Annotated in this window: 54 protein-coding genes (1 of these 54 running past the window's edge); 45 read left to right on the top strand and 9 right to left on the bottom strand. The window is 38.4% G+C overall.

Annotated features, from left to right (window positions below):
- A protein-coding gene (locus ACSU6B_RS16240; RefSeq protein WP_410886744.1) for a hypothetical protein crosses the window boundary here: on the top strand, positions 1-1,378 show its 3' portion. 65 nt of this gene lie to the left of the window's left edge; 1,378 of the gene's 1,443 nt are visible here — the last part of the coding sequence; the start codon falls outside the window, past its left edge; its stop codon occupies positions 1,376-1,378.
- 191 nt (positions 1,379-1,569) lie between these two features.
- A complete protein-coding gene (locus ACSU6B_RS16235; RefSeq protein WP_410886742.1) occupies positions 1,570-2,277 on the top strand; it encodes a hypothetical protein in 708 nt (235 codons plus the stop codon).
- Positions 2,278-2,330: 53 nt separating this feature from the next.
- On the opposite strand, the gene ACSU6B_RS16230 is transcribed toward ACSU6B_RS16235, so the two are convergent.
- Both ACSU6B_RS16230 and ACSU6B_RS16225 read right to left on the bottom strand, forming a co-directional pair.
- Positions 2,331-3,716, bottom strand: a complete 1,386-nt coding sequence (locus ACSU6B_RS16230) for a hypothetical protein (RefSeq protein WP_410886740.1) — start codon at positions 3,714-3,716, stop codon at positions 2,331-2,333.
- 404 nt (positions 3,717-4,120) lie between these two features.
- Positions 4,121-4,456: a hypothetical protein gene (locus tag ACSU6B_RS16225; RefSeq protein ID WP_215017368.1), complete on the bottom strand. Its 336-nt coding sequence runs from the start codon at positions 4,454-4,456 to the stop codon at positions 4,121-4,123.
- A 343-nt stretch (positions 4,457-4,799) separates the two neighbouring features.
- Here ACSU6B_RS16225 and ACSU6B_RS16220 point away from each other — a divergent pair, with 343 nt between their 5' ends.
- From ACSU6B_RS16220 to ACSU6B_RS16175, 10 genes are all read left to right on the top strand, one after another.
- Positions 4,800-5,129, top strand: a complete 330-nt coding sequence (locus tag ACSU6B_RS16220) for a 2Fe-2S iron-sulfur cluster-binding protein (protein ID WP_166258927.1) — start codon at positions 4,800-4,802, stop codon at positions 5,127-5,129.
- A gap of 66 nt (positions 5,130-5,195) precedes the next feature.
- A complete protein-coding gene (locus tag ACSU6B_RS16215) occupies positions 5,196-5,966 on the top strand; it encodes a creatininase family protein (RefSeq protein ID WP_410886737.1) in 771 nt (256 codons plus the stop codon).
- A gap of 242 nt (positions 5,967-6,208) precedes the next feature.
- Positions 6,209-6,940 carry a TenA family transcriptional regulator gene (locus ACSU6B_RS16210; RefSeq protein WP_088087939.1) on the top strand — a complete coding sequence of 244 codons (732 nt, stop codon included), beginning with the start codon at positions 6,209-6,211 and terminating at the stop codon, positions 6,938-6,940.
- Positions 6,941-7,049: 109 nt separating this feature from the next.
- Positions 7,050-8,513, top strand: a complete 1,464-nt coding sequence (locus ACSU6B_RS16205) for an aldehyde dehydrogenase family protein (RefSeq protein ID WP_410886735.1) — start codon at positions 7,050-7,052, stop codon at positions 8,511-8,513.
- A 29-nt stretch (positions 8,514-8,542) separates the two neighbouring features.
- Entirely contained in the window at positions 8,543-9,022 is a 480-nt protein-coding gene (locus tag ACSU6B_RS16200) for a GlcG/HbpS family heme-binding protein (RefSeq protein ID WP_410886733.1), read from the top strand.
- Between the two features lie 117 nt (positions 9,023-9,139).
- On the top strand, positions 9,140-9,736 hold the full coding sequence (locus ACSU6B_RS16195; RefSeq protein WP_215003133.1) for a chromate transporter: 597 nt from the start codon (positions 9,140-9,142) through the stop codon (positions 9,734-9,736).
- Positions 9,733-10,263, top strand: a complete 531-nt coding sequence (locus ACSU6B_RS16190; RefSeq protein WP_410886731.1) for a chromate transporter — start codon at positions 9,733-9,735, stop codon at positions 10,261-10,263. Before ACSU6B_RS16195 ends, ACSU6B_RS16190 begins: the two co-directional genes overlap by 4 nt.
- Before the next feature lie 42 nt (positions 10,264-10,305).
- Complete coding sequence (locus ACSU6B_RS16185; RefSeq protein WP_410886729.1) at positions 10,306-11,007, top strand: GntR family transcriptional regulator; 702 nt, start codon at positions 10,306-10,308, stop codon at positions 11,005-11,007.
- 183 nt (positions 11,008-11,190) lie between these two features.
- Positions 11,191-11,538 carry a 2Fe-2S iron-sulfur cluster-binding protein gene (locus ACSU6B_RS16180; protein ID WP_215017378.1) on the top strand — a complete coding sequence of 116 codons (348 nt, stop codon included), beginning with the start codon at positions 11,191-11,193 and terminating at the stop codon, positions 11,536-11,538.
- A gap of 443 nt (positions 11,539-11,981) precedes the next feature.
- On the top strand, positions 11,982-12,755 hold the full coding sequence (locus ACSU6B_RS16175; RefSeq protein ID WP_410886727.1) for an NAD-dependent protein deacylase: 774 nt from the start codon (positions 11,982-11,984) through the stop codon (positions 12,753-12,755).
- A 116-nt stretch (positions 12,756-12,871) separates the two neighbouring features.
- Here the strand turns inward: ACSU6B_RS16175 and ACSU6B_RS16170 are convergent, their stop codons facing one another.
- Positions 12,872-14,008: a CAP domain-containing protein gene (locus ACSU6B_RS16170; protein ID WP_410886725.1), complete on the bottom strand. Its 1,137-nt coding sequence runs from the start codon at positions 14,006-14,008 to the stop codon at positions 12,872-12,874.
- Between the two features lie 215 nt (positions 14,009-14,223).
- Positions 14,224-15,543, bottom strand: coding sequence for a hypothetical protein (locus ACSU6B_RS16165; protein WP_410886723.1), 1,320 nt, complete (start codon positions 15,541-15,543; stop codon positions 14,224-14,226).
- Positions 15,544-15,775: 232 nt separating this feature from the next.
- On the opposite strand from ACSU6B_RS16165, the gene ACSU6B_RS16160 reads away from it, so the two are divergent.
- The 12 genes from ACSU6B_RS16160 (at position 15,776) to ACSU6B_RS16105 (ending at position 26,529) form a co-directional block, all read left to right on the top strand.
- Positions 15,776-16,285, top strand: a complete 510-nt coding sequence (locus ACSU6B_RS16160) for a flavin reductase family protein (RefSeq protein WP_410886721.1) — start codon at positions 15,776-15,778, stop codon at positions 16,283-16,285.
- Between the two features lie 63 nt (positions 16,286-16,348).
- Positions 16,349-17,812, top strand: a complete 1,464-nt coding sequence (locus ACSU6B_RS16155) for a 4-hydroxyphenylacetate 3-hydroxylase family protein (RefSeq protein ID WP_410886719.1) — start codon at positions 16,349-16,351, stop codon at positions 17,810-17,812.
- 21 nt (positions 17,813-17,833) lie between these two features.
- Entirely contained in the window at positions 17,834-18,400 is a 567-nt protein-coding gene (locus ACSU6B_RS16150) for an FAD synthetase (protein ID WP_410886717.1), read from the top strand.
- Between the two features lie 152 nt (positions 18,401-18,552).
- Entirely contained in the window at positions 18,553-19,827 is a 1,275-nt protein-coding gene (locus ACSU6B_RS16145; protein WP_410886715.1) for a Zn-dependent hydrolase, read from the top strand.
- Between the two features lie 418 nt (positions 19,828-20,245).
- Positions 20,246-20,566, top strand: a complete 321-nt coding sequence (locus ACSU6B_RS16140) for a 4-hydroxyphenylacetate 3-hydroxylase C-terminal domain-containing protein (RefSeq protein WP_410886713.1) — start codon at positions 20,246-20,248, stop codon at positions 20,564-20,566.
- 62 nt (positions 20,567-20,628) lie between these two features.
- Positions 20,629-21,798 (top strand): ABC transporter substrate-binding protein, encoded by a 1,170-nt coding sequence (locus tag ACSU6B_RS16135; protein ID WP_410886711.1) that lies wholly within the window; start codon positions 20,629-20,631, stop codon positions 21,796-21,798.
- Positions 21,799-21,809: 11 nt separating this feature from the next.
- Positions 21,810-22,676 (top strand): branched-chain amino acid ABC transporter permease, encoded by an 867-nt coding sequence (locus ACSU6B_RS16130; RefSeq protein ID WP_066255119.1) that lies wholly within the window; start codon positions 21,810-21,812, stop codon positions 22,674-22,676.
- 14 nt (positions 22,677-22,690) lie between these two features.
- On the top strand, positions 22,691-23,716 hold the full coding sequence (locus ACSU6B_RS16125; RefSeq protein ID WP_410886709.1) for a branched-chain amino acid ABC transporter permease: 1,026 nt from the start codon (positions 22,691-22,693) through the stop codon (positions 23,714-23,716).
- On the top strand, positions 23,706-24,500 hold the full coding sequence (locus tag ACSU6B_RS16120; RefSeq protein ID WP_410886707.1) for an ABC transporter ATP-binding protein: 795 nt from the start codon (positions 23,706-23,708) through the stop codon (positions 24,498-24,500). Before ACSU6B_RS16125 ends, ACSU6B_RS16120 begins: the two co-directional genes overlap by 11 nt.
- Positions 24,493-25,191: an ABC transporter ATP-binding protein gene (locus tag ACSU6B_RS16115; RefSeq protein WP_410886705.1), complete on the top strand. Its 699-nt coding sequence runs from the start codon at positions 24,493-24,495 to the stop codon at positions 25,189-25,191. The genes ACSU6B_RS16120 and ACSU6B_RS16115 overlap by 8 nt, the downstream gene beginning before the upstream one ends.
- A 126-nt stretch (positions 25,192-25,317) precedes the next feature.
- On the top strand, positions 25,318-25,770 hold the full coding sequence (locus tag ACSU6B_RS16110; RefSeq protein WP_335712375.1) for a RidA family protein: 453 nt from the start codon (positions 25,318-25,320) through the stop codon (positions 25,768-25,770).
- Between the two features lie 84 nt (positions 25,771-25,854).
- A complete protein-coding gene (locus ACSU6B_RS16105; RefSeq protein WP_410886703.1) occupies positions 25,855-26,529 on the top strand; it encodes a DUF1028 domain-containing protein in 675 nt (224 codons plus the stop codon).
- 203 nt (positions 26,530-26,732) lie between these two features.
- On the opposite strand, the gene ACSU6B_RS16100 is transcribed toward ACSU6B_RS16105, so the two are convergent.
- The gene (locus tag ACSU6B_RS16100) at positions 26,733-27,410 is read right to left on the bottom strand and encodes a YdeI/OmpD-associated family protein (protein WP_410886701.1); all 678 of its coding nucleotides are present in this window, start codon (positions 27,408-27,410) and stop codon (positions 26,733-26,735) included.
- A 21-nt stretch (positions 27,411-27,431) separates the two neighbouring features.
- Positions 27,432-28,406, bottom strand: a complete 975-nt coding sequence (locus ACSU6B_RS16095) for a 2-hydroxyacid dehydrogenase (RefSeq protein WP_410886699.1) — start codon at positions 28,404-28,406, stop codon at positions 27,432-27,434.
- Positions 28,407-28,881: 475 nt separating this feature from the next.
- Between ACSU6B_RS16095 and ACSU6B_RS16090 the strand changes: the two genes are divergently transcribed.
- The 13 genes from ACSU6B_RS16090 to cysI all read left to right on the top strand — a co-directional run bounded on the left by ACSU6B_RS16090 (position 28,882) and on the right by cysI (position 44,416).
- On the top strand, positions 28,882-29,193 hold the full coding sequence (locus tag ACSU6B_RS16090; protein WP_088087928.1) for a MerR family transcriptional regulator: 312 nt from the start codon (positions 28,882-28,884) through the stop codon (positions 29,191-29,193).
- Positions 29,194-29,395: 202 nt separating this feature from the next.
- Positions 29,396-30,586 (top strand): MalY/PatB family protein, encoded by a 1,191-nt coding sequence (locus ACSU6B_RS16085; protein ID WP_410886697.1) that lies wholly within the window; start codon positions 29,396-29,398, stop codon positions 30,584-30,586.
- Between the two features lie 385 nt (positions 30,587-30,971).
- A complete protein-coding gene (locus ACSU6B_RS16080; protein ID WP_410886695.1) occupies positions 30,972-31,742 on the top strand; it encodes a transporter substrate-binding domain-containing protein in 771 nt (256 codons plus the stop codon).
- 61 nt (positions 31,743-31,803) lie between these two features.
- Positions 31,804-32,448: an amino acid ABC transporter permease gene (locus tag ACSU6B_RS16075; protein ID WP_410886693.1), complete on the top strand. Its 645-nt coding sequence runs from the start codon at positions 31,804-31,806 to the stop codon at positions 32,446-32,448.
- Complete coding sequence (locus ACSU6B_RS16070; RefSeq protein WP_410886691.1) at positions 32,445-33,173, top strand: amino acid ABC transporter ATP-binding protein; 729 nt, start codon at positions 32,445-32,447, stop codon at positions 33,171-33,173. Before ACSU6B_RS16075 ends, ACSU6B_RS16070 begins: the two co-directional genes overlap by 4 nt.
- A 414-nt stretch (positions 33,174-33,587) precedes the next feature.
- Positions 33,588-34,244: a DUF2238 domain-containing protein gene (locus ACSU6B_RS16065; RefSeq protein WP_410886689.1), complete on the top strand. Its 657-nt coding sequence runs from the start codon at positions 33,588-33,590 to the stop codon at positions 34,242-34,244.
- Positions 34,245-34,545: 301 nt separating this feature from the next.
- The gene (locus tag ACSU6B_RS16060) at positions 34,546-34,773 is read left to right on the top strand and encodes a hypothetical protein (RefSeq protein ID WP_410886687.1); all 228 of its coding nucleotides are present in this window, start codon (positions 34,546-34,548) and stop codon (positions 34,771-34,773) included.
- Positions 34,774-34,932: 159 nt separating this feature from the next.
- A complete protein-coding gene (adhE, locus tag ACSU6B_RS16055) occupies positions 34,933-37,536 on the top strand; it encodes a bifunctional acetaldehyde-CoA/alcohol dehydrogenase (protein ID WP_410886685.1) in 2,604 nt (867 codons plus the stop codon).
- A 270-nt stretch (positions 37,537-37,806) separates the two neighbouring features.
- Positions 37,807-38,334: a hypoxanthine phosphoribosyltransferase gene (hpt, locus tag ACSU6B_RS16050; RefSeq protein WP_410886683.1), complete on the top strand. Its 528-nt coding sequence runs from the start codon at positions 37,807-37,809 to the stop codon at positions 38,332-38,334.
- 102 nt (positions 38,335-38,436) lie between these two features.
- A complete protein-coding gene (locus tag ACSU6B_RS16045; protein ID WP_410886681.1) occupies positions 38,437-38,940 on the top strand; it encodes a DinB family protein in 504 nt (167 codons plus the stop codon).
- A gap of 454 nt (positions 38,941-39,394) precedes the next feature.
- Positions 39,395-40,540, top strand: coding sequence for a cell division protein FtsZ (gene ftsZ / locus ACSU6B_RS16040; RefSeq protein ID WP_410886679.1), 1,146 nt, complete (start codon positions 39,395-39,397; stop codon positions 40,538-40,540).
- 312 nt (positions 40,541-40,852) lie between these two features.
- Entirely contained in the window at positions 40,853-42,670 is a 1,818-nt protein-coding gene (locus ACSU6B_RS16035; protein ID WP_410886677.1) for an assimilatory sulfite reductase (NADPH) flavoprotein subunit, read from the top strand.
- Positions 42,671-42,697: 27 nt separating this feature from the next.
- Positions 42,698-44,416, top strand: a complete 1,719-nt coding sequence (gene cysI / locus ACSU6B_RS16030; protein ID WP_410886675.1) for an assimilatory sulfite reductase (NADPH) hemoprotein subunit — start codon at positions 42,698-42,700, stop codon at positions 44,414-44,416.
- 149 nt (positions 44,417-44,565) lie between these two features.
- On the opposite strand, the gene ACSU6B_RS16025 is transcribed toward cysI, so the two are convergent.
- Positions 44,566-45,021: a S1 domain-containing RNA-binding protein gene (locus tag ACSU6B_RS16025; protein WP_215003109.1), complete on the bottom strand. Its 456-nt coding sequence runs from the start codon at positions 45,019-45,021 to the stop codon at positions 44,566-44,568.
- Between the two features lie 271 nt (positions 45,022-45,292).
- The gene (locus tag ACSU6B_RS16020; RefSeq protein WP_410886673.1) at positions 45,293-46,342 is read right to left on the bottom strand and encodes a CdaR family transcriptional regulator; all 1,050 of its coding nucleotides are present in this window, start codon (positions 46,340-46,342) and stop codon (positions 45,293-45,295) included.
- 212 nt (positions 46,343-46,554) lie between these two features.
- On the opposite strand from ACSU6B_RS16020, the gene dapA reads away from it, so the two are divergent.
- From dapA to ACSU6B_RS15985, 7 genes are all read left to right on the top strand, one after another.
- Entirely contained in the window at positions 46,555-47,451 is an 897-nt protein-coding gene (gene dapA / locus ACSU6B_RS16015) for a 4-hydroxy-tetrahydrodipicolinate synthase (protein WP_410886671.1), read from the top strand.
- Between the two features lie 25 nt (positions 47,452-47,476).
- On the top strand, positions 47,477-48,802 hold the full coding sequence (locus ACSU6B_RS16010; RefSeq protein ID WP_410886669.1) for a gluconate:H+ symporter: 1,326 nt from the start codon (positions 47,477-47,479) through the stop codon (positions 48,800-48,802).
- Between the two features lie 74 nt (positions 48,803-48,876).
- Positions 48,877-49,761, top strand: a complete 885-nt coding sequence (garR, locus tag ACSU6B_RS16005) for a 2-hydroxy-3-oxopropionate reductase (RefSeq protein ID WP_410886667.1) — start codon at positions 48,877-48,879, stop codon at positions 49,759-49,761.
- 88 nt (positions 49,762-49,849) lie between these two features.
- Complete coding sequence (gudD, locus tag ACSU6B_RS16000) at positions 49,850-51,202, top strand: glucarate dehydratase (protein WP_410886665.1); 1,353 nt, start codon at positions 49,850-49,852, stop codon at positions 51,200-51,202.
- A 154-nt stretch (positions 51,203-51,356) separates the two neighbouring features.
- A complete protein-coding gene (locus tag ACSU6B_RS15995) occupies positions 51,357-52,484 on the top strand; it encodes a glycerate kinase (protein WP_410886663.1) in 1,128 nt (375 codons plus the stop codon).
- Between the two features lie 123 nt (positions 52,485-52,607).
- Entirely contained in the window at positions 52,608-53,294 is a 687-nt protein-coding gene (locus ACSU6B_RS15990) for a FadR/GntR family transcriptional regulator (protein ID WP_410886873.1), read from the top strand.
- Between the two features lie 112 nt (positions 53,295-53,406).
- On the top strand, positions 53,407-54,390 hold the full coding sequence (locus ACSU6B_RS15985) for a proline dehydrogenase family protein (RefSeq protein ID WP_410886661.1): 984 nt from the start codon (positions 53,407-53,409) through the stop codon (positions 54,388-54,390).
- 227 nt (positions 54,391-54,617) lie between these two features.
- Here the strand turns inward: ACSU6B_RS15985 and ACSU6B_RS15980 are convergent, their stop codons facing one another.
- On the bottom strand, positions 54,618-55,043 hold the full coding sequence (locus ACSU6B_RS15980) for a hypothetical protein (protein WP_410886659.1): 426 nt from the start codon (positions 55,041-55,043) through the stop codon (positions 54,618-54,620).
- A 368-nt stretch (positions 55,044-55,411) separates the two neighbouring features.
- On the opposite strand from ACSU6B_RS15980, the gene ACSU6B_RS15975 reads away from it, so the two are divergent.
- Entirely contained in the window at positions 55,412-57,646 is a 2,235-nt protein-coding gene (locus tag ACSU6B_RS15975; RefSeq protein ID WP_410886657.1) for a SpoIID/LytB domain-containing protein, read from the top strand.
- Positions 57,647-57,671: the final 25 nt, after the last annotated feature.

Raw genomic sequence — 57,671 nt, 5'->3', positions numbered from 1 at the left:
TTTTAGAAAAGGTGTTGTTTTACCTCTTATTGTTGGTACCTTTATAGTAGCAGCCGTGTATAAAGGTAGTGTTATCTCAGGGTTTCAAGCCGTCTTTAATGCTAACCTTGTTGCCGCTAAGGAATTATTTAGTATTTTCCTAATCATTTCCATTATGATTGGTCTCCTTAATTCCTTGAAGGATCTAGGTGCAGATAAGAGGATGGTTGTACCGATAAAAAGAATAATGGTAAACGGTCACGTTTCTTATCTAGTATTAATGGTTACAACCTATGTGATTTCACTCTTTTTCTGGCCAACCCCAGCTGTTCCATTAATTTGTGCTTTGTTAGTGCCTGCTGCAGTAAGTGCAGGATTGCCAGTCATGACATCAGCAATGGTTATTGTTATTGCAGGACAGGGTATGGCACTTTCATCAGACTATATTATGCAAGTAGCCCCAATGCTTAGTGCGAAAGCCGCAGGAATTGATAAAACCTTAGTATCTGATAAGGCCTTCATTCTTTCTCTCATTACTGGAATAAGTTCTCTTGCGATTGTGTATGTGACACATCGAAAATCCATTACAAAAAGATCTGTTAATGAGATCAATAAAGCAGAAAATGCATTCTTTCAAGTTTCAGAGGAACTTGCTGCCACGGTAGAAGAGACTGCCGAAGTTATCAAGGTAAAGGAAAAGTGGGGAAAAATATTTGCGATTATTGTGCCTTTAGCGATGCTTGCTGTTATGATTTTTATGTTCCAAACCAAAATTGGCGGAGGAGCTGGGTTTGAGGGAGGCGATGGCGCTGCCTTTATTGGAGGTGTTGCAACGATTCTCTTAGTTTTGGCGACGATTGCTTTTAACCGAATTCATGCACTCGATAAAATCAGCGAACATATTACCGAAGGTTTTGTATTCGCCTTTAGAGCGATGGCACCCGTCATTCCGATTGCTGGCTACTTCTTTATGGGAAGTGGAGACTTTTCAGGGGCTATCCTATCTTTAGGTGAAGATGCAGCAAAGCCAGGCTTTCTATTTGATTTGATCCAAGCAGGTCAAAATTATATTCCACATAGCCCATTTATAGCAGCATTTAGTATCTTAATCGTTGGAATCATTACAGGGTTAGATGGTTCTGGGTTTGCAGGGCTACCGTTAACAGGTGCTTTGTCTGGAGCGATTGGACCTGGAAGTAATATCGATCCTTCCGTTCTGGCAGCTCTTGGGCAGATGGGTGCAGTTTGGAGCGGCGGAGGTACGCTGATTGCATGGTCATCTCTTGTTGCAGTTGCCGGGTTCCTACAAATATCACCGTTAGAACTGGCCAGAAAGAACTTCTTCCCAGTTATAACCGGACTTACCATTGCTACAATACTGGCCGTTATCATTTGGTAAATTAACAGTTTTAATGTATTTAAGTATGCTAGATACAGAAATTAGGGGTCGCTAATAAATAAAGAAGCTATTCCAAAAGTCAGCACAAAACTGATTTTTGGGATAGCTTTATTATTTTAATTTGAATGATGACAATTTGTTATCTTGTGAAGACAAAATACATAGGATGAAAAGATGAGAGGGGATAAAGGATGAAACAACAAAGGATTGGTTTAGTAGGGATAGGAAAATTAGGAACAGCATTGATGACTCAATGGGATAAAAAATCAATCCCAATAGGTGTTTACCACCCAGTTGAAACAAAAGCCAGAAATTATCTCCACTTATTTCAAAATGGCTATCACTTAACAGAAAGTGAAATAGGTAATGTAGATATCTTAGTTCTCGCACTTCCTGCTACGGAGATTATTCCGTTTATCTCAAGCTTAAAGCTTCAGAGCAATGCTCAGCATACACCATCTTTCATTAATATGGCCACGAACCTTGCTACCAATGAGCTAACGACCAAGTTTCCAAGCTTAGAGGTCCATGGTATAAAGTATATGGGGCATTCGAGAGATTTATTGGAACACGCAAATGGTTTATTTATTACTGAATCGGTATTAACCCCAAAGATTAAAGAGCTTTTTGAGGAGATTGGAAGGGTAAAGATTGATCGTGAAAGTTGTTTAACAGAGGTAAATAAATTATCCACGTATTTTGCCTTAAAAATGGCCATCAATATCGAGACTGAGTTTGAGGATAGAGGATTATCCCCAGAATATCTTAAAAGAGCGCTAACATCGCTAGCACCCGAAGTGATACGTTCCTATAGTGAGGGGAGTCTTGGTCACTTTGCTAAGGAAATAGTCAAAGAAATTAAAGCAGAGAAATCTAGTGATGGTCCTACAAGCCATTAAATTGCTAAAGGTGTCAATCAAATGATTGACACCTTTAGTTATGAGCGGCTGCGTTAGGCAAAAAACACTTGTAAAATAAATAGATACAACATGACACAGCCAATATAAATGCTTGCGAATGGCAGGTTCCAGTTAGACACTTTATAGGAGCTTTCCTTAACGATGTTTGACATAAGACCTAATGTCGCATTATAAGGGCCCACTAGAAAAGCAGAAACAGCTCCTGCTAACATCGCCACAGTCAAGATATGCGGTGATATCCCAATCACCTCTGGGTTCAAACCCTCTGTCATTAGAGCTAATGAAACTGCGGGATGCAGCCCTAGAAAAGCAAAAGCTAGCGGTATTAAAGGCAGTAATATCAAAAAGATATCCACACCTGAAAAATTAATAAATTTATTTACCCATGCATCCAGCCATACATTAGTATGGGAAACATTAATGGTTGAGATAAAAAAACCTGCTGATAAATAAATGAAGAATTGATCCTTCATACTTACAGAGAAGGTTTGAAAATGCTGGACCAACTGGGCTCCGAACTCTTTCCCCTGTTTTAAGAATAGAGACCAAGAAAAGGAAAATGGAATGACAAGTAGGGATACTAAAATTAAAAACGGATAAGGAAACTTTGTTTCTACTAAAGAAATGACCACGTTAAAAATGATGATTGCCAGGAGAATTTGAAAGACTCTACCCGAACGATTCATCTGACCCGATGATTCTATCGTAGCAGCGGTTTCGTGGACGGATAGGTCCTTTTTGTTTTGGATCATGAAATTTGCCTTACGTGAGCCGATATACCAATCCACCCCCATACCAACGATGCTTAAGGGAATGACATACGGGAGTATCGAGACCCAGCTAACTCCTGTCATTGTGATAACTATCCCGACAATTGGTGTAACAGGTGCCCAAAGTAAAGGCATGGCAAACCCGCGCGTAATCGCTCGGCTCATGAACCGTTCCTTATTCTCTACGGGAATGACATCTAATGCAGGCCTAATCGAGTAGTATGTCATTGGTAATGTGGCCAGATTCATAAAAATACTAAAAAAATAAGATATGCCAGACGTAATCATGTACAGTTGACCTGAGGTTTTTACTCTTTTTTGAATAATATTTTGTATGCCCCCGCTATAACCGCCTAGTTTTATCGGTATCCCTAAAACCGGAATCAGTGTAAACATGGTTAGCAAGTCCAGCATAGGGCCAAAAGAAAGAATATATTGATGCCAGGAAGCCCCGCTTGTCCATAATAAGACCACTCCAAGCAGCAAAAATGTACCTCCTAAAACTTGAACAAATCGCTTGGCTTGAAATAAGGTAATAATCACAATCGCAAGACATAGACAGGAGATTAGTACACCAAGATTTAGCACAGGCACCAGCACAGAGAATAGATACAATAAAATTACGATAAAAAACATATACCTCAGCATATCAACCACCCTATCTTTTATAGATTGTATACCAAATCTTATTATTTAGGCTAAATTTGTCACGTATTTGCCATTAATTATGAATAAACATGGTATTTGGTATACAAAAATCTTGTTTTATTGTTAATTCCATTATACAATTACATTATCAAATAACTCAATTAATAGGGGGATTTTAAATGTTCAACTTTCTATTTGGATCCAAAAGGGCTGCAGAAAAAGCTGAGAAAAAACTAGCTTCACTAAGAAAAACTCTTAAGTTCTAACGTTACTATTCCACCGCCGCTTAAAAGCCGGCGGTTTTTGTTCTTTAAAAACAATATCAAGACAAAAAAACGGAGAGCCAAGCTACCTCTCCGGATTTTATATATAGAAAAGCTATTTTTTTTTGCACAATATATATTCTAAACGGCTACCTCAGCAGATTTTACCAGTTTGGAGTTGACAGAATCCTCGCTGTTCCCGGACGCCTTGACAATCTCATTTAATTCCTCGCGAGCAGCTTCAATGGTATCAAACTTTTCAAAAAACTTTACAGCTATCTGATTAACATATTCTTTTCCTTCAAAATTTTCAAATAATCGAATTTTAATCGTTTCATCAAGGACTTCAGCAATCGTATATTTTGCTTTTAAATTGTCAAAGAAATAGAAATGGTAGGTTTCAATCGGTTTTAACCCATCGTTTTCGAGAATTGTTTGGAAGGTATCTTTATTAGTTAAGACAATATATTTCCCCATGTAGAACACTCCTTTGAGTTTTTTATAACCTTAAATTTTAAGTCAGATAAGTATTTAATTTCTGTTACTCTAAGTATAGTAACTTCCTACGTTAATTTTTTCTTTACTCACCTCCAAGGAATATTGTATACCAAACTACTTATGTGTATTTTATATCAGGATGTTAAAATGTTCAAGGTTATATTCTAAATATTTAAATAATTACCAAAATTGTATATAGACTACTGATTTACATGAAAAAAATTCGTACTAACTAAAAATTCTAGTTTGCTTATATAACAAAAAGATTGTATACTTCAGAAAAGTATCAAAATTTTTAGAATAAACAGAAAGGGGTAACAATATGCCAAAAGTGATTCTTCATGTTGATGGAACAACAATTGAACAAGAAGTGAAAGACAATGCCAATTTAGTAGTATTAGCAGGGACCCGTCAATTACCAAAATTAAAGTATGGCTGCGGAATGGGGCGATGTACAAAATGCACTTGTATCGTCGTAAACGGAGCTGAGTCTTTATCTCCACCGAATTGGAAAGAAGAAAAAATGCTTGGGGATAAGGTCAATGAGGGCTACCGCTTAACATGTCAATTAACCATTAAAGAAGATATTGAAATTTCTCAAGAAAATATCTCGATCCAAGCCCCGAAGAAACAATCTGCTATCCAATCTTGATAGGGAATATATTTTATATTTATTAATGGTATACAAAATACAACCAACTTAAGTAGGTGAGTTAAAATGGATTGTTATGATTTAACCAGCATGACATGGAAAGAAGTAGAAGAATCGCTTAAGACTGTTGAATTTGCGATCATTCCAATTGGTGCTCACGAACAACATGGTCCCCATATGGTAGAAAGTTGCGATGCTGTCTTAGCTGAAAAGATGGCCAAGAAGTTAGGCCAACGAATGTTTCCTTTTGCATTGGTCACACCAACCATTAATATGGGTGTTTCCCAACACCATTTAAATTTTCCGGGAACGATCTCCTTGCAGCCCACGACATTAATTGCGGTTTTAAAGGATGTTATCTCATCATTGAAGCATCACGGCATTAAAAAGTTTTTGTTTTTAAATTCTCACGGAGGTAACCAGTCGACGCTTAATGTTGCCTCAATGATGTTAACCAAAGAAATGGATGTTGAAATTTACTATGCTAAGACGACTGCATCTGCTAAAAAGGCGATAAAGGAAAATATCACTTCACCATTATTTGGACATAGCTGTGAACGAGAAGTTTCCGAAGCACTATATTTAGCGCCCGAGCTTGTCCGTCTTGAAGACCTTGAAAAAGGTGATATCCAAGAAGAGGGAAGATGGGAGCAGCTTCGACCTGGAAAAGCGATTCAAGGATTTTATTATTATGAAGAAATGACGAATAACGGCTGTATCGGGGATGCCACAAAAGCAAGCTGGGAATTGGGCCAGCAGATCGTGGAGGAATCCTTAGCTAATCTTGCAAAAGAACTCTTGAAAATACTAGATCTGAAAGTGGATGTCCGTCCATAAATTTAGTAGAAGAGAGGGAAGATTATTAATCTTTAAAAAATTCTAAAAATTATATTTACAAATAATCAATATATTGGTAGTATAAACGTAAGGTATACCAAAATGATATTTTCACCGAATTAAAGAGTGCTGGAATAGGGAAGAATCCACAATCTTTTTATTTTTAATCTAATTTGGTATACAAAATATCAAATGCCAAGTTAAACTTGGGTACCTACATAAAATTAGAGGAGGAGTTTCAGTTGACAGAATTATTATCTAAAGATGAATTTCGCAAACAATTAGAAGAAGCAATTAAAGGTAACCATAGTCAGAAGGCTCCATTTACAGTTGCTTGGGCTGAGGGCAAACTTGGAAGAAAGCACTTTTCTAGATGGGCTGAAAATCACTACCATTATGTAGGACCATTCGCAGATTACTTAGCGTATATTTATCACAACACTCCATCAGACCCAAAATTTGCCGCTGCAAAAGATTTCACTTTACAGAACATGTATGAAGAAGAAATTGCTGCTGACCGTCACACTGATTTATTGATTCGTTTTGCGGAAGCATGTGGTACGACTGCAGAAAGAATTATCGATCCAAACAATATGGCTCCAACCACTTTAGGGCTTCAAAGCTGGTGTTTCGCAGTTGCAGCACGCGAGAATTTCGTCGTAGCAACAGCAGCTCTAGTTGTAGGCTTGGAATCACAAGTACCAGATATTTACCGTAAGCAAACACCTGCTTTACGTGAACAATATGGGTTTACAGATGAAGAAATTGAATTTTTTGATTTACACATCGTATCTGATGAAATTCATGGTGAGCGCGGTTATAAAATTGTTCTTGACCACGCCGATACTCCTGAGTTGCAACAACGTTGCTTAGAAGTCGTTCGTACAGGTGCAAAAATGCGCCGTATGTACATGGATGGGCTTTGGAGAGAATATTGTGAGCAGGATTTAGGAGCACTAGTAGAAACAAAGTAATAAGAAAACTTTACCGGCCGTCCTATTAATCTTGTAATTTAAAGGTTTAAGTGACGGCCATTTTTTTATAAAAGACATGGAAACAAATAAATGAAAAAAGGTGATAGTTGTGATAACTACAAAAGTAGAGACATTCAATAACTATATAAATGGAGAATGGCAGGAATCCGTGAGCCGGAAAACATTTTTTAGTGTGAACCCTGCAAATACCGAAGATCTTGTTGGGGAATTCCAGGCATCAAACGAACAGGATGTTAAAATTGCGATTGAAGCGGCTAAGAATGCTTTTCCTAGTTGGTCCCAAACGGCACCTTCCAAGCGTGCTGCCATCCTAAATCAAGCCGCCAGCATACTAGAACAAAATGTAACTGCTTTAGCTGAAGAGTTAACTAGAGAAGAAGGAAAGCATGTTGATGATGCCAAGAATGAGGTGTTACGTTCTGCGCAAACGCTCCGCTATTATGCAGTAGAAGGACAAAGCTTTACGGGGGAAACCTTTCCAAATGATGATCCGAATATGAAAGTTTCAACGGAAAGAGAACCGCTCGGAGTAGTAAGTGTCATCACTCCATGGAACTTTCCGCTTTCTATACCAGCCCGAAAAATCGCTCCAGCTCTAATCACGGGGAATACGGTTGTTTTTAAACCGTCCTCAGATACTCCACTGATCGCTTTCCGTCTAGTCGAAGCACTAGATAAAGCAGGAATTCCTAAAGGCGTGATTAACTTTGTTACGGGAAAAGCATCAGACGTCGGTGATTTATTGGTAACCCATCCTGCTGTTAGAGCCGTCACTTTCACAGGTTCAACCGCAGCTGGGGAAGACATTCATAAAAAAGCAGGCTTTACAACCCGGACGCAAATGGAACTGGGCGGGAAGAATCCTTTAATTGTTATGGATGACGCCGATCTCAATCAAGCCGCAACTTTGACCGTAAACGGGGCCTTTTCTTTAACAGGGCAAGCTTGTACGGGAACGAGTCGTGTCATCGTCATGAAAAACGTAAAAGAAGAATTTGTTCAGAAACTTGTTGAAAAAACGAGGGCGCTAAAAATAGGTAATGGGTTTGAAGCAGGCGTGAAAATTGGTCCGCTTGCCAATGAAAAACAATTGAAGAATGTCTTGAAATACATCCAATTCGGAAAAGAAGATGGTGCTGAATTAGTATATGGCGGTGAGCCATTAGTGACTGGGGAATTCGAAAAGGGATACTATGTCCAGCCTGCTATTTTTACCAATGTAAACGCTAATTCTCGGATTGCAAAAGAAGAAATCTTTGGCCCAGTTGTGGCTGTGATTGAAGTAGATACATATGAAGAAGCCATTGCCGTTGCGAATGACGTCGAGTATGGTTTATCCGCTTCGATTGTTACCAATAATCTCAAAATCGCCAACCAATTTACAAAGGATATCCAAGCTGGAACTGTCAAGGTTAACCGCACAACGACAGGAAACTTAATGAATGCACCATTTGGAGGCCTAAAAAAATCAAGTACATCTACATTCCGTGAATCCGGAAGAATGGGCTTAGAGTTCTTTACGCAATTAAAAACTGTCTATATGGGCTATTAAAATAATACATTAGGTAAAGGAGAACAGCCATGAAATCTGTGTTGAAATTAGAACTAGAAGAAGCAAAGTTAATGATCGAGGCAGCTAAGAAAAAATCAGTAGAGATCAATGTTCTAGAAACCATCGCTATTGTCGATGATGGCGGTAACCTGCTAGCGCTTGAACGTATGAATGGAGCGCGCATCACGGGACCTGAAATCTCGATTGCTAAAGCGTATACGGCTGCTGGCCATAAACGCTCTACCCATTTATTTAACAAGGAGCCGAATGGACCTGCACTTCCTGGAAATGAAGCCTTTGGAATTCAACAGATGCTTCCAGGGAAATTCGCTATTTTTGTTGGTGGATTCCCAATTGTTGTCAATGGTGAAGTGGTAGGTGGAATTGGTGTAAGTGGCGGGAACGGCGAGCAAGACACGGCTGTGGGTACTGCCGCCCTGCAAGCATTGCAAAGTTATCTTGAAAGTGATGGGCTGGAAGTAATTACGGAAGCAGACATAAAAAAATAATAATAACAGGACCTCATTCAAAGCATTTGTTTTAGCAGAATGGGGTCTATCTTAATCTTCGGTTCTATTAAAATATGCGACAGAATGTTATATTGGTATAAAAAGGGGGAGAGTCAACTGAAAGCATATGTTGAGTTAGCAATTGGATTTGCCCGCACCGGTGTGACCGGTTATGGGGGCGGACCCTCGACGATACCGCTGATTGAATTTGAAGCTGTTAAAAAATACAAATGGATGAACGAACAGGAATTTGTCGAAATCCTGGCATTAGCTAATACCTTGCCAGGACCGATTGCCACCAAAATGGCGGCGTATATTGGTTATAAAGTGAAGGGGTATTTAGGTGCGACCGTGGCTATTCTTACTCACATTTTACCATCAATTATTGCCATGATCGCTTTATTGGGTGTGCTTTATAGGTTTAAAGAATCACCAATTGTCAGTGGGATGGTTCAAGGGGTTACACCTGTGATCGGATTTATGCTCTTGGAGATGGCTTATCGTTTTTTCCAAAATGGCCGGAAAGGGTTAGGTTTTCCGATTATGCTCTCACTATCGGTCGTTTCTTTAATATTTGTCCAGTTTCTTGATTGGCATCCCGGCATCTTGATTGCGGTATTTCTCATCACTGCCTATTTCATTGCGGATCGAAAAGAAAAAGCGGCAAAAGCTTCCGCTAAGTTGCTTCTTCAGAGAAAGGAAAAAAGTTCATGATCTATTTGCATATCTTTTGGGCGTTTTTTATTGCTAATTTATTGGGATACGGCGGCGGCCCTGCAACCATTCCATTAATACAAAATGAAGTGGTCAACAATTACCATTGGATGAGTTTATCCGAGTTTGGGGATGTATTGGCTATTGGGAATGCCTTGCCAGGACCGATTGCCACCAAAATGGGCGGTTATATTGGTTATGAAGTGGGGGGGATTCTTGGTGCAGTAATTGCTCTAATCGCAACGATCCTTCCTTCTGCTCTCGCCGTTATTTTACTATTTAAGTTTGTAAATCTATTTAAAGGTTCTCCAAAAGTAGCACTTATGACAAAGTCAGTACAACCGATTATTGCGATTTTACTTGCTGTGATGGCCTATCAATTCTTTTTAACAGCTTATGAGAATAGTGGTGTTTTTCATTTAGTCTTTTTGGCTGTGGTTAGTTATTTTGCTTTGGTTAGAGTAAAAATGCATCCATCCCTGCTAATTGTTTGCTGCTTGATCTATGGTGGAGTGTTTCTTTCGTAAAAATGAATGTTAGAAAATAATAAAAATAAGCGGGTGGAATTTATGGACATAAGATGGGAGGAAAACAATCTTTTATCGATTCGGGAGCATGCATATATTTATTTAAAGGAAATGATTCTGGAGGGTGAATTAAAAGCGGGCGATCGTTTAATTGAAAGAGAACTTGCCGGGAAATTAGGCATCAGCCGGACACCGATTCGGGAGGCTATGTTCCGATTGGAATCCCAAGGCTTTGTAAAAACGGTTCCCCGAAAAGGTGTCGTCGTCTCCAATATTTCCGAGAGTGAAGTCATCGAGGTATTTACAATTCTTGCCTCTTTAGAAGTTTTGGCCGTTAAATTAGCTGCGGGGCGGATGGATAGAGAAACGCAACTAGAATTGGATCAAAAGATCGAAGAACTGATGTTGTTAAGAGATCAAGCCGAAGAAAACTTTAATCTTGAACATATACAAATGAATCGTCTGATTAATAAGGCATCGAAAAGCCCTAAATTGTTTGAGATTCTCTCTGGTCTGATTGACTATATACATATGGCTGCAAATATGGGATATGAGACACCAGGCAGAAGAAAAGAATCCTTAAGGGAACATATTGATATCATGAAAGCCTTGCGCGATAAAGAAGCGGAAATGGCAGAATATTTAATGAGAATTCATATTGAAAACTCGAAAAAAGCATATATCACTTATATTGAAAATATTAAAGAAAAGCTGTATAAAAAAGAAAAATTGATGTTCACTTGAAAAATACCAATGAAAGTTCTCGTAGCGAGATATCATCTTTGTTAATGACCACACCGACTTACGATGTGGTCTTATATTTATCTTTTTTTTAAATGAAAAAATTTAAAATATTTGTATTGTCTGAAAATTATAAATATGGTATATTGTATACCAAGAAGATTAATTTTAGGGAGGATACGAGGCATGCCAAAAATAAATTTCATTAACAGCAATAAACAATTAGAGGTACCCGAGGATTCGAATATCTTGAGGATGTCCCTTCGTTACGATGGAGAACTCCCAAACCGATGTGGCGGGGGAATTTGCGGCAGCTGCGTTTTTAAGGCGGAAGAAGGCGCTGAATTCCTCGATAAAGTCAAGGTACAGGAAAGAAGAAAATTAGGTGAAGAGTGGTTAAGAGAAGGATATCGCCTCGGTTGTCAAACATTTGTGACAAATGGAGATATTTCGATTTCTTGGGAAGATGCATTTACAGAAGTCGTGAAGAAAAGGAAGCCTGATAAACTCCAGAAAGAAGTCTCTACCATTTAGTAAGCTTAGTTAAAGAAAAATATGAATTCGGGGTGAGATCATGTGGGCCTGTGATAAACATATGAAAGAAATATTAACCCTCTTAGAAACTCCCCATATTAGCAAAGCTTCTTATCAAATTAAATGTTCACTTTGTGATAATCATGCACTAGCAAAAATCTATTACACTCATAAACCTTTGCATTTGAAAAAAAATAAAAAATTACGTGCATTTGCATAGCATCTATTATGGCCTACCTCGAGTGCTTTAAGTTGTAAAGTAGTGAGGGACAGGCACTATTTATAAAGGCTGTCCCATTAGTTTAACTTGGGGCAGTTTTTTTATGAAATAAATCCTGATTTGTAAATAGCTATACTTGACATATGACTAGGAATTGGTTTTTTCCTATAAACTAAGTAGTATTATTGTTGCCCTAACAGCGTATTTAAAGGAGAAGGAATCGATGGAAAACAAACTGATTGAAACATGTACAAGCCTCATTAAAAATAAAAAAAACATCGTTGTGCTAACTGGAGCGGGGATTAGTACAGAATCTGGCATAAAAGACTTTCGTTCAAGGTCTGGGGTTTATCAACTTACGCCGGAATATATCCTTTCCTTGGATTATTTTTATCGAAATCCAAGGGAGTTTTATCAATTTGCATTCGAAAATCTTTACCATCCGGATGCTGTGCCGAATGTAGGGCACAGGATTTTGGATAAGTGGGAAAAAGATGGGAAGGTTTCTCATATCATTACCCAAAATATTGATGGACTTCATCAAAAGGCGGGCAGTAAGAAAGTCATAGAATTCCATGGAACCATAAAAACAGCAACTTGCTTGCATTGCGGTAAAAGCTATTCGACAGAAGAGATGGAAAATCGTCTCAATACCATCGATGAATTCTATATCTGTGACCATTGTGATACCAGCGATAAAAGAGAACGTTTTATAAAACCGGATGTCGTTTTGTTCGGTGATACAGGCAAGTGGTTTACTGTGGAGGGATTTGATGCGATTTTAAATATGATTCATGAGGCGGATTGTGTTTTGGTATTAGGGACGAGTCTAAAAGTAACGCCATTCTCCACTTTCCCCCAATACAGAAGGCAAGGCGTTCCACTAATTATTATTAATATAGGAGAAACTCCTTATGATACTGACAGTAATACATATGTTATTCAAGAGTCTATCGGGAAAACCTTGTCCTTATTGGATCAAAAACTAGGAAACTGAGACCGGACAACAGTCTTACAGGATGTTCCTCATTTTTCCATAGTTAAAAGTAAAATCCACAAAACACACGGTTCTGTGGATTTTTTTGAGTTTTGAAAAAATCATCCAAGTCGTTACTACTTCGCAAAAAAGTTTTCTGTATAATAGGGCTGCGATTCGTCATTAAAAGCTACGCCAACTCCTAAAAACTCGTAACCTTCCCGCAAAATATTTTCACGATGTCCGAGGGAGTTCATTAAACCTTCATGGGCGAAGATGCTGCTAAATTGCCCATAGGCAAGGTTTTCCCCAGCCATATGAAAACTGATATCATCCTCTTTCATCCGGTCAAACGGTGATTGTCCTTTCAGATTGGTGTGATCGAAATACTGATGGACCGCCATATCGGTGCTATGTTTACGGGCTGTTCCTCTAACATGCTCATCCCATGTTAGAACTGTAAGCTGATGATTGACTCGTGCTGCATTGGTCAAATCGAATAATTGATATTCAAAGCCTTCTTTTAACGCTGAATTGGCTTTGGTGTAAAAGCCTGTTTTCTTCTGCTCAAAGTCTTTACTGATTAATTGTATCGCTGTTACCGTATTGTTTTCATGTTTATCATAAAAGATGGTTACGTAAGTTCCCTCAAGCAAGAACACATCATAGTCACTATTTTCCTGTAATTGATAAACTGTCATTCCTTTTTGGATGTTGGTGATCGGTTCACCTAGTTTTGCGCGAACATCTATCTTGGAACTTCCAAGTTTGATTCCTTTAGTGGATGCAATTAAATCTTGGTTCGTGTATAATCCTGCTGCTTTGTTGTTTTCATCATACATGACCATAAAAAAATCATGGTAATTTTCGTGATAGGCGTACCAATTCGTCCCATATTCATTAAGAGATGACCGATTTGCCTTGCCTAAATTATGATCTATATCTTCTTTTAGATTACCAAGTTCTATATTATTAACTGAAAATACTTGGTTAGTAGGGATATTTAATTCTACTTTTTCTTTTTGTGGTTGCGGCTGTTGTTTAGTGAGTGGAAGTTCACCCGCCTTAAAGCCAAGCTGCCCAACTAATTGTTGAACCTTTTCATAAAAACTATTAAGTGTTTCTAATACTGTAGTGCTATCTTTTATATTCATTTCAGATTGAACAGAATCAATCTTTTTTTCTATATCGTTTTTCCCCATCTGTTTATCAATAACTGGCAATGAAAAATAAAATAAAAGTATAAATGAGATAATCGCAAGTAAACGAACCATGATATTTCCTCCATTTCTATTAGAATTGTACCCAATCTAGATAAAATGTATAAGTAATATGCTTGGGGGGAATAAAGGGAACGGTATGGCTGTAATACAAATTCTAAAATCAGTACTCCAAAGGTCATAAAGGCACTATCTCAAATTGGATAGTGCCTTTAACTTTTCGAATATTGGTAATTGTATAAGGGTAAAAGTCTCATGCTGGGTCCAGCCTACTTATTAATCATTTCAGAAGTATCGCTAACTCGATATATTTTCCGCGGCCGTCCCTTGGAGGAAGGTGCCTCATCACCAATAATTTCAGCTATTCCTTCTTCCACTAAACCTGTTAGAATACGCCGAGCATTTCTTGGTGTCATTTTCAGCCATTCTGCTATATGGGTTGCAGTAATTGAACCATTTCCCATTCTTTTTTGAACGGATAAAATTTTATTAAAGGTAGTAATGGTTATGCCGCTATTTTTAAGCTTTTCACTTAAATCCTTATTTTCTGTTCGGTATTGATAGGAGATCGCCTCTTGCTCTTTTAATGGACCTTCAATCGTTCCATTATTATCCACCAAGAAAGCGCAAAAAGAATCATAATTTTGGGCATGGTTTAATGCAAGCCGAGCATTTTCTTCTGCGGTCAATGCAGTATCTCCGTAACCAATTCCAATATTGGATGGTAAATCGGCAAGTAAAGATAATTTTTCCAAAAGAGAGGTAATGGAATTCTCTGTTTCTTCCAACGAACCCCTTGTCGAAAAAATAACAAATATTCCTGTTCCTATCGTAACAAAGGAACCAGATATCGACTCTGCAAAGTTTAATATAGCTGCCTGGATCTCTAAATTTAATCGATGAAGATCGTATGATACCATATTATGATCTTCTTTTTTCTCCATCCCTTGAACTTTCACGAGTATGGCAGCAATTTGTGAATGTTTAAAATGCATCGTTTCCCATTGTTGGAGGGCTGTCGACAAGGTTTCGCGTATGTTGCTTCGTGTTGGTGAAACCCAATAGGCTGTTACGTTATGTAAACAAAGCTGATCATAAATGGAACGGAGGCTTGTTATACAAATATCTACCTTCCCATCTTGAATATGTTTTTGATGAAATGCTAGAAGATTATCAAGAGGGGTCTCATTTGTATACTCATGAACATAAACCTGGTTGCTTGGTATGCTAAGGTCGCGGTATGTTTCATAAACATCTCGTTCAGTCAGCGTGTCAATGCTAATCCGTTCTAAACTTCTTTTATCATTGTAACTGATGTCAACTAAGGTTTTGGTCAAGCTGGCACCATCTAATTGAAGTAAAAAAAATGGCTGTTTAACAGCGCTCTTTTGAAATGGGTTAAAAAGGGCAGGTCCGGCTAAAATCCAAAGGTCAACTGCATGTTGATTTTTTTGCACGATGCTAGTGGCTTCTTCAGGGTTCTGGTAGATAAATGGTACTGATTGTAGCCGGTCACTATATTCAGTTGCTATTTCAGAAATAAGATGGACAGAGTCATTTGGTCCAATGATTCCGGCTCTTGGTTTCAAAAAACTTCCCTCCCAAAAAGATTAAGTTATTTAATTATAACAATAATGGAAATCCTTTTGTCATTAATTTTCTCTAGTTGAAATATTTCATATTTTTATACTAACATTTTTAAGTTAATTATAGTGAATTTTTAGAAAATTCTGTTGACATCATTAATTTTCAACTGTATAGTTTTATTTAAGGAACATATTAAGAATAATTCCGTAAATTAAATGATTAGGAGTGTTAGTTATGAATAAATCGAAGGAGTACCAAGATTTAGTCCCGTTGGTTGACCAACAACAATTTAAACAGGTTATAGGTCATTTTGCCAGCGGTGTATCGATCATCACCGTCAGTAATAATGGAGTTGATTTTGGGATCACTGCAAGTGCCGTTTGTTCCGTTTCAGTCGATCCGCCCATGCTGCTAGTTTGCGTCAATAAAAGCACCGGGACTTGTCATGCCATATCGGCTGCAGAATCCTTCACGGTAAACATAGTCAATGAAACTCAAAAAGAATTAGCATTAAGATTTGCCAGAGCAAATACGGATAAATTTGATGGAGTTGACTTTTCATATGGAGAGTTAGGCAATCCTGTTTTAGGTCAAACACTTGCTACGCTCGAATGCCGGGTTGTCCAAGAAATAACAGGAGGCACACATTCCGTCTTTTTGGGCGAGGTCCAGAAGGCCGATGCAGCTGATGGAGATCCTTTAGTTTACTATCGCGGGAAATTTGGCAAATTTGAGGAAGCTTAACTATCTTCAATTTAAGTGTTAAATAGAATTGTGCGAATAATTAAATTAATAGGAGGTTGTAAAATGGCATTAATGACAGGTAAACAATATCAGGAGTCACTGAATGATGGACGCGAGGTTTATATCGATGGGGAAAAGGTTAGAAATGTGGCCGAGCACCCGTCCTTTAAACCCATTGTGGATGTAAAAGCCAGGATGTATGATATGGCACATGAAACGAAGTTTGCTGATACATTAACAACCAGACTGCCAGACGGCGAAGTTGTTTCTCGGGCGTATAAAATGCCTGAAACAAAAGATGATTTGACTGCGATTCGCAAACATGTTGAAACCGTTCTTGATGATCTTGGCGGGGTTGTTTATCGCGTCGGCGATGAAACGATCGGTGAAATGTGGTCCCTTTATGACGCTCAAGATAAATTAAATGAAATCGATCCGACCTATGCAAAAAATATTAGGTACCATATTGACCGAGTCGCACGAGAAGACTTGTTCCATGTTTCGGCAAACACGGATCCAAAAGGTGATCGAAGCAGATTGTTCAGCGGAAAAGATGGAGGAACCTTGCTTCACGTGGTCGAGGAAAATGACCAGGGAATCGTGGTAAAAGGGGCCAAGTTTGAGACAGCCGCTGCTTATGCGCACCAAGCATTTGTAAAACCAACAATCCTAGATTGGAATGCTGGATCCGAAAAAATGGCACCTTTCGCCTGTGGATTCATTTGCGATATGGGTGTTCCAGGATTAAAGCATATTTGCCGTACATCCTTAGGTACGGATCGGAATCCTCAAGATTATCCTATCGCCACGAAATTCGAGGAAATTGATACCTTACTTATTTTTGATAACGTCTTAATTCCGTGGGAAAATGTCCTATTTCACCGTTCCTTAGAATCAGCCGCCTATATCCGTTCCACACTTCATCGTTATTCTGCCTTTAATTACACCCTTAGAATGTTACGCAGAGCTGATTATTTAATTGGTGCAGCGCTACTGAATGTTGAACAGACTGGTTTAACCCATCTCCAAGCTGTCAAAGAAAAAATCTCTGAACTTATCAATTATCGCGAAGGAATCAATGCCCATTTAACTGCTGCCGTAGCGGATGCGAAAAGAAGTCCCGGCGGGTTAATGATGCCAAATCCATCGCTTTTGTATACAGGTCGTGTCTTTGCATTAGCCAATTTCCCGGCTATGGCACATTTAACGAGAGAGCTCGTTGGTGGTCAATTAGCGGTCACTCCAGATTCTGCCACGATGGCAGATCCAGAAATCAAGCAATATTTTGATCAATATTATTCCGTTGGCGAGTGGTCGCCTGAAGATCGAGGAAGATTACTTTATTTTGCAAGGGATTTGTTAAATTCCTCATATGCGGGACATAGAACCACGTTTGAATTATTTGCGCAAAGTCCGCCATTTGCTCAACAGATGGCCGTGTTTAATAACTTTAATATGGAGCCGCAGCGTGAGTTAGTCCGAAAGGCAGCAGGGCTGAATCTGACTGCGCCTGTTTCTAGTAACTAATGTAAGAAAGGAGTTTTGTCATTGAAAGTTCATACATCTGGTACATTAAAGCTCCCTGAATCCGTACTAACAATCGGGGCCCTTGATGGTGTTCATCGAGGTCATCAGGCCTTACTTTTAAAAACAAAAGAACGTGCGCAGGTGCGTGGTGTCCCTTTTGTCGTCTATACCTTTGACCCGCCTCCGAAGGTTTTCTTTAAAAAATGCCAAATGATAACTTCGCTGGATGAAAAGCTAAGCAGGCTTAACATGCTAGGTGCTGACCATGTCATTGTTGGTCAATTTAATGAGGCGTATACAAAACAAAGCGTCGCTTCATTTATAGATGAGGTGATGATGATTAGACCTCTTGAAATTTGGGAAGGTCCAAACTTTCAATTTGGTAAAGATCGGAGGGGAACCATCGAGGATTTACGGACCAATTTCAATGTCGGGGTTTTAAAACCGCTTCAATGTGAAGACGGTGAATTAATCTCTTCTACAAGGATTCGTCTCCTTTTACAGCAAGGAAACTATTCTTTAGCAAAAAAATTACTTGGAGATATCCGATATATTTCCTTTTTAGCAGAAAAAAACTATGCGGTTTAATAGAATAAATGGGTTAGCAGCTTGATAGATAAGACGATAATTAATATTACCTGGAGCAGCAATGCTGGATTTATTCCATATTGTTGCTTCAATTTATTTTTGCGACAAAAGCTGGAATCGAAATTGGCAGGATAGGAAAGCGAGGTACAGTTTTGAGGATAAATCTAGACCGATTACTGATGGATATTGAGAAATATGCGGCGTATGGGAAAAATGAACAGGGGGGTGTAACCAGGCCTAGTTTTTCTCCAGCTGATCATGAGGTTCGTCAATTATTTATTGAAGAAATAAAGGAATTGGGATTAGAAGTGACCATTGATGGAGCTGCGAATATTTGGGGTAAATATAAAGGAACGGGGAAAAACCCCGGTAGTATCGTCATAGGCTCTCATTTGGATTCTGTTCCTAATGGTGGTAAATATGATGGGCCGTTAGGTGTGTTAATGGCTAAAGAAATTGTGAAAAGATTAATAGAATTAAATATTCGCCTTGATCATGATATCGAAATTGTCTCCTTCACAGCTGAGGAATCCAATGATTTTAATTTATCCACATTCGGGAGCCGGTCATTTGTTGGCCGAATAACGGCGGAAATGCTACAGGACGTATGTGATTCAAAAGGAGCACGTCTTAGCGATGAATTGAAGAAGGTTAACGGCGGACTCGACAAATTTTCCTTGATGATGGATATGCACAGTGATAAAAAGGCTTTTATTGAACTCCATATTGAGCAGGGACAGCGGTTAGAAAGCGCTAATATTCCTATGGCGGTGATTAACAGTGTTGTCGGGACATACCGTAGTACTGTTAAAGTGATAGGACAGTCTAACCACTCGGGTACAACGATGATGGAACATCGAAAAGATGCACTTACGGCTTCCTCCGAAATGATTCTTGCTGTGGAGAGATATTGTCAAGGTCAGGGGAATGTTGTTGGTACTGTCGGAAAGTTAACGATTAGTCCGAATGCCGCCAATATTATTCCAGGTCAGGTTGATTTCATCTTAGAGGTTAGAGCCGAAAAGTCGGTGACTATTCAACGAGCGGTAGAGGCGATCCAAGAGGTTTTGCAGGAAATTGCCGAAAGAAGAGAAGTGGAAATACAACAGGAAGTGTTTCTTGATCAAAAACCAGTGGTCTTAGATCAGGATATAGTGAGTAGCCTTGTCGAGACAGCTAGGGAAATGAATGAACCTTGTTTGATTCTTCCAAGTATGGCTGTTCACGATGCAGCCCATATGGCAAGTGTCACCAAGTCGGCCATGGTATTTGTCAAAAGCATAGAAGGGAAAAGTCATTGCCCTGAGGAGTATAGTTTGCCCGAGGATATTGAAAAAGCGGGTAATTTTATTTTGCAGGGAATTATTAATTTAGATCGTACTCTTTATAGAACAGGGTATAGTCTGCCTATTAATAAGACGAAATGAGTTGTGAATGAAGTGGTTTACATTGCATTCTTTTAGTAAAAAACAATTAAGGCTGTTGTTGAATAAACGAGACAGCCTATTTTTTGTCATGGAAAATAGATTAGCAGGACATTATTATACTACTAAAACTTAAACTAATTATTATCTATTAAGGTCTATTTTTGGATGATTTGGTAGTACAAGCTTTAGAACAAAATATGTTATAGAATGTAAAAAATTAAAAGTTATAAAAGTGAGAATTTTTAGAAAATTAAATTGACATTAACACTATGAATTTGTTATTTTTAATTAAAGAATAATTAAAGAAAAAATCCGTAAATAGAAATAAGAATGATAGTCAATAAATATTGGAGGGAGGAAAACGTGTGGCATTAATAAATGGGGGCACCGGGACTAATGCATATTTGCCGGACCTACCTTGGAACAGGTCGAAATCCTCAAGATTATCCAATCGCCACGAAATTCGAAGAAATTGATACCTTACTTATTTTTTGATAACGTCTTAATTCCGTGGGAAAATGTCCTTTTCCACCGCTCCTTAGAATCTACAGCCTATATCCTTTCCACACTTCATTGTTATTCTGCCTTTCATTACACCCTTAGAATCTTACGCAGAGCTGATTATTTAATTGGTGTTGCGCTATTAAATGTTGAACAGACAGGTTTAACTCATCTCCAAGCTGTCAAAGAAAAAATCTCTGAGCTTATCAATTATCGCAAAGGAATCAATGCTCATTAAACCACCGTCGTAGTTGAGTTTATAAAAATTAAAAAACGCAAGAAGAAAGAGGAGGAATGAAGTTGGTATTCTCTAAAAGCTTAATTGCCAAAAAAATGTTTATGTTTTTGGTGCTAGCCGTAATGTTGGTAGGGTGTTCGGCAACGAATTCTTCATCGGGAAATAGTAATTCTTCTTCCAAGAGCAGCGACACGATCAAGGTAGGATTACAAGCACCAATGACAGGTGATAATGCCCAGTATGGACAGGATATGAAAAATGGTGTGGAACTTGCGTTTAAAAAGATTAATAGTGATGGTGGAATCAATGGGAAGAAGCTTGAATTGATCGTCGGTGACGATAAAGCGACTCCGTCTGAAGCCGTTGCCGTCGTGAATAAAATGATTATGAATGATGGAGTTAAGGCCATTATTGGAGGATATAATTCATCTCCAACATTGGCTGCACAGGATGTTTCAGGACCTGCAAAAGTCCTTCATTTAAACATGGGGGCTAGCCCAGACCTTTCAAAAACGGGCAACAAATACCTGTTCCGCGTAATCTTAACAGGTTCCGTCTACGTTCCGGCAGTTATGAAATATATGGCGGAAGAGAAAAAGGTAAAGAAAATCGCAGCACTCTATGAAAATACGGATTACGGAATCACCATGTATGATGCAGCCAAAGCGTCTACGAAAGAACAAGGCGTAGAATTTATCGCTGCTGAAAAATATAACCCTGGTGATAAAAACTTCTCATCACAATTATCAAAGATTAAAACATTAAATGCAGATGCAGTAATGGTTGTTGGTCTTTACAATGAAGTTGCCTTAATTGAGCAACAAGCAAAGCAGGCAGGATTAAACATTCAATTCTTCTCACCAGATGATTCCATGTATTCTAAGCAACTCATCACTTTAGGCGGCGATGCGGTTGAGAATCATATTTTTGCTTCGATGATTGATTTAAATGCTGAAACTGAAGAAATGAAAGAGTTTAAAAAATTAGCCGAGGAAAATAATACACCTGCTCAAGCGAATACGGCGATTGCTTATGATGCGGCCATGGCGCTTGCGAAAGCATTAACCGAAGGCGATGGCGACGCTGATAAGTCCCGTGACGCACTAGCAAATATTGAACATCAAGGCATAACAGGGCCGATAAAGTTCGATGAAAACGGTGACCGTTCCAATACCCCAATGATTATGCAAGTGCAAAAAGGCAACTTCAAGGTTATCAAAGAATCGGAATAGGGTGATTACTAATGTTTATTGATCAACTCATAAATGGAATTGTCCTCGGAAGTATTTATGCATTAATGGCCATCGGTTACACCATGGTGTGGAATGTATTACGTTTTATTAACTTTGCACATGGCGAGGTTTATATGGGAGGGGCATTCGTGTCCCTTTATCTTCTTTTATTAGATACACCAATCTGGCTGGCATATCTTGGCGGGGTGTGTGCAGGAGCGTTACTCGGTTATTTAATGGAAAAAATGGTTTATATGAGGATGAGAAATGCGCCCAAATTAAATCTGCTGATTGCAGCAATAGGGATATCGATTGTTCTGCAAAATTTAGCTCAATATATTTGGGGGGCAACACCAGAGCGTCTAACCTCTCCATTTCTATCCAAAAATATAGCGGTGGGAGATATGCTGATTAATCAGCATTATATATTTATCATTATCCTGACCATTCTTGTCATGATCGTTTTGGAGTTATTTATTAATCGAACACTTATGGGGAAAGCGGTTCAAGCAGCCTCCCAGAATATAAAAGCAACGCAGTTAATGGGGATTAATGCCAATAAGATCATTTCAATCACGTTTGCTATTGGGTCTGCAGTTGGAGCACTCGCTGGTATTTTAGTGGGACCCGTATTCTTAGTCTATCCAACCATGGGGGTATTTGCAGGATTAAAAGGATTTACAGCTTCCGTTATGGGCGGAATGGGAAATATACCTGGCGCCATGATTGCGGGGTTATTACTTGGCGTCATTGAAAGCTTTGCCGCCGGATTCATCTCCTCTGGTTATCGTGATGCGGTCGCAATGGTGATCTTGTTATTTATTTTATTAGTTCGTCCTCAAGGAATATTTGGAAAAATTGTCCAACAAAAAGTATAAAGGGGGGAGAGGAAATGGATCTGATCAAAAAGCCGGCTTTCCGAAAAATCGTGCTTCTATTTGGAGGGATTGCATTATTTCTCCTACCGTTTGGAATCGTAAATCCGTACTTTATGTATATTATTAATCTGATCTTAATTTATGCCATTCTAGCTTTAGGTCTTGATCTCATTGTTGGTTATACGGGCCAGGTTTCTGTTGGCCATGGTGCATTCTTTGGAATAGGGGCCTATGTAGCTGCGATCCTGGCTAAAAACTTAGGTTTCTCATTATGGTTAACACTGCCATTCTCGATTATCATCACTGCGATTATCGGCTTTATCATTGGATTTATTGGGTTGAAATTAATCGAAGAATACCTGGTAATGGCCACCCTCGCGTTTGGAACCATTATCTGGCTAGTTTTTCTAAATTGGACCGATTTAACGGGAGGCCCAATGGGAATTGCAGGAATATCAGCTCCTCCAACTATTAAATTGGGAACCTTGGAATTTCCGTTTATACAATACCATGACTATTACCCATTATTATTAATCTTCGTATATCTAGGCATCTTAATTACTAGATTAATTATCAAGTCCGGATTTGGCCGTGCCTGTACGGCAATCCGTGATGATGAACTGGCCGCCCAAGCGATGGGAATCCCGGTATTTAAAACAAAAGTAACTATGTTTACCATTTCGGCGGCATTCTGTGGTGCTGCGGGTGCTTTATATGCCCATTTCCTTCATGTCGTCAGTCCGGAAACTTTTGCTTTTGGCATGTCTGTAACTATTTTAACGATGGTCATGATCGGAGGACAAGGATCAATTGCAGGAGCGATTATTGGAGCGGCGATACTCACAGTTTCCTCCGAGGCATTAAGGGAAACACCAGAATTGAGGATGTTAATTTATGGCTTCTTGATCGTCATTATGATCATGTTTTTTCCAAAGGGAATCATGGGTTTGTTCCAAATTTCCAAGCAGCGTCTTTTAAAGAAAGGTATTCAAGTTGAAAAAACCGTTATCGAGAAAGAAGGGTTGAGTTATGAGCAGTAATCTTGTTGATGATTCAGCCATTTTAACAGTCAAGCATCTCTCAAAATCTTTTGGAGGCGTTAAGGCGGTCAACAATCTATCATTTTCTGTGAAAGAAAATAACATCCATGCGATCATTGGTCCCAATGGAGCTGGGAAGAGTACGCTATTCAACTTGATTACGGGTGTAATTACCCCTGATGAAGGGAAGATTCAGTTATTTAATCAAGATATTACATCGTTGAGACCTGATAAAATTGCGGAGGGTGGGGTATCACGAACCTTCCAAAATATTAGACTATTTCCGGATATGACTGTGTTTGAAACCGTATTAATTGGAACCTATCTTCTGACAGGAGGAAAGCTGCTGCCTGCGGTATTCCGTACTAAAAGCTTCAGAAAAAAGGAACGGGAAGCAAAACAACGAATTGAAGAAATTATAAAATTCGTTGGACTGTGGGATATGCGCCATGAGTATGCAGCCCGGTTATCTTATGGAAATCAAAGGCGAGTGGAAATTGCTCGTGCTTTGGCAACAAACCCTGATTTATTATTACTGGATGAGCCGACAGCAGGTATGAATCAGAAAGAGACAAAAGAGCTTATGCAGCTATTTTCCCAGGTAAATAATCAGGGCATCACCATTTTAATTATTGCCCACGACATGCATCTCGTAAATACATTGTCCAATCAAATCACCGTGATTAATTTTGGAGAAAAGTTGGTTGAAGGTCCTCCTGAAATGATTCAAAGTCATCCAGCAGTATTGGAAGCCTATATGGGGAGGGCTGAAGCAAATGCTTAATGTTGAAAATGTAAGTACCTATTATGGGCAGATTTGTGCCTTAGACAATGTGAGTTTGATCGTAGAAGAAAAGGAAGCCGTTTCGGTAATCGGTGCCAATGGTGCAGGAAAAAGCACTCTCTTGAAAACAATTATCGGCGAGTTCCGTCCGAAAAGCGGCAATATTAAGCTTTCAGGTAAATCTATTATTAAAGAAAAAACGTTTAAGCTTGTCAACCGCGGCATGACACTTGTGCCAGAAGGCCGCCATGTATTTCCTTTACTTTCTGTGTGGGACAATTTGCTGTTAGGAGGTTATACACTTCCCACGAAGGAACGTCAGCAAAGAGTGGAAGAGGTTACAGAGCCGTTTCCTATCCTCCGCGACAGAAGAGATCAACTAGCAGGGTTGCTTTCGGGTGGAGAGCAGCAAATGCTGGCGATAGCCCGTGCAATGATGACAAAGCCGAAGCTATTACTACTTGATGAGCCATCCATGGGTTTGTCCCCAAAACTAGTTTTTGAAGTATATGACAAAATTACTGAATTACATCGACAGGGTACGACTATTTTATTAGTTGATCAAAATGCGGAAATGGCCATTGACTTTTGCAGCCGTGGGTATGTGCTGATGGCGGGGCGTTTAGCAGGTCAAGGGACAAAAAAAGATCTAAAGGAAAGCGAAATTGTCCAGCGTTCTTATCTGGGATAAAAAATACCTTTAACTATTACTGGTAATATTGACAATTTTCAGAAAAAACTATATATTTTGTTTAGGGAACAATTAAGGATTAATTCCTTAAATAATATAATCTAACTTTAGGGAGGAAAATTAAATATGTCAGTCCATGGTGAGACCAAAAAAGTAGAGATTCAGAGATTCAGAAAGTTTAAAACAGATCAGTTTTATCCAAAAAATTTAGGAAAACCGGAACACCACATTGTTAACGAATTTAGTATGGCTGTTAGAGCCGGGAATCGCATTTTTTTAAGAGGGCAAACAGGCTTTGATTTAGATGGAAATTTTCATGGCATTGGTGATGTAGAAGCACAGGCAGAAATGGCATGTACTTGTGTAAAGCAGCTAATCGAAGAGGCTGGAGGCACGATTCAAGATATTTGTAAAATTACTGTTTATTTAATGAATCGTGAAGATCGCAGTAAAGTGTATCCAGTCATCGGAAAACATTTTAAAGATGTTTATCCATGCAGTACCGGATTACTAGTCAGCGGCTTTGCAATGCCTGAAATGCTCATGGAGATCGATGTTGAGGCCGTTATTAGCGAGTAAAGTTTTTTTATTGTGATTTACTACTTTTCATAATAAAAATAGTAATAAATAATATGAAAATTATTTCAGCAAGGGGGGATTATTTTGACATTTTCGGTAGCAGGCCGCTGTTCATCCACCGGTGCGTTCGGAGTCATTGTTACGTCCAGCAGTCCATCGGTTGGGGCAAGGTGCCCATGGGCAAAGACGGGAGTAGGTGCTATTTTAACACAAAATGTTACCGACCCTAGATTAGCAACGATTGGATTTTCTGTGTTGGAGAACGGGTTTGATGCCCAATCAGCTATACGGTCGATGAAGGAGGCTTCACCCTATCCAGAGTATCGACAAATAGCAGTGGTGGATGCGAAAGGTAATTCAGCTGCCTTCACAGGAAGCAGGGCGCTGGGTGTACATGGAGAATTTTGTGATAAAAATGTTGCTAGTATCGGTAATCTGCTCAGCGATCCCACAATCCCGGAAGCAATGGGGCGCGAATTTTTACGCACGGAAGGACACCCTTTGGCTGAAAGATTAATTTTGGCGATTGAAAAAGGCTTCCAGATGGGTGGAGAGCTTGATCAGGAGCATTCGATTGGACTTCTGGTATTCACTGATGAACCGTTTGCATATGTAGATTTACGAATCGATTATAGTGAAAATCCGCTGGAAGATTTAAAGAAACTATGGGAATTATACGAACCACAGGCAAACGACTATAAGGTAAGAGCCGTAGTCCCTGAGTTGGCTCCTTCCTATGGGGTAAAAGGTGACGAGTAACTTAATTTAACAATAACACATGGGGAACATTATTCTTGATCCCTATGTGTTATTTTTTTTTGAAATACAAGATTCTCCTGATATCGATATGATCGGGATTTTTTTAAGAAAAGGCTATGTTAAAGCTCATTGTTGATTTTGGCACAAGTTGATTGGAGCGGCAGGCGCGAAGACTCCTGCGGGAGATAGTGGGCCCCCTCTGATTATTTCTGCTTCCTTCGATATAATTCCATTGATTTATAGCCTTCTCCAAGAACCGACTCCATTTCTAACAAACGCTTATCTTGAGTTTCTTTTCTTTTCGCACTATAGACATAACGGGCCCAATCCTTTTGATATCCAAAAGTTAATTGACTATAAGCTCCCAATAGATCCTCATTTTTGTTTAAGTACTGTTTAATATCATCCACATGAACAATATAGTCATCCACACATTGGCTAGATTTACTGCTGTAAGCCTTTTTTGTCTTTTTTGGGGCAGACTTTAAGCCCACCACCGTAAAAACATCGTTTAGGCTGACCATTCTAGAAAACTTTATATCACTGTCAAGCGTATATCCCTCATCATCCATAGCAACTACGTTTAATAAGCTGTCGCGTTCAATGTATTCTTTATATTTTGGATTATTCTTCTTTGGATAGGCAAAGTACACATAACCATTTTTCTCGAGTAATTGGTTTGCAATTACCGATTGAAGTTGCCGCGAAAATTCCTCTAAACTAAAAACGAACATAAAGATAAGATCATATTTATCGCTATTAATAGATGAGTCATAGTCTAATTCATTAAAGTCATCCAAATCTTCCGGTTTCTGCAGAACAAGCTTCCGTCGATATTTATTCAAATTTAGCTTTTCAACAACATTTTTCGGTGAATTCATGTGTTTAACTCCTTCGTAATATTAATTCAGAACCTCGGGATTAATCAGGTTCCTTGGGCGTTTTCCCGTTAGTCCTGCTAGTAAATTCTCGACTGCAAGCTTGGCCATTTTAAATTCCGTTTCGAAAGTGGATGACCCGATATGCGGGGTTGTCACCACATTTGGAAATTGGAGAAGTGGATGGTCCGCTTTGACTGGCTCACTTTGGAAAACGTCTAATGCCGCTCCGTGAATCTCGTTCGTTCTTAATGCTTCAATAAGTGCCTTTTCATCAACTGTTTTTCCGCGGGAACCATTCACGAAAATAGCTGACTTTTTCATCAGTTTAAATTCCCGTTCTCCCATTAAATTTTCTGTTTCAGGTGTGAGCGGTGTCATTAAACAAACAAAATCACTTTCCAGTAGTAAGCGATCAAGATCTGTGTAGATAGCACGATATTTTTCCTCAGCCTCCAGGTTGCGCTTGCGATTGTGGTACAGGATATTCATATCAAAGCCTAAATGCCCGCGTTTCGCAATTAATGACCCAATTTTTCCCATCCCAATAATTCCTAAGGTTTTATGATGAACATCAATGGCATATTCATTTCTAGTTAAATGCTGCTTCCAATTTCCGACCTTCACGAACTGGTCCAATTCAGGGATACGTCTAGCCGCCGCAAGAAGTAGCCCGAAAATCGCATCAGCGGTAGTATCTTCAAGTACACCGGGTGTATTTGTTCCCATAACACCGTGTTTTGTCATCTCATCAATGGAAAGGTTATTAAATCCAGTTGAGTTATTAGAAACAATTTTTAAATTTGGGGCATGATCCAGTAATTCTTTGTCTACTGGAAGGGCAAGACCGACAATACCCACACCTTGCTTAAGAGCCTGTAAAAAAGCCGGGTCTGTTTTGGGATTTATTCTTTCAAAAATTTCAACGTCAAAACTGTCTCTTAAACGATCTAGGGTCTCAGAGAATTCAAAATTATAAGCAAGTATTTTTCTTTTCATCGTTATTGAGTTCTCCTTTTGTAGCTGTAAGTATGAATATATTTTTAAAGTGACATAGAATTTTTAAAGAGTCAACAATTCAGAAAATATTGGAATCGAAAATTGATAAAAAAACCATGGGAATCACGACAGTTGAAAGTTAGCAATTTTTTTGATGAATCAAGATTATAGTAGTATATCAAAAAGAATCTATTGGTGTAAGCGCTCAACAAAATCTTTAATAATCTACACATAATTATCAAATCTAAATTTATACGATTTTACCGTGTTAAATAAGTGTAATACTGAATTCGCTTACATTTTTAGACTAAATCTTTTTTAAGATAATAGTAGCGTTAGCTTGGAATAAATATTTTTGTAAGAAAGGAATTTTTTGTTTCAGTGTATGACATCTTATGTTAGAATACATAACATAGTAATTGTTTTAAAATTCACATTTTTTCAAATAAACTAAAACAAAATAGGAGGTGGTATCTTGGGAAACGAAAATCCATCCTATCGTGATCAAAAGGTTATCACCATAGGAATTGTGACAGAATTAACAGGTCTTTCAAGCAGACAAATTCATTATTATGAAACGCGGAAGCTAATTTTTCCAGATAGGACCCCAAATGGGACCCGTAAGTATTCATTTGCGGATATTGAAAGACTGATTGAAATAGCGGAAAAAATAGAAGAAGGGGTACAAACACTCGAAATTCGCAGGGATTTAGCGAAACGGGAAAAACATAAGATGATTATAGGTCAAATCAATTCCCATTTTAATCGGAACGGACCAATAAAATAACGAGGTTTTAGAAGATTAACGCGCATTTAAGAGCGAGGTTCATATACTGGGCCTGCTCTTTTTTTAGTGTCATCGCCGACATTTTTGAAAAATTTAGCTATCCAAATTTTTAATCATTTCTATTAATCGTTATAATTGGAGTAATCAATAAATCTTTACATGTGAATCATTCGCAGGAATGAAAAATGAAAGGTGGATGTAAATGAAATATAACTTTGATGAAATTGTCAACCGAAGAGGAACCTATTCAATCAAATGGGATGGCGGGGATTTAATTAAACAGATTGGTCTGACGGAACGATATGACGATGAGACGATTCCATTGTTTACAGCTGATATGGATTTACCAGTGCCTCAGCCGTTAGTAGATGCCTTACATAAGACTGTCGATCACCGGATTTTCGGATATACCATCTTTCCAAAAGAGTATTTTGAAGCCATCCAGCATTGGTTTAAAAAGAGACATGATTGGGATATTCCGCAGGAAGAAATCAGCTTTAGTCCAGGAACTGTCCATGCCTTGAATGTTGCTGTTAAAGCATTATCCAATCCAGGAGATGGCATCATTATCCAACGACCGGTTTATCCTCCGTTTACTTCGGCAATTGAAGCCAACGGACGTAAAGTTCGGAATAATGCACTTAAAGCGAATAGCGAAGGCTATTATCAAATCGATTTCGAGGATTTTGAAGCGAAGGCAAAAGAAGAAACGACGAAAATGTTCATCCTATGTAACCCCCATAATCCAACCGGCAGAGTGTTTACTCAGGAAGAACTAAGGAAATTAGCCGATATTTGTGCGAAAAATGATGTCCTTATCGTTGCTGACGAAATTCATGGAGATTTAGTACGACGTAATCAAACATTTATTCCGATTGCAAAAGCTAGCGACCATAGTGATCGAATTATTACTTTTACTGCCATCAATAAAACATTCAATGTCGCTGGGCTTCATTGTACAAATGTAATCATCTCAAATCCTGAACTTAGAAAAACCTTTAATACTGTTATGGGGATGCATTTACCCTCACCTTTTACCGTTTCTGCACTGATCGCCGTATACAATGAGGGCGAAGATTGGTTAGAACAATTAAAGGAATATATCGATGGGACAATGGAATGGACAGTCCAATTCTTAGCGGCGAAAATGCCGAAAGTTAAGGTAAGAATCCCAGAGGGAACCTATATCATGTGGCTGGATTTTAGTGAGTATGGACTAACCCCAGAAGAAGTCCACAATCGGATTTATAATAAAGCAAATGTTCTACTGGAAGATGGGAAGATGTTTGGTAAAGAAGGGTTACAATGGCAAAGAATTTGTATCCCGTCTCCTCGTCCATTAATCCAGGAAGCATTTGAAAGGATTGCAAGAGAATTCGAGGATGTCAATTAATAGGTGAAATTATAACCAAAACCACTTGGTATCTATATTCCAAGTGGTTTTGTCTTGTGGATAAAGGTGAGGAAAAGTTATAGGATATTTAATATTGAAATATAAATTAGTTAAAAAATGAAAAGTAAATTTTTCCTTTAATGAATGCATTTCTAAAGTATGGATAAAATAAAAGCATTAATAGTATTGATTTTTTTAATCCAAATCTCTATTATTTCAATAAATCATAAACATCAAAATTATTATATAATGCGTATTATTAAACTTTTTTGTATTTTCATATAGTTTAATCCCTTTTTTCTGTTAACTATCTGTGATATATTAAATAAGTAAATTTGCTATATTCAGCAAGTGAGAACAATCTGAAAATTAAGGGGAGAATGAAATGAAAAAGTTAGGTCTATTAAGTTTGTTATTAATCCTTTCAATCTTTATCGCTGCTTGTGGAAGCAAAGACACAGCAGACGAGAAAGAAAAAGGTGGAAAAGTATATAAAGTTGGTGTTGATACAACTTATCCGCCGTTTGAATTTAAAGAAGGTAACGATTATAAGGGGATTGATATTGAGTTAATCGATGCAATTGCTAAAAACCAAGACTTTAAAATCGAACTTTCCCCAATGGATTTCGGTGGTATCATCCCAGCGATGCAAGCAAATCAGCTAGATGTGGCTATTGCCGGAATGAGTATTACGGATGAAAGAAAAAAGGTAGTAGATTTCTCAACACCATATTTTGATGCAGGGTTAACAGTGGTTGTTAAAAAGGATAATACAAGTATTAAATCAGTCGAAAACCTGAAAGGCAAAAAAATTGCTGTTAAAAAAGGTACAACTGGTGCAAAATATGCACAAGATAATGCTGCGAAATTAGGAATTACTGTTGTTCAATTTAATGATAGCCCTGCCATGTTCCAAGAGGTATCTAACGGAAATGCAGATGCACTTATTGAAGATTATCCTGTAATTTCGTATGCAATTGCCCAAAAAGACCTTGGATTAAAAATCGTCGGTGATCGCTTAAATGGAGATCAATATGGAATTGCTGTTCTAAAAGGACAAAACGCGGATCTTTTGAAAAAAATTAACAATGGTCTTGCTGAGTTAAAGAAAGATGGTACGTATGATAAAATTATTAAAACGTATCTAGGTGAGTAGAGGATACGAAATGATTAAGCGCGCTTAATGCGCGCTTTCTTTTTGAAAGGGGATGAACAGGATGGATATTATTTCTGCAGCACTGCCAATGTTATTAAAAGGTCTTCAAGTGACCCTATATATATTTGTAATTGCCATTATTCTAGGTTTTTTAATTGGTTTAGTCATAGCGTTATTTCGTTTAGCTCCGATCAAGATCTTGAATTGGATTTCTAAGGTTTATGTTGATGCCATTCGTGGAACACCATTTATTGTGCAATTGTTTTTTATTTATTTCGGTGTAAATTCTCTACAAGTGGTGTCCCTAAATAGCACTACTGCTGGGATCATCACTGTTGCCATTAATGCGGGTGCATATTTTGCTGAGATTATCAGAGCGGGAATTCAATCAATTGATAAAGGACAAACAGAAGCAGCAAGATCGATCGGTTTTACAGGCGCACAAACCATGCGATATGTGGTGCTTCCACAGGCCTTTAGAAGAATGCTTCCTACGATTACAAACCAATCCATTATCAGTTTAAAGGATACGTCACTTTTATCTGTAATTGGGATTGCAGATTTAACACAGCAAGGACAAATTCAAGCTTCTGCCACCTTCGAAGCATTTAAGATTTGGCTGGCTGTAGGTATCATTTACTTTATTATTATTTATTTATTAACCATGCTTGCTAATTTCATCGAAAGGAGGATTCAGCTTAGATGAGCATGATCACAGTTAAAAACTTACGAAAATCGTTCGGTAATGTTGAGGTATTAAAAGATATCAATGCAGAAGTTAAAGAAAAAGAGGTAGTTTGTGTTATTGGTCCATCTGGCTCAGGTAAAAGTACGTTCCTTCGATGTTTAAATCGGCTTGAAGACATTTCAGGCGGAGAGGTAGTCATAAACGGACAGGATATAACAGACCCAAAAATCAATATTAACAAAGTAAGACAAGAAGTAGGAATGGTGTTTCAGCAATTTAATCTGTTTCCTCATAAAAGTGTATTAGAGAACATCACCATGGGACCTATTAAAATTCACAATATTGATAAAGCAGCTGCTGAAAAATTGGCATTTGATCTATTAGATAAAGTGGGGCTAAGAGAAAAAGCAAATAGCTTTCCAGGGGAACTATCTGGGGGGCAAAAACAGCGCGTTGCGATTGCAAGGGCACTAGCCATGAATCCAAAAATAATGCTCTTTGACGAACCGACATCTGCACTTGACCCTGAAATGGTTGGTGATGTTTTGGAAGTAATGAAACAGCTTGCTATAGAAGGTATGACAATGGTTGTGGTTACCCATGAAATGGGTTTTGCCAGGGAAGTTGGCGATCGGGTCATCTTCATGGACGGTGGCTACATTGTTGAAGAAAATGAACCAAATGAGTTATTCAGTAACCCTCAGCATGAACGAACCCAAGCGTTTTTAAGCAAGGTACTTTAAACTACAATATGGTTTTCCAACTGAATTAGGAAAACATGTTTGCAAATTATCTGTAATACATTTTTTTAATTGAGGCGTAGCATATATAAACCATTAAATACTAGAGGATGAATGATCTAGTATTTGATGGCTTATTTTTATTTTCTATATTAGTGGTCCTTGTTGGAGAGGATACCTGTGATGTTTGAAAAATATCTGCGGTTATTATTCCTATTTCGTTCTACTCCTAGATAACTCCATTGATTTAAAACCCACCGCTTTTGATATTCTATTTTGAACAGAAATTTAAAAAGCAATGTTGTTTAATAAAAGAAAGGATGGACAACCTATAAAAGTTATTTTTAACTTTTTTACAGGAGAGCAAGTTAGTTAGTTTTTAACTTTACAACTGTAATATCATTAGGAGTGAGTTGAGTGAAAAGAGATAAAAATGCTTACTTTCATTTACTACTTATCTTGATTGTAATTACCGTTTTTAGTTGGTCAATCTATAAGCCAGCAGGATATTTAATATGGGCGATGGAAGTACTTCCTGCCATTGTGATATGTATGATCGTAGTTATTACCTATAATAAGTTTCGTCTTACTTCGCTATCCTATATCATAATTGCCATTCTTTCGATTCTTACCTTCATTGGTGGTCATTATACTTACGCAAAGGTTCCACTTTTTACTTGGATAAAAGATTATTTTGAATTAAACCGAAACCACTATGATCGCTTTGGTCATTTCTTAAAAGGATTGTTTGCCATTGTAATAAGAGAAATATTAATCCGAAAAAGAGTGACTAAAAAAGGTCCTTGGTTAATTTCTGTGATATTAAGTTTTTCACTCGCAATTGGAGCTATGTATGAAATTATCGAATGGTTATCGACTAAATTAACAAAGAACAGAAAGACTTCCACTGAGTTTTTAGGAGCACAAGGTGATATTTGGGACGCACAGTGGGATATGTTGTTAACCTTTATTGGTTCAATCGTCGCGTTACTCATCTTATCAAAAGTACATAACAGGCTATTAGAAAAAAATAAGGGAATGAAATATAAGAAAGAAAGAGGGATTAGACCGTAACCCTCTTTCAAATAATGTTACAGTCACTAACTGTTCGTTATCAATAACCGTACATATACAATCGAAAACTTTATTTATTAAATGTTATTCCGATATAATAAAATAGTTGTAACCGTTTTCGGGTAATATAGTATTACACCAAATACATATCAATATTATCATTGGTAACCATTGTTATATAAGGACATAGTCCTATTTTTAGTAAAATTAATCACAATTCACAATTTGTTCAACACTTCACAAATTGTTATTCAAAATACATGTTATGATAAATCCATAAACAAACAAGGAGTGATAAGGCATGATGGTATGTGAATGGAAAACCTTCTCTACAGATTCTGAAACTTATACCCTAGAAGTATTTGAAGAAGCAGTTGGGGATGAATTCGAGGCAATGTATCTTAAAGAAAATGACGAAATCCCCGCCTATATTTGGACCGTAAATTACGTGGTTATTGTTAAAAAGTATTCGAAGGTTCTAACTGACATTTTATTTGAAAAGATTCCACGCAATCCAGTTTGTGAATAAAAATCAAGTAGAGTGTTATTATTTTTAGTCACAAATGTGAAATCCTTCACAAACATTACGATACATGCATCCAGAGAAAATCCCAGCTTGATTGTGTATTATTTTTTAAAAATACTTGTGAAAAATTTCACAAATACTTAATCAAATGGAGGTATTACGATGGCAGTAGTAGAAAAGGCAGTTAAAGAAAATCAAACGGTAACACAAATGGTTAACGTTTTGGTGGAAAATGGTCTAAAAGCATTGAAAGAATTCCGAAGATTCGACCAAGAAATGATTAATAATATTGTTAAAGAAATGGCCTTGGCCGGTCTTGATCAGCATATGCCACTTGCAAAGCTAGCCGTTGAAGAAACAGGAAGAGGCGTGTACGAAGATAAAATCATCAAGAACATGTTTGCTACTGAATATGTCTATCATAATATCAAATATGATAAAACCGTTGGTATCATTAACGAAAATGAACATGAAGGAATGATTGAAATTGCGGAACCGGTTGGGGTGATTGCAGGAGTTACACCTGTAACCAATCCAACATCGACCGCCATGTTTAAAGCACTCATTTCGATAAAAACAAGAAATCCAATCATTTTTGCCTTCCATCCATCAGCACAGAAATGCAGTAGTGAAGCAGCCAGAGTGCTTAGAGATGCAGCAATCATGGCGGGTGCGCCAGAAAATTGCATTCAATGGATTGAAACACCGTCGCTTGAAGCAACACAGGCCTTAATGAACCACTCAAAAATATCATTAATTCTTGCCACTGGTGGTGCGGGGATGGTTAAATCTGCTTACAGTTCTGGTAAGCCAGCACTCGGAGTTGGGCCAGGAAATGTCCCTTGTTATATTGAAAAAACAGCCAATCTTCATCAGGCAGTTAATGACTTAATTTTATCAAAAACGTTTGATAATGGAATGATTTGCGCCTCCGAACAAGCAGTCATTATTGATAAAGAAATATACGACGTTGTAAAACAAGAAATGATTGCAAATAATTGTTATTTTTTAAATGAAGAAGAAAAAGCGAAGGTTGAAAAATTAGTTATTAATGAGCAATCCTGTGCTGTTAATCCAGTAATTGTTGGGATGGCTGCTTCAAAGATTGCACAGTTAGCAGGAGTAAAGGTTCCTGATGATACAAAAATCCTTATCGCAGAATTAAAAGGAGTCGGACCAGGATACCCACTTTCAAGGGAAAAATTGAGCCCAGTGCTTGCTTGTTATAAGGTAAGTGGTCTTGAGGAAGGATTAAAACGGGCCGAAGAAATGCTGGAGTTCGGCGGGCTAGGTCATTCAGCTGTTATTCATACCACTGATCAAACAGTGATTAAGAAGTTTGGACTGCGGATGAGAGCGGGACGTATTATTGTCAACGCTCCATCTTCACAAGGTGCGATCGGTGATATCTACAATGCCTATATGCCGTCCTTAACCCTCGGATGTGGAACGTATGGTGGAAATTCTGTCTCTACAAATGTAGGTACTATTCACTTAATTAATATTAAAAAAGTGGCGAAAAGGAATATTAATATGCAATGGTTTAAAGTTCCATCTAAAATTTATTTCGAGAAAAATTCAACTCAATATCTTGCCAAAATGCCGAAAATTTCGAAAGCATTTATTGTTACCGACTCTGGAATGGTAAAATTAGGATATGTGGATAAAGTCCTTTACTATTTAAGAAAGCGTCAAGATTATGTTCACTGCGAAATTTTCTCAGAGGTTGAACCAGACCCATCGATTGAAACAGTGATGAAAGGTGCAGAAATGATGGCTAACTTCCAGCCAGATGTTATCATTGCGCTTGGCGGTGGCTCTGCAATGGATGCGGCTAAAGGAATGTGGCTGTTCTATGAACATCCAGATACAGAATTCTTTGGCTTGAAACAAAAGTTCTTAGATATTCGAAAACGAATTGTTAAATATCCGAATCTCGGCCAAAGGGCACAATTTGTGGCCATTCCTACCACCTCTGGAACAGGCTCGGAGGTAACGTCATTCTCGGTTATTACGGATAAAGAGGCCAATATTAAATATCCGCTTGCTGATTATGAATTGACTCCTGACGTAGCCATTATCGATCCGCAGTTTGTGATGACGGTGCCTAAACATATTACTGCTGATACGGGATTGGACGTGTTGACACATGCGATTGAAGCATTTGTATCCTGTATGGCCAATGATTTCACGGATGGCCTTGCAATAAAAGCAATCCAGCTTGTATTTGAATACCTGCCTAGAGCCTACAAAAACGGTCAGGATGAAGAAGCGCGCGAAAAGGTCCATAATGCTTCAACCATTGCCGGCATGGCCTTTGCAAATGCATTTTTAGGCATTAATCATAGTCTTGCACATAAGCTGGGAGCGGAATTCCATATCGCCCACGGACGGGCAAATGCTGTACTTATGCCACATGTGATTCGCTATAATGCGACTAAACCGAAGAAATTCACAGCCTTTCCGAAGTACAATCATTTCAAAGCTGACAAACGGTATGCTGAAATTGCTAGAATACTAGATTTACCTGCTAGTTCTACTGAGGAAGGTGTAGAGAGCCTCGTTCAAGCCATTATTAAATTGGCGAAGGAACTTGAAGTTCCAATGAGCCTTGAAGCAAATAAAATAAATAAAATCGAGTTCGAAAGCAAGGTTGACTATTTAGCAGACCGGGCCTTCGAAGACCAATGTACCACTGCAAACCCTAAGCTTCCATTAGTAACAGAATTGGCTGAAATTTACCGCCAAGCCTATAAAGGGGTATAATAATCATTGCCAATACGAAAAATCAAACTAATTGGTTTTTTGTATTGGCTTTTTTTTGGCAGTGTTAAAGGTCATAGTTGATATGGTAACCTTGTTGATTGGATCGGAAGGCGCGAGACTCCTGCGGGAGTACGGGACAGGGGAGACCCCGCAGGCGCTTTAGCGCCGAGGAGGCTCCCCGAACCCGCCCGCGGAAAGCGAAGCGCCTGGAGAGGAAATCAATAAGCTAATTTAACATAGCCTTTATATTTTAGAAAGAAGGTGTATTTTGTGGGGTACAGAATTAAAGATGTGATGATTTCCGAAACAGATATTAAAGACAGAGTGAAGGAATTAGCAGAGCAAATTGAAAATGATTTTAATAACGAAGCAATTATCCTCATCGTTGTCCTGAAGGGGTCGTTTGTTTTTGCTGCAGATCTGATTCGTGAGATGAAGGGGGAAATAAAAATTGATTTCATCTCGGTTTCCAGCTATGGAGATGAAACCGAGTCAACAGGAAAAGTAAGGTTATTGAAGGATCTTGATTCGAATATTACCAATCAGAATGTCCTCGTGGTTGAAGATATTATCGACAGCGGCCTGACATTACATTTCCTACGGGACCATTTAAAATCACACAAGCCAAAGCAAATTAAAATTTGTACATTGTTAGACAAGCCCGAAAGAAGAAAAGTCGATTTACCGGTGGATTATGTTGGCTTTGTCATCCCAGATGAGTTCATTGTCGGCTATGGGATTGACTTTGCCCAAAAGTATAGAAATTTACCTCATATCTCCACTGTTGAAGAGTGTTAGGGATTGGGTTCTAAAACTTTTTTCGTGTGGGAAATTTTGCTATCTAATTAAACAATGATATACTTTTTACTGTAAAACTGTTGAATGATGGAGGAATGAATAATGTATACTTCTATATCTGAATTTATTGAGGATTGGAATCAAGAAGCGGCTTCTACGCAAAAGGTTTTGGATGCTTTGACAGATGGTTCACTTCAACAAGAGGTGTCCCCAGATGACCGTACATTAGGGAGAATCGCATGGCATGTCGTAACAAGTACACCTGAAATGCTTAACGAGTTCGGAGTTACGGTTGAAAATGTTGAAAACTCAAGTACGGTTCCGTCCTCAGCAAAAGAAATAGCGGACACCTTTCGCAAGGTTAATGAAGACACTATGGACGCTGTCAAGAAGCAGTGGACAGATGCATCCTTAAAAGAAATGAAAAATGTCTTCGGGATGGATATGCAAAAAGCAGTAACACTTTCTCTTTTAATCAAACACATCATTCATCACCGCGGACAAATGACAGTCTTAATGCGCCAAGCTGGATTAAATGTCCCTGGAGTGTATGGCCCATCAAGAAACGAATGGAGTCAAATGGGGATGAAAGCTCCAGCACTATAAATGTAATGTACATACTAGACTCTCAAGCACACTTAACAAAGGTGTGCTATTTTTATGCCTAACGTGCTAGTGCGATGTATCAGAGTGCTAGCAAACTAATATATATTTGATATTGCTATCCTATTACCGGGTTTCTCTTTATATATCGTTGGTTGTATATCAAAAGAACTACTTTTTCTGCACGTTTTATTAATTTTGCATTTATGTTAAATATTTCTACATTTTTCTACAAAATAATCTAATTCAAGTGTCACCTTTCTATATTAAATCCTCCATTATTTTGGTAAAATATCAATAAGCAAAATTATACATACTCAAAAAAGATTAGTTGTAAAGTTAATCATTCAACAATCTCTACTACTAGATCATTAAAATCTTCAATTAGATCATAAGTCTACGAGTATTTTTTTGAATAGTGAGGCAATTAAATAAACGCATGATGAGGAGGAAGAATATGTGGGATATTGACATGAATATAGATCAAGTTGCAAGAATTAAAGTAATTGGTGTTGGCGGCGGAGGGAATAATGCTGTCAATCGTATGATTGAAGGTGGAGTTCAAGGGGTCGAATTTATTGCAGTGAATACTGATGCACAAGCTCTTAACCTATCAAATGCTGAGATAAAAATGCAAATTGGTGCACAATTGACAAGAGGATTAGGGGCAGGTGCTAATCCAGAAGTAGGCAGGAAAGCAGTTGAAGAAAGCAGAAGGCAGTTGGAAGATGTATTAAAAGGAGCAGATATGGTGTTCGTTACCGCTGGAATGGGTGGTGGTACGGGAACCGGTGCTGCTCCAGCGATTGCTGAAATTTCACGCGAACTTGGTGCATTGACTATCGGTGTCGTTACTCGTCCGTTTGGATTTGAGGGACGTAAACGTGCGCAAAATGCAGCAAACGGTATTGAATTAATGAGGGAAGCTGTTGACACCTTAATTATTGTTCCTAACGATCGATTATTGCAAATTGTTGACAAAAGAACACCGATGATTGAAGCGTTCCGGGAGGCGGATAATGTCCTTCGTCAGGGGGTTCAAGGTATTTCGGATTTAATTGCTGTCCCAGGTTTAATTAATCTGGATTTTGCAGATGTTAAGACAATCATGAGTAATCAAGGGACAGCCTTAATGGGCATAGGGGTTGCAAAAGGGGATGGACGCGCGGTTGAAGCAGCAAAAAAAGCTATTTCTAGTCCATTATTAGAAACATCGATTGATGGAGCTCAAGGGATACTCATGAACATCACAGGTGGTAAAGATTTAAGTCTTTATGAGGTGCAAGAGGCAGCCGACCTTGTGGCTTCTGCAGCAGATAAGGAACTAAATATGATTTTTGGTTCAATTATTAATGAAAATTTTAAAAATGAAATTATGATCACGGTCATTGCTACTGGTTTTGTTGATAAACAGGCACGAACCAAACCATCCACCCCTTCACAAATGGAAGGTCAATCAAAATCACAAATAAATGCCCCAACCCGACGTGAGCAAGTGAGACATGAAGAACCAATTCATGTTAACGATCAATATGGGAAGGAATCAGAGGATTCGCTCGACATTCCGACGTTTTTGCGTAACCGAAACAAAAGGAATCGATAGCATTTCCTGCATCCGGCGCAATGAGTAGTGTGCACAGGACAACAGCCTAAATAGGAAGATGTCCCGGTGAACTCCTACCTTGCGCCGTTGTTATAATTTGGCAATAGTCAATAAAATATTTTAATAAAAATAAGAAATAATCTGATTTTAATCGTTTAAATCGTTAAAACCGACTTGACTTATAGGAATAGTAAAACTATTATTATATTAATCATTTTTTGACTGAAAAGTATGTATTGTAAGATTGTTGAAACTAGTCATGATAAATAAATGATCACTGTAAGTTAATAATTCTTTGTGAGGTGGATTTTGGTGCAACTTCAAGTATTGAACAGTCCTTTTAATCAGGAGCAGGCAGAGCTCCTCAACCGCATTCTGCCTACCTTGACAGAATCACAAAAAGTCTGGCTGAGCGGGTTTTTGGCAGCAGCCCAATTTGCTTCGGTTCCAGGTTCAGGAAGTATTCAGGTGGCAGAACTTTCAGCAGGGAACACCCCAACGATTTCCAAAGATGTGACCATCCTTTTTGGATCACAAACGGGTAATGCTCAGGGCCTTGCTAAGAAGGCAGGCAAAAAGCTTGAGGGAGAGGGCTTTCAAGTAACTATTCAGTCGATGAGCGATTTTAAACCTAATAATTTAAAAAAGGTCCAAAACCTGCTGATTGTTACAAGTACCCATGGTGAAGGCACTCCGCCTGATAACGCGCTGTCATTTCATGAGTTTCTAAACGGAAAGCGGGCTCCAAAGCTTGATAATCTTCGCTTCTCCGTTTTGGCGCTAGGAGACAGCTCATATGAGTTTTTCTGTCAAACGGGTAAAGACTTCGATGCCCGGTTGGGAGAATTAGGCGGAACAAGGCTATATCCACGCTTTGACTGTGACCTTGATTATGATGAGCCAGCAGCTGAATGGCTGGCAGGTGTTCTTATCAGCCTAAATGAAGCCGTGGGCGTCATTCCAATTCCTGAACAAGAATTAGCATCACAACTAGTTGAATCAACGTATTCAAGGACCAATCCGTTTAAAGCAGAAGTACTTGAAAATATAAATCTAAACGGCCGTGGATCTAATAAAGAAACTCGTCACCTTGAGTTGTCACTCGAAGGTTCTGGACTTACATTTGAACCAGGGGATAGTCTTGGTATTTATCCGGAAAATGATCCCGCGCTAGTTCATTTACTTATAGAAGAAATGAACTGGGATCCGGAACAAGTGGTGACTGTTAATAAAAAGGGAGATGTGCTTTCACTTAAAGACGCACTTCTCTCAAACTTTGAAATAACGACCTTAACCAAACCGCTTCTTGAGAAGGCAGCATCACTTTCTGCCAATGAGAAAATACAGGAACTTCTATCAGCGGGGAATGAAGATCAATTAAAAACGTACATTGATGGACGTGATTTGCTTGATTTGGTTCGGGACTTTACACCATGGATTGGCTCAGCTCAAGAGTTTGTCTCAATCCTTCGAAAGATGCCGTCCCGTCTATATTCAATCGCGAGCAGTTTATCTGCAAATCCTGATGAAGTCCATTTGACGATAGGTGCGGTCCGCTATGAGGCACATGGACGTGAGCGAAAGGGTGTTTGTTCCATTCTAGCTGCGGAACGTCTGCAGCCAGGCGAAACAGTCCCAGTGTATATTCAACATAACGAAAACTTTAAGCTGCCAAAGAACGCAGATGCCCCAATTATCATGGTAGGTCCGGGGACAGGTGCAGCACCGTTTCGTTCCTTTATGCAAGAACGTGAAGAAACCGGAGCAACAGGTAAATCTTGGATGTTCTTTGGAGACCAGCATTTCGTGACGGATTTTCTTTATCAAACAGAATGGCAAAAGTGGCTGGAAAACGGCGTACTTACAAAAATGGATGTTGCATTTTCACGAGACACGGATCAAAAAGTATATGTACAGCATCGCATGTTAGAACAAAGTCAAGAGGTATTTAAGTGGCTTCAAGAAGGTGCACATCTTTATATCTGTGGTGACGAAAAACACATGGCACATGATGTTCATAACACTTTACTTGAGATTATTGAAAAAGAAGGCGGCTTGGGTCGTGAAAAGGCCGAAGAATATTTAGCCGAGATGCAGCAGCAAAAACGTTATCAGCGTGATGTATACTGATTTGGGATGGAAAGGAGTTTTAACAACATGGTAAATCAAATTTTAAAAGCGCCGGATGGCCCGCCAAGTGATGTAGAAGGTATAAAAGAAAGAAGTAATTATTTGCGCGGAACTCTTAAAGAAGTAATGCTCGATCGGATTAGCGCAGGTATACCGGATGATGATAACCGTCTGATGAAACATCACGGTAGTTACTTGCAGGATGACCGGGACCTCCGAAATGAACGTCAAAAACAAAAATTAGAACCTGCCTACCAATTTATGCTGCGTGTCCGCTTGCCTGGCGGGGTTGCATCACCCGATCAATGGCTTGTTATGGATGAGCTTGCAGATAAATATGGGAATGGCACATTAAAACTGACTACTCGTGAAACATTCCAAATGCATGGAATTTTAAAATGGAATATGAAGAGTACCATTCAGGGGATTCATAACGCGCTACTGGATACGATTGCAGCTTGCGGAGACGTGAACAGAAATGTCATGTGTACTTCTAATCCATACCAATCGGAGCTTCATACAGAAGTATATGAATGGTCAAAAAAATTGAGCAATGATTTATTACCGCGAACAAGAGCGTACCACGAAATATGGCTGGATGAAGAAAAAGTAGCCGGAACACCGGAGATCGACGAAGTTGAATCAATGTACGGACCGCTTTACTTGCCACGGAAGTTCAAAATTGGAATTGCTGTTCCGCCTGGCAATGATATTGATGTCTTTTCACAGGATCTTGGATTTATTGCGATTGTTGAAGATGATAAGCTTATCGGTTTCAACGTAGCGATTGGCGGCGGAATGGGGATGTCGCACGGCGACAAAGCAACCTATCCACAGCTTGCAAAAGTCATTGGCTTCTGTAAACCTGATCAATTGTATGATATAGCTGAAAAAACGATTACGATTCAACGGGACTACGGTAACCGTTCTGTCCGCAAAAATGCTCGTTTCAAGTACACTGTAGACAGACTTGGCCTTGAAACCGTTAAGGCTGAATTGGAACATCGACTTGGTTGGACATTAGATGAAGCAAAGCCTTACCATTTTGACCATAATGGTGACCGCTATGGCTGGGTAAAGGGCGTAAAAGGGAAATGGCATTTAACACTGTTTATTGAAGGCGGCCGTGTCGCAGACTTTGATGATTACAAGTTGAAGACAGGCTTGCGTGAAATCGCTAAAATTCATACCGGTGATTTCCACTTAACAGGAAATCAAAACGTAATTATAGCCAATGTATCAACCCAGGAAAAGAAAAAAATTGATGATTTGATTGAACAATATGGTTTAACAGATGGCAAGCATGCTTCAGCGCTGCGCCGCAGTTCAATGGTATGCGTTGCACTTCCAACCTGCGGTTTGGCGATGGCGGAAGCAGAGCGGTATTTACCATCTTTAATCAGTAAAATCGAAACCATTGTCGAAGAAAACGGTCTGAGCGACAAAGAGATTACCATCCGTATGACCGGTTGTCCGAATGGCTGTGCTCGTCATGCCCTTGGGGAAATTGGTTTTATCGGGAAAGCACCAGGCAAATACAATATGTATCTTGGTGCCGCCCATGACGGCAGCCGTCTAAGCAAAATGTATCGTGAAAACATTGGAGAAGAAGATATTTTAAACGAACTGCAAGTGTTGCTCCCTCGCTATGCAAAAGAACGGGAAGAAGGCGAGCACTTCGGTGATTATGTCATTCGAGCCGGTGTGATCGAAGCTACAACTGACGGTACTAATTTTCACAATTAATCAATTAACTAAAAGAGACAGGGAATTAAAATCCCTGTCTCTTTTGCCTATTAACTCATATGGAATTTTTAATCTGCATATAAAAAAGGCAAACATGCCTAAAACACGTTTGCCTTTCGCTATATAGTGATGTATTAAAAACGATACAGTTATCCGCGTCTTCCGCCTCTGCCGCCACGTTTTGTTTCAGTACTGCGTTTTAAAGTGGATAAGTTCTCTTCACTAGCCTTTAAAAATTTAGCCATTTTGTCTTCAAAATTTTCTTTAGGTTTAAAATTGCTGCCGCCTTTTGCACGGAAATCTTTCGGACGGCTATCTACTCTTCCCTGACGTGGTGGACGTTGGGAATAAGACGAGGTTTGTCCTTCGGGCTTATCTATAGCTTTTTTGATGGACAAGGCAGTCTTTCCGTCCTTCTCACTAATTACTTTTACTTCAATTAGGTCGCCAACTTTAAGATGGTCATTTACGTCTTTAACATAGCTGTCCGCTACCTCACTGATATGGACTAACCCTGTTGTGCCACCAGGCAATTCTACGAATGCCCCAAAACTAGTGATGCCTGTTACTTTACCTTGTACCTTAGTACCTACCTCGATTGACATAAAAAAATGTTCCTCCTCAATAATGTTACAACCACCTCATTATAACAAATAGATGGGTATAATATCAATTCTTTCATCAAGTGCCGGACATCTTTTTTTATATAACCCTCAATTTCTAAAGTTTATTGATGTGTTATATGGAAAAGATTATAGTGATTTCCATTTTTAGTTAAATAATATTATTCGACAATAAAGGAGTGAAGTGACTTTGTCAGGACCAAATCGGTGTGAAGTCTGTTTTTCCATTTCTTTTCGCAACTAGTTATGGGTTTTAACCCTTTTGGCAATACTTCATTTTATAAAGGACGTATCCAGTGAAAAGTTCAAATAAATCCGTAAATTTTTTGGGGTTTTTGTTCGTTAGGATTTCGATTTTTTGTAATCGATAGGCTAAGCTGTTCCGATGAATATGCAGTTCCTTTGAAATGGCATTCATATCACCACTATTTTCAATAAAACTAATTAAGGTCTCAATCAGCTCCATACCCTTAGGACTTGTTTCAAGGTCTCGATAAAATCCACTAATTTCTTCAAACTCGATATTTTTATTAGTTAAGTAGTCGATAAATTTTAAATTGTTGTAATAACAGTGCCATTCGGTTAGCCTGAGTTTTTCAGCAATATCAAGGGCTCGTTTTGCTTCGTTGACCGACTTGCCTATGTGAATGTGACTTGTACTGATTCCGATTTTTGTTTCATTTTTCGAGACAATCGCTTCAAATCTTTTTAAAATATCACTGTCTTCAGGAACAATATACAGTATCGTAGTCTGGCTCAGACGAAAGGTGTATTCTTGATCAAGTAAAAACGGTTCTTTAAGGTTATTGCCTTTAACGATTACCGCTTTTCTTATAAGCTCCAGATTTATCCCAACCGCTTCACCGCTATGAATAAATGCTTCATCATATTCTTCGTTACGAAAAATCCAGTGATACAAAAATTCTTCCTTCATTTGTTCCTTAATTCTACGTTCTTTATATAAAAACTCTTGGTTGATTAATAGTTCAGCTGTTACTCGAACTAATTCAGCAAAAGGCTCAACAATATTTGGATCGCCGCTAATACCAATCACACCGATAATTTTATTTCTAAAATGGATGGGGATGTTCACTCCTGGCTTTGCTCCAGCATCTGAATTGTAAATGGAAACAATGGTGCCTTTCTCAATGGCTGCTATCGCTCCTTGATGATAGGTGCCGATTCGGTCCTGATCGCCGCTGCCAATAATTAATCCAATTTCATCCATAATATTTACATTATAGGGGAGGACCTTCATTACTTTGTTAGCAATCTCTTGAGCTAATACCTTATTAATTATCATAGTTTTACCCCCGTAATTATAAAGCCTTGTAAAACAATAAAATAAGACTTGTCTATTTGCACAAATAAATAGTAGATTTATTATTAATTTGAATGATGATTTATTTGTAAGACAATTATACAATATAAATGTAAACGGTTACTAGAAATAAACAAGAAGAAACGTTTAGATGGAGTTCCAATGCCAAATCGGAAGAACTAGGAGGAACAAAAATGTTTAAACCAAAAGGAGTCATTCCTGCGTTAGTAACACCGTTGGACAAAAGTGGGAAATTAATGGAGGATGCACTCAGAAAATTAATTGACTACACCATTTCAGGTGGTGTCCATGGGCTGTTTATTTTAGGAAGCAGCGGTGAAATTTATGGATTAACGAATGAGCAAAAACGCCGTGTTGTTGAAGTTACTGTTGAACACACAGCAGGTAGAGTCCCTATTTATTGTGGTGCAAGTGAAATTACCACTCGAGACTGTATCCAAACAGCACAGATGGTTCAGGAAATCGGGGGCGTGTCAGCATTATCTGTCCTTACTCCTTATTTCTTGACGCCGAACCAAGGTGAATTAATGGACCATTTTAAAGCGATTGCAAAATCGACAGATTTACCAATTATCCTGTATGGAAATGAAGCACGAACCCAAGTGAAAATCGATGTCAAGACTTGCGAGGAATTAAGCAAGGTGGACAACATTATCGGAATTAAAGATAGCAGCGGGGACATGACCAAAATGGCTGAGTATCTTCGAGTTACTGATCGTGAGACCTTTTCTGTTCTAGCAGGTCGTGACACCCTCATATACTCAGGTCTCTGTCACGGGGGAACTGGTGCCATTGCAAGTACAGGGAACATCGCTCCAAAATTAGTGTCAGAGATTTACAATACTTTTGTGTCGGGTGATCATCAAAAATCACTAGAATTGCAATTAAAGCTCTCACCATTACGACTCTGTGTCGATAAAGCGACCTTCCCAGTTGTCTTAAAAGAAGGATTGAAAATGGTCGGCATTGATGTAGGTTATGCATTAGCACCAGCAGGAGAGATGAGTCCTGAAAGTAAGCGATTATTAGTAAATGTACTGAAAGATCTAGAATTATATCAAACACATTAATTCCTAGCGGAAGGAAGTAACCACTATGCCATTAGTATATGTTGCATCAGCAGTTGCCCTCATACTTATTTTGATGATTCCACTTAAAATGAATGGATTTATTGCCTTAATCATTGCTGCTTTATTTGTAGGTTTTCTCCAAGGTATGCCAATAGAAAAGTTGATGGAATCCATTTATGGAGGAATTGGTGGACAACTCGATGACCTGCTGTTAATTCTAGGTTTTGGAGCCATGTTAGGAACAGTAATGGCAGATGCCGGAGCTGCTCAACGTATTGCCAACACTTTAATTGACAAGATGGGTGTTAAACGAGTACAAATCGCCATGTTGATTGCTGCTTATATCCTTGGAATTACAATGTTCTTTGAAGTCGCATTTGTATTATTGATTCCCCTAGTTTTCACCGTTGCTCGTCAAACAAAATTAAATTTACTTTGGGTAGCAATTCCAACAGCAGTTGGATTATCCACAACACATAGTTTTTTACCGCCGCATCCAGGACCAGCTGCAGTAGTAGGGGTTTTCGGATCAAGCATGGGCTTAACATTATTATACGGACTCATCATTGCCATTCCTGTTGGTGCTTTTATCGCATTAACTTGGCCAAGATTGCCATTCATTAATAAGATGAATCCAAGCATTCCAGAAGGACTTGGAAGTTCGAAAATTTTTAAAGATGAAGAAATGCCAAGCTTCATGGCAAGTATTACTTCTGCCCTTATCCCTGTTGTCTTAATGGGAATATCTGCAGTATGTGAAGTAGCACTTCCAGAAGGAAATAGCTTTAGGCATATTATGGAATTCTTTGGTTCTGCTACAATCGCCTTAATGATTTCACTTTTACTTTCATTCTATCTTCTTGGCACTAGAGTAGGCCGTTCATTAAAAGATGTCATGCAATCATGTGCAAATAGTGTAAAACCGATGGCAATGATCATTCTTGTAATCGGTGCAGGCGGTGCGTTTAAACAAGTACTAGTTGATAGCGGCATTGCTGATTATATCAAAGATTTAACAGGCGGATGGGATATTTCGCCTATCATCCTTGCTTGGTTAATTGCAGCATTGTTACGTATTGCCCTTGGTTCAGCAACTGTAGCTGTAATGACTGCAGCTGGTGTGGTTCTGCCAATCGCACAATCTTCTGGTGTTAGTATGGAATTAATGACTCTTGCCGTTACATGTGGTAGTGTCGCATTTTCACACGTTACTGACCCTGGGTTCTGGATGTATAAAGAATATCTCAACTTATCAGTAGGTGAAGCGATTAAAACAAGAACCACTTATACAACAGCACTCGCAATCCTTGGTTTAGCAGGGGTATTAATCCTAAATATGTTTGTAGGCTAAAAAAATAAAGACTAAGCTGGGAGTAAAAAAGACATTTTACTTCTTCTTAGATCATACTTCAGGAGGAATAAAAAATGAAAATTGGATTTATTGGACTCGGAATTATGGGTAAACCGATGAGTAAAAATTTAATCAAAGCAGGTTATCAATTAATTATAAGTGATTTTAATAAAGAGGCTGTTCATGAATTAGAATTATTAGGTGCTGAACTCGGTTCTACTCCTAAAGAAATCGCAGAAAAATCTGATATGGTTATTACCATGCTGCCAAACTCTCCGAATGTAAAAGCAGTAGCCTTGGGAGAAAACGGATTAATAGAAGGTGCGCACGAAGGATTGGTATATATTGACATGAGTTCTATTTCACCAGGTGTTTCCCGTGAAGTGTATCAGAGATTAGCTGAAAAGGGCGTTGATATGCTAGATGCACCAGTTAGCGGAGGAGAACCAAAAGCTATTGATGGTACAATGTCTGTCATGGTTGGCGGGAAAGTAGAAGTGTTTGAAAAATGTAAAGAAGTTTTAGATGCAATGGCTGGTTCCGTTGTGCTAGTGGGCGAGATTGGTGCTGGAAATATCACAAAGCTTGCCAACCAAGTTATTGTTGCTCTAAACATCGCAGCCGTTTCCGAAGCGTTTGTTTTATCTCAAAAAGCAGGTGTGGAACCAGCTGCAGTATTTGAAGCAATCCGCGGCGGATTAGCTGGAAGTACTGTTCTTGAAGCCAAGGGTCCAATGATGCTAAATCGTAATTTTGATCCTGGTTTTAGAATTAACCTTCATATTAAAGACCTTACAAATGCGCTTGAAACTTCACATGAGTTTGGGGTACCACTTCCATTAACATCATCTGTCCTAGAAATGATGTATGCACTTAAAGTCGATGGACATGAGTTCGAGGATCACAGCAGTCTTGTGAAGTTCTATGAAAAGTTAGCTAACGTAGAAGTAAGTCGCTAGTTCTTATTTAGTGTAAGGGAAGTGTTTCAATATATACCACTTTCCTTACCAATAAAATCAACTAAAAAATTAGATTGGAGACTTCCATATGAATAAAGTTCAGACCCAAGTTAATGTTACTCCAGTTGTCACAGAAATGTCCGTTTACTCTGTTGCAGGCCGAGATAGTATGCTTTTAAACTTAAGTGGTGCTCATGGTGCTTATTTTACACGTAATATTGTCATTCTAAAGGACAGCAATGGAAATGTTGGTGTTGGAGAAGTACCTGGCGGTGAGGGGATACGCAAAACTTTAGAAGATGCCAAACCACTTGTACTAGGATCATCGATTGGAAACTATAATAATATCTTAAATAATGTAAGAAAAACGTTTGCAGGTCGTGATGCTAGCGGACGTGGATTACAAACCTTTGATTTAAGAATCACGATTCATGCAGTAACTGCTATCGAAGCAGCTTTACTAGATCTTTTAGGAAAGCATTTAAATGTACCAGTTGCAGCTCTTTTAGGAGAAGGTCAGCAGCGTGATAAAGTAAAAACACTTGGTTATCTGTTCTACATTGGAGACCGTAATAAGACTGATTTACCTTATTATAGTAATCAAGATTCTGATGTAGATTGGTATCGAATTCGTCATGAAGAAGCGTTAACACCGGAAGCAATTGTTCGTCTTGCAGAAGAATCTCAAGCGCTTTATGGCTTCAAAGACTTTAAGCTAAAAGGCGGCGTATTAGAGGGCAAAGAAGAAATGAAAGCCATCAAAGCATTAAAAGAACGTTTTCCTGATGCAAGAATCACTCTTGATCCAAATGGAGCATGGTCATTAAAAGAAGCAGTTGAGCTATGTAAAGATATGCATGGAATTCTTGCTTATGCTGAAGATCCTTGCGGTGCAGAAAATGGTTATTCTGGACGTGAAATTATGGCTGAGTTTAGAAGACAAACGGGTCTTCCAACAGCAACGAATATGATTTCAACCGATTGGCGTCAAATGGGCCATACCATTTCCTTACAATCAGTAGATATTCCACTTGCCGATCCACATTTCTGGACAATGCAGGGTTCAGTACGTGTAGCGCAAATGTGTAATGAATGGGGACTAACATGGGGCTCCCACTCAAACAATCATTTCGATATCTCACTGGCTATGTTTACACATGTTGCTGCTGCAGCTCCTGGCGAGATTACTGCAATAGATACTCACTGGATTTGGCAGGAAGGGACAGAACGGTTAACTAAGGAGCCATTCCAAATTGTTGACGGTGACATTACAGTTCCGAACAAACCAGGTCTAGGCGTTGAAGTGGATATGGATCAAATCATGAAAGCACATGAAATGTATAACAACATGGGACTAGGCTCTCGCGATGATGCAGTCGGAATGCAATTCTTAATTCCAGACTGGAAATTCGATAATAAACGTCCTTGTTTAGTCCGATAAAAAAATTAGGGTGGCTGAAAGGTCACCCTAAACTTTTTACTCCTAATACAAGGTTGGGACATAACTAAAAGCCATTAAACTCATACTTTGTCATAGAATGGTTGAGTAATTATTTATAAATTTTTTCTACTTTAAATGTAAAGGACAGATTACTATGAAGTTTGTGTTAGCGCCTGATTCATTTAAGGAAAGCATGACAGCGAAAAATGCTGCCCTTGCTATGGAGAAAGGAATCCTAAAGGTTTTCCCTGATGCGGAATGCGTAATCGTGCCAATGGCGGACGGTGGGGAAGGAACCGTTGAGTCTCTTGTTAGTATGACTAATGGAGAAATCATCAAAACTGAAGTTCTAGGACCTTTAGGAGAGAAAAGATTTGCTGAATTTGGTCTTTTAGGGGAAGGGCAAACAGCTGTTATTGAAATGGCTACAGCGAGTGGATTAGAATTAATCCAACTAGAGGATCGAAATCCATTAATCACAACAACATACGGTACCGGTCAGTTAATTAAATCTGCCCTAGACAAGGGTGTAACCCGTATCCTTATAGGAATTGGCGGAAGTGCAACCAATGACGGCGGCGTTGGAATGCTTCAAGCACTTGGAGTTTCATTTAGGGATAAGAACGGAGAAGAACTTGTCTTTGGCGGAGGTGCGTTGGGTCAATTACATTCCATTGATTTAAGTGGATTAGATGACCGAATTAACCAAGTCAAAATTGATGTAGCCTGTGATGTCACGAATCCACTAATTGGAGAAAACGGTGCTTCCGCAATCTTTGGCCCGCAAAAGGGTGCAACACCTGAAATAGTCCAACTTCTTGATCAAAATTTAGCTCTTTATGCTGACTTAATCAAGCAAGAACTCGGAAAGGATATCGCATATACGGAAGGTGCAGGAGCCGCTGGTGGTCTAGGTGCAGGGTTAATGGCATTTCTAAATGCTCATTTAAAAAAGGGCGTCGAACTTGTAATCGAGTATACTGGACTTGAGGAAAGAGTTAAGGGTGCAGACTATGTTTTTACTGGCGAGGGCAGTATTGATGGCCAAACTTTATTTGGGAAGACACCGTTTGGGGTTGCTACCATCGCACAGAAATATTCTATTCCAGTCATTGCATTTGCAGGTAGAATTGGAACTGGTATCGAGCCATTATATGATCATGGATTCACCGCAATTATTGGAATTTTAACGGGTGTTACATCTTTAAATGAAGCACTAGAATCAGGTGAAGCTAATCTTGCTTTCACAGCAGAAAATATTTGCCGGGTATTAAAAATATAATATTTATCCAAAAAAAGTAGCTGTCGAGTATTCGACAGCTATTTTTCATATAAATTGTAGCCTAATATAGGTATAATATTATTAGTCTTACAAATAAAGACAAAAAATTCAAGGAGCGAAATGATGGTTGGTTCTCCGAAAAAAATAATTGTAGAATCCGTAAATCGAAATACCTTATCGAAGCAGGTTGTTGAAAGTATTATTAACTTATTAATTAGTGGACAATTGAAACCAGGTGATAAATTGCCGACTGAAATGGAACTAATGGGAGTTCTAGATGTCAGCCGGCCTGTGTTACGTGAGGCTTTAAGTTCACTCGATACACTTGGTGTAATAACACGTAAAACCCGTGAAGGAACTTTTTTTAACAATAAAATCGGCAGTCATCCATTTTCAGTCATGTTAGCTCTGGCCCATGATAATTTGCCAGCAATCATAGAGGCACGGATGGCATTAGAACTAGGATTAGTGACACTTGCAGCAGAGAAAATAAGTGAGAAACAGCTTTCAAAATTAAAAGAGACGATTGATATTATCGCTAACAGCAAAGACAATAACTATGTCGAGGCGGATAAGGAATTTCATCAAACCATTGCCTTAAGTGCAGATAATCCAATTGTCGAAGGAATGATCGATTCATTAATTATCACTTTTAAAAAAATCGATAGCGAAATTAAATATCGTGAGCGTGAGCGAACACTCAAAGAACACATAGCTATTTACGAGGCATTGGTAAAAAGGGATCCGTTTGAAGCATTTCATCACATGTTCCTTCACCTTGATTCTGTACGACAGAAACTATTAAAATAATACCAACTTGTAAACCGGTGTTACGCATATTATGTTGGAAAATTCGCAAAATAAATTTTATTGAAAGCGTATGCTATAATGGTCGTAAAAACAACAGCAAGGAGAAATCGCTATGTTGAAAGATATTTTTATCGGCTTATCTCAAAACCAATTTTTAAATAATACAGCTAAAAAATACGGCCTAAAATTAGGTGCACAAAGTGTTGTGGCTGGAACAAATATACCTGAAATGATTAAAAGTATTAAGGAACTGAATGCTCAGGGAATCTCTTGTACTGTTGATAACTTAGGGGAATTCGTTTTTAAAGAAGAAGAGGCGACAGCTGCGAAAGAACAAATCCTCAAAGTAATCGACGCGATTCATGAGAATAAAGTGGATGCACATATCTCCTTAAAACCAACTCAAGTAGGATTAGATATTGAATATGAATTTTGTCTAAATAATGTAAGAGAAATCGTCGATCAAGCACATCGATACGATATTTTTGTCAATATTGATATGGAGGACTTCAAACATCTGGAGCCAACATTTAATTTATTGGACGACCTGTCGCGGGAATATAATAATGTTGGAACCGTCATTCAATCTTATTTCCACAAGGCACAAGAATACCTTGAAAGATATAAAAACTTCCGTATTCGTCTAGTTAAAGGTGCCTACAAAGAGTCCGCAGAAATTGCCTATCAAGATAAGAAGGATATTGATGCAAACTTTATCAAGATTACCGAATGGCATCTATTAAACGGTAAATTCACTTCAATTGCCACACATGATCATCGAATTATTAATCATGTGAAAGAATTTGTTAAGAAGCACGATATTCCGAATGAGAAATTCGAATTTCAAATGCTTTATGGGTTTAGGAAAGATATGCAGCTGCAATTAGCAAGTGAAGGCTACAATTTTTGTACCTATGTTCCTTTCGGCAATGACTGGTATGGTTATTTTATGAGACGACTAGCTGAAAGACCACAAAACTTAAATCTTGTCGCTAAACAAGTTTTTAATAAAAAAACGAACACAGTGATTGGTGTAGCAGCAGGGGCATTTCTATTAGGAAGAATGACTAAAGCGGATAAGAAAAAACGACGTTAATGATCTAAATTCCAACGATAACTAACTGCAATCCTTCAACCTCCCATTTTAAGCAGATGGGGGGGTTTTGTGTGGATTTAAATTCTGCTAAAAAAGTGCGTAAACAATGGAACCACTTATTTTTGATATGCAGTCGCCTTAGAACATCGGATTTTTTTAGGACCAAACCTCCCGAAACAAAAAAAGGCACCTAGCCTTTGTTAGTTATTTTATTAACAACAAAGGTATTAGGCACCAGTTTTCACTGCATTATATGAAAAATTACTGTCATCCCATTGGAAAATACCTTCTTGAAGCTTAATGGTGGCATCAAAAGGGCAAGTAATGGCTAAATCACCATCTGCAGGTGTTTCATATAGGCTGTTATTCTTTTGGTCCATCAATTCTTTTTTTAGATGAAGCATGTCCAGTTTTGAAGCGACACGAAGGATTTTATCAAGAGTTATTTTCTTTTCACTAATGCCATGACTGTTACAAATGCTTGTCTGAAAACTCTTGTTATACTGGATCATCATATGCAAATCATTGATACAGGCTACGCCAAAAACTTCTTTTATTACGTCCTCATAGCGCAGCTGGGTGCCAGTTGCAAATTTAATAATATTCTTTTCAGGATTTTCTAAGAAATAAACCGTTTCAATAAAATTTTCCATATAAACACCCTTTCTATATTTTAAATTCTGTTGCCGAGTCATTAAGTTGATTTTCCAATGAGTCAGTTTTTAAGAAACTTATGGCAATTTGAGTCGATTAGGAGCTACTATCTTTAGTGTTACTCACTGAAAAATCAGTAGGTTATTTTTATTATAACATATTTTGAATGTGTTTGCTGATTCAACTCGAGATATGTAGATATTTGTCGGAAAACTTATTTTCTCACCTAATTTGGTGAGTTTTTTATTTCTACAATTATTTATATTTAGTAGAACGACTTACCAATAATAGTTTGTTGTAAACGAATAGTTTAATAAAGTAATATCGTTATATAAGTATTTTATCCTCATAGGAACGGAGAATGATTTTGAAAAATTTAGGCGCAGGTTTTCTTGCCTTTATACTATTAATTAACGTGTTCATACCAAGTGTATCAGCCGAAAAAATAGAGCCAAAGATTAAAATAAAACTGGTCAATTATCTTGGAAATAAAACGGAGATAACGATAAGACCTACAGGCGATTACAACGTGGAGCAATCAACTGTCCTCTTAACTACCGGAAAGACTTATCTCGTAAAATACGATAATAACAAAATAACTATTTGGGATGGAACAACACCACTTTTTACCGCAGACACATTAAGTCTTTTACCATTAAACAACACAAACTATCTTTCTATTAATAATCGTAATTATTTAGGTGCATTTCAATTTGTCCTCGAAAATTCAAAGTATGTGCGGCCAATTAATGAAATCTTCTTAGAGGATTATTTAAAAGGTGTCGTCCCTTCTGAAATGTATGCTGAATGGAACCGCGAAGCCTTAAAAACACAAGCGGTTGCAGCTAGAACATATGCATTATCCTATCAAGCGATCACCATCGATGATACGATCAATTACCAAGTGTATGGCGGTTACGTTTGGCACCCAAATAGTACAGCTGCAGTAGATGAAACAAAAGGGGAAGTTTTAAAGGTAAATGGCCGCTTAATCAGTTCGGTTTTTTCTGCCAGTAATGGTGGGAAAACAGAATCGAATGCAAATGTTTGGGGCTCAACACCTGTCTCTTACTTGATTATTAAAGAAGATGAATTTGATGCAAAAACTGCTTGGGATTTTTCTGTTAAAAAACAACAATTCAACCCGGTCAATTTGTCATGGAGTCAAATGAAGGAAAATGATACAACGATAACAAACACGATTAAAGCATGGATGGCAAATCATGGCTACGCCGGAAAAGAAATTAAAATAACGGCAGTACCTGTATTATCTTTAAACACACCAACATCAGGAGGCCGTGTGTCTAAAGGAAATATTACGGTTGAATTTTTTACAAAAGATAAAGTGAACACAAATGGCTCTTATATCCCGCAGAAGTTAGAATACAAAAATGTTGCTGCATCACAGATCCGTGCTATGGTTGGCAATCGAATCATGAAGAGCTATCTTGTATCGAACATAAAAGAGACGGACGAAACAATCACCGTAGAAGGACTGGGTGACGGTCATGGCGTTGGTTTAAGTCAATGGGGTGCCCAGAACCGTGCGCTTGATGGTCAAAAATATAATGAGATTCTTGCCTTCTATTATAAAGGAGCAGCAATTGTAAAAGACTATAATGAGCGACCAACAACGGTTGTACAAGTACCTTCCGAACCAACAGGACAAGCATCTGAAGAACAGACAGTACAAACACCTACAAACCCTGCTGGACAAATATCTGAAGATCCTGATGAACAGGTACCTGCAGACAAAGCTGTGCAAGCACCTACTGAAACCATTGAACCAACTGTGGCAGCAACTCCGATTTCAGACAAAATTGCTCCAAACATAAGTGAAGTAAAAGTCAGTGTTGATTACACGAAAAATAAAGCTTATATCTCTTTTCATTTCAATGAGAAAGCAAAGGTAACTGTTTATATTAAAGACAGTAAAGGTAATAATATAACCTATCTTTCAAAAGAAGCTGTAATAAATGCAGGTACCCTAAAGAAGGAATATACCATTAATTCTTTACCAAACGGAAAATACTATGCAGGGATCATTACTGAAGATTTGAATAATAACCGATCTTCGACGTTGCCATCCTTTGAAGTAAAAAAAGTTGTGTCTATAAAAGACAAGACCGCTCCCAAATTTAGCAGCGTTAAGGCAAGTGTAGATAACACAAAAAATAAAGCCGGTATTTCTTTTAAAACAAACGAAACTGCATATGTAACCGTCTATATAAAAAGTAGTACGGGTAAGACCCTTAGCTACCTGAAAAAGGACGTTTTAACAAAAGCAGGTACAATCAACCTAGGATACAGCACTGCCTCCCTTGGAAATGGGAAATACTCTGTAGTGATGGCAGCGACAGACACAAGTAAAAACCGTTCGAGCGTGACAACTACCTTCTTTGTAAAAAAAGTGGTCAAACCAAAAACGGGAAAAGTAACTGCATCGCGTCTTAATGTACGTGCAACAACATCAACCAAAAGCAAGGTAATTGGCACTTTAAAGAAAAATCAATCAGTAACCATTGTCTCAACAACAGGTTCATGGAAAAAAATCAAATTTGGTAAAGCAACAGGTTATGTTTCAAGTAAATATATAAAATAAAAAAGGCAGAGACTTTCTCTCTGCC

It is taken from the genome of Neobacillus sp. C211 (assembly GCF_051842875.1).
Classification (GTDB): domain Bacteria; phylum Bacillota; class Bacilli; order Bacillales; family Cytobacillaceae; genus Neobacillus.
The sequence above is the reverse complement of the archived record's forward strand: the minus strand, read 5'-3'. Positions and strand labels throughout refer to the sequence as shown.

Coding starts and splice junctions, on each gene's coding strand:
- ACSU6B_RS16235 (WP_410886742.1), top strand. CDS start 1,570: ATGAAACAACAAAGGATTGGTTTAGTAGGGATAGGAAAATTAGGAACA.
- ACSU6B_RS16230 (WP_410886740.1), bottom strand. CDS start 3,716: ATGCTGAGGTATATGTTTTTTATCGTAATTTTATTGTATCTATTCTCT.
- ACSU6B_RS16225 (WP_215017368.1), bottom strand. CDS start 4,456: ATGGGGAAATATATTGTCTTAACTAATAAAGATACCTTCCAAACAATT.
- ACSU6B_RS16220 (WP_166258927.1), top strand. CDS start 4,800: ATGCCAAAAGTGATTCTTCATGTTGATGGAACAACAATTGAACAAGAA.
- ACSU6B_RS16215 (WP_410886737.1), top strand. CDS start 5,196: ATGGATTGTTATGATTTAACCAGCATGACATGGAAAGAAGTAGAAGAA.
- ACSU6B_RS16200 (WP_410886733.1), top strand. CDS start 8,543: ATGAAATCTGTGTTGAAATTAGAACTAGAAGAAGCAAAGTTAATGATC.
- ACSU6B_RS16190 (WP_410886731.1), top strand. CDS start 9,733: ATGATCTATTTGCATATCTTTTGGGCGTTTTTTATTGCTAATTTATTG.
- ACSU6B_RS16185 (WP_410886729.1), top strand. CDS start 10,306: ATGGACATAAGATGGGAGGAAAACAATCTTTTATCGATTCGGGAGCAT.
- ACSU6B_RS16180 (WP_215017378.1), top strand. CDS start 11,191: ATGCCAAAAATAAATTTCATTAACAGCAATAAACAATTAGAGGTACCC.
- ACSU6B_RS16175 (WP_410886727.1), top strand. CDS start 11,982: ATGGAAAACAAACTGATTGAAACATGTACAAGCCTCATTAAAAATAAA.
- ACSU6B_RS16170 (WP_410886725.1), bottom strand. CDS start 14,008: ATGGTTCGTTTACTTGCGATTATCTCATTTATACTTTTATTTTATTTT.
- ACSU6B_RS16160 (WP_410886721.1), top strand. CDS start 15,776: ATGAATAAATCGAAGGAGTACCAAGATTTAGTCCCGTTGGTTGACCAA.
- ACSU6B_RS16155 (WP_410886719.1), top strand. CDS start 16,349: ATGGCATTAATGACAGGTAAACAATATCAGGAGTCACTGAATGATGGA.
- ACSU6B_RS16130 (WP_066255119.1), top strand. CDS start 21,810: ATGTTTATTGATCAACTCATAAATGGAATTGTCCTCGGAAGTATTTAT.
- ACSU6B_RS16125 (WP_410886709.1), top strand. CDS start 22,691: ATGGATCTGATCAAAAAGCCGGCTTTCCGAAAAATCGTGCTTCTATTT.
- ACSU6B_RS16120 (WP_410886707.1), top strand. CDS start 23,706: ATGAGCAGTAATCTTGTTGATGATTCAGCCATTTTAACAGTCAAGCAT.
- ACSU6B_RS16115 (WP_410886705.1), top strand. CDS start 24,493: ATGCTTAATGTTGAAAATGTAAGTACCTATTATGGGCAGATTTGTGCC.
- ACSU6B_RS16110 (WP_335712375.1), top strand. CDS start 25,318: ATGTCAGTCCATGGTGAGACCAAAAAAGTAGAGATTCAGAGATTCAGA.
- ACSU6B_RS16100 (WP_410886701.1), bottom strand. CDS start 27,410: ATGAATTCACCGAAAAATGTTGTTGAAAAGCTAAATTTGAATAAATAT.
- ACSU6B_RS16095 (WP_410886699.1), bottom strand. CDS start 28,406: ATGAAAAGAAAAATACTTGCTTATAATTTTGAATTCTCTGAGACCCTA.
- ACSU6B_RS16085 (WP_410886697.1), top strand. CDS start 29,396: ATGAAATATAACTTTGATGAAATTGTCAACCGAAGAGGAACCTATTCA.
- ACSU6B_RS16080 (WP_410886695.1), top strand. CDS start 30,972: ATGAAAAAGTTAGGTCTATTAAGTTTGTTATTAATCCTTTCAATCTTT.
- ACSU6B_RS16075 (WP_410886693.1), top strand. CDS start 31,804: ATGGATATTATTTCTGCAGCACTGCCAATGTTATTAAAAGGTCTTCAA.
- ACSU6B_RS16070 (WP_410886691.1), top strand. CDS start 32,445: ATGAGCATGATCACAGTTAAAAACTTACGAAAATCGTTCGGTAATGTT.
- ACSU6B_RS16060 (WP_410886687.1), top strand. CDS start 34,546: ATGATGGTATGTGAATGGAAAACCTTCTCTACAGATTCTGAAACTTAT.
- adhE (WP_410886685.1), top strand. CDS start 34,933: ATGGCAGTAGTAGAAAAGGCAGTTAAAGAAAATCAAACGGTAACACAA.
- ACSU6B_RS16045 (WP_410886681.1), top strand. CDS start 38,437: ATGTATACTTCTATATCTGAATTTATTGAGGATTGGAATCAAGAAGCG.
- ftsZ (WP_410886679.1), top strand. CDS start 39,395: ATGTGGGATATTGACATGAATATAGATCAAGTTGCAAGAATTAAAGTA.
- cysI (WP_410886675.1), top strand. CDS start 42,698: ATGGTAAATCAAATTTTAAAAGCGCCGGATGGCCCGCCAAGTGATGTA.
- ACSU6B_RS16025 (WP_215003109.1), bottom strand. CDS start 45,021: ATGTCAATCGAGGTAGGTACTAAGGTACAAGGTAAAGTAACAGGCATC.
- ACSU6B_RS16020 (WP_410886673.1), bottom strand. CDS start 46,342: ATGATAATTAATAAGGTATTAGCTCAAGAGATTGCTAACAAAGTAATG.
- dapA (WP_410886671.1), top strand. CDS start 46,555: ATGTTTAAACCAAAAGGAGTCATTCCTGCGTTAGTAACACCGTTGGAC.
- ACSU6B_RS16010 (WP_410886669.1), top strand. CDS start 47,477: ATGCCATTAGTATATGTTGCATCAGCAGTTGCCCTCATACTTATTTTG.
- garR (WP_410886667.1), top strand. CDS start 48,877: ATGAAAATTGGATTTATTGGACTCGGAATTATGGGTAAACCGATGAGT.
- gudD (WP_410886665.1), top strand. CDS start 49,850: ATGAATAAAGTTCAGACCCAAGTTAATGTTACTCCAGTTGTCACAGAA.
- ACSU6B_RS15995 (WP_410886663.1), top strand. CDS start 51,357: ATGAAGTTTGTGTTAGCGCCTGATTCATTTAAGGAAAGCATGACAGCG.
- ACSU6B_RS15990 (WP_410886873.1), top strand. CDS start 52,608: ATGGTTGGTTCTCCGAAAAAAATAATTGTAGAATCCGTAAATCGAAAT.
- ACSU6B_RS15985 (WP_410886661.1), top strand. CDS start 53,407: ATGTTGAAAGATATTTTTATCGGCTTATCTCAAAACCAATTTTTAAAT.
- ACSU6B_RS15980 (WP_410886659.1), bottom strand. CDS start 55,043: ATGGAAAATTTTATTGAAACGGTTTATTTCTTAGAAAATCCTGAAAAG.